The following is a 57,671-nucleotide window of genomic DNA, read 5'->3' as shown; positions in this document are numbered from 1 at the left end:
GCCGACCAGCCGGCCCTCCTTGTAGCAGAAGGCGGAGAAGGCCTTTTGCGCGGGATCGCCGCGCAGCACGACGTGGTCGTAGCCCGTGGTCAGTCCCGCGATCTGCAGCTTGTCGTTCCCCTGGTCGCTCCAGAACCAGGGCTGGCCATCATAGGCCTGAACTTCACCGGTCAGTCGCGCCGCCACGCAGCGGGCGTGATCGGTCGCGTTCTGCACCGATTCAAGCCGCAACGTGCCACCGAAGCGCGGGCTGGCAAACAAGGCGCAGTCGCCGATCGCGGAGATATGCGGGTCGGAGGTTGACAGATGCTCGTCGACGATGATGCCTGAAGCGACCTTAAGGCCCGCATCGCGCGCAAGCTCGACATTTGGCAGCACGCCGACGCCGACCACGACGAGATCGGCCGGAATATGCCGGCCATCGCTCAAAGAGACGCCCGTCACCTTATCGCCATCGGCCTCGATGCTGGTCGCCTGCACGCCGAGGTGAATACGCACACCAGCATCCGCATGCTGCCTTTGGAAATAGTCGGAGATCTCGGCGGTGACGGCGCGCGCCATCACGCGGCTGGCAAGCTCGAGCACGTCGACTTCCAGTCCCTTGAGCCGCGCGGTCGCGGCGAATTCGAGGCCGATAAAGCCGGCACCGATCACCACCACGCGCTTGGCCCTCGCGAGCCGCGCGCGCAAATCCTCGCTGTCATCGAGGATGCGCAGGTAACGCACGTCAGGCAGATTGGCGTTGGGGAGATCGAGCAGCCGGTTGCGGGCGCCGGTGGCGAAGACGAGATGGCCGTAGTCCAGAGTCTGACCCGAGGCAAGCATCACCTGACGCTGCTGCCGCTGGACCGCGACGGCGCGGTCATAGACGAGCTCGATGCCTTGATCGACATAAAATTTCAGCGGCCGGAACATCAGGGTTTCAGGGCCGCCGCTGCCCTTCAGATACGCCTTCGACAAGGGTGGCCGCTGGTAGGGCAAATGGGCTTCGTCGTTGATCAAATGGATCGGATCGCCATAGCCGGCCTGGCGCAATGAGGCCGCGACCTGAAAGCCTGCATGCCCCGCGCCCACGATCACCACCGGTCCCTTGACCACCGAACCCTTGCTCATCGCATCCACTCACCTTGTCCGACGCGGGCCGGCGAAACAGTAGCTCATCGCCGATACCGCCGGAACCGCTTGTCGCAAACCCCAGCGGGATTGTCACCTCGCATGGTCTGCGGTTTAAATGCGGTCAGATGAGAGGTCCTGGGAGGGATCAATGACCGACACCGCGCCTGCAGCCGACCCCGCGCTGCTTTCGATCGACGGTCCGATCGCCACCATCACCCTCAACCGCCCGGCCGCCTTCAACGCCATTAACCTCGCGATTGCCAAGAGACTGGAGCAACTCGCCGCAGAGGTCGAAGCCGTCGACGGCATCCGGGTGCTGGTGCTCCGAGGCGAAGGCCGCGCGTTCTGCGCCGGCGGTGACCTTCAGACCATCGGCGCCGCTGCGGAAGCCGGTACCATCGCGCCTGTGGTCGGCGAGCTGCTGCAGCATTACCACGCTTTCATCGCGACGCTCAGGCGCATGCCCAAGATCGTGCTCGCCAGCGTCCATGGCTCGGCCGCAGGCGCCGGCCTGTCGCTGGCCTTCGCTGCAGATCTCTGCATCGCGGCGGAAGACGCCCGTTTCACTCCGGCTTACGCCAAGCTTGGCGTCTCGCCCGACGGCGGCGGCACGGTCGGCGTGGTCGCCAGCGTTGGCATCCGCCGCGCGCTGCAGATCTTTCTCGCCGAGGACAGTTTTACCGCGCAGCAGGCCTATGAATGGGGCTTGGTCGCCAAGGTGGTGCCGGGCCCCGAGCTGGCGACTGCGACGCGCGCGCTGGCGCTGCGGCTGGCGCAGAACATGCCGGCCGGTCTTGCCGCCACCAAGGCGCTGATCCACGGCGCGCCGATAAATTCTGTCGAGCTGCAGCTCGACGCCGAGCGCGATGCCATCATCGCCTGCATGCACAGCGACGAATTCCGGTCCGCGGTGAAGAAGTTCACCAGCAAGGGAAAGTAGACGCTCCCCGGCCTTTGCTCGCTGCCGCTTGTGGGCACGACAGCGGCGTCAATTCGGACATATATATCCGATCCCCGCAGGCGACCTGAAGCAGCCGACCGATTCGGGAATGACGTGCTTGGGAAGCCAGAGCACGACGCCTGGAAAAAAGATCGTGAAGGTGATGGTCAGCAGAAATACCACATAGATCGGCAGCGCCGCGCGGAGCGCCTTGCCGAAACTGATGCCGACGAATTTGGAAGCCATCAGCAGCACGAGCCCATAGGGCGGTGTGATCAGGCCGAAGGCAAGCGTCGCGATCAGGACCACGCCCATATGGACGCCATTGATATCACCGGCCTGCGTCAATGCGTTGACCAGTGGCATGAAGATGATGATGGTCGGCACCGGCTCGATGAAATCACCGATCACGGTGAAGAGCGCGACCATGAGCAGCATGATATAGCGTGGATCGTTGCCGGCGGCGGTCGTGATCCAGTCGGCGATGAAGCTCGCCCCGCGCAGATAGGCCAGCATCCAACCGAACGCATTTGCCGCGCCGATCGTGATCAGCGGCAGCGAGAAGATGAGGCCGGCCAGACAGAAATCGTAAGGAATCTTCTTGAGGTGGCCGCGATTGAGCGCGGGAATTACGACAAGGATGATCCAGACCACCGCCACGACCCCAGCCTCGGTCGGCGTGAACCAACCGGTCAGGATGCCACCGAGCAGGATGACCGGAATCATCAGCGGTAGCGCGGCGTCAGCAGTTGCAAAAGCCACCTGCCGCAGCGGCGCGCGTGGCTTGCGCAATCCGGAGGGGCCAAAGAAATAGCAATAGATCATCAGCCCGACGCCGATCATGAAGCCCGGCACAACTCCTGCCATGAACAGGCCGGCGATCGAGACATTGCCTACGGCACCATAGACCACGGCGGTGATGCTGGGGGGAACCAACGCTGCAATGGTCGAGGCCGAAGCGATGATCGCCGCGATGAAGGCAGGCTCATAACCTTCGCGCCGCATCGGGCCGCCGAGCGCACGGCTCATGACCGCGACATCGGCGGTGGTCGAGCCGGACATTTCCGAGAAGAACATGCTGAAGACGACCACCACCTGCGATAGTCCGCCCCTGATATGTCCAACCAGCGAAACAGACAAGTTCGCGATCCGGACCACAACATTGGCCGAGCTCATGAGCTCGCCGACCAGCAGGAAGAAGGGTATTGCCAGCAGCGCCTCGGAATCGACACCATCAAAGATCTTCTGCACGATCGCGGCGAGGGAGACGTCGGCGAGAAACGCGCCGACGAACACGCCGGCCACAAGCGAGAACGGCACGGGCACGCCGAGATAGCCGAAGAACAGGAAGCAGAACGACATCAACGCCAGAATGACGGGCGCGCTCACGTCGGCGGCCTCCGATCAGCAGCGGTATATAGCGGCGAACCCGCGAACTCCGGATCTGCCGGCTCCGGACGATCGAAACCGCCTGCAATGCCGTTGACCAACTGCTCGAGCGTGAACAGCGCAATGAGCACACCGGAGATTGGAATGATGATGTAAAGCGAGGCGATCGGCGTGCCGGAGGGAAGGCGAAAGCTGCCAAAACCGCGGAGGAAATTAAGGTAGCCGAACCAGATCAGGCAGAGCGCAACACCAAGCACCACGAGCCGGATCACGATCTCCACGATCAGGCGCGCTGGACCGTGCATCGCCTCCGCGATCGCAGTGAGATAGAGGTGATCGTTGCGTCGGGTAGCCACGGCGGCCCCGACAAAGATCGCATAGATGAACAGCGTCGAGGTGACCTCCTGCAACCACAGCCATGGATGGCCGATGGTCCGCGTCACGATATCGGCGGTCACCGACATCGAGAAACCGAAGCATAGCGCCCCGCACAGCATCATCAGCACCAGTTCGAGACGGTCCAATGCGCGCCATTTCAGGTGACGCTGTCGCTGCAACACGAGCTTGTCGGCGATGGACATTGGCTGGTCTTTGATCGAGCCCGCATTTCCGTTATGGCCGAACACGCAGCCTCGCCTAATTGATCGCGCGGATCAGGTCCTTGATCTTCTCGGCGTGCGGGCCGAGCTCCTTGGCCAGCTTGTCAAGATAGGGATCAGCGATCGCAGTGAAACTCGCCTTGTCGACGTCCCCGACGACCTTGACGCCGAGTGACTTGAGCTTCACGGCCGCCGTCTTTTCCAGCTCGAACGCTTTGGTCGGCTCCTTGGCGCTGACCTCTGCCGCCGACGCCAGCACCCACTGGCGCTGCTCGGCCGACAGGCTCTGCCACAGCTTGTCGCTGATGAAGACCAACGCATTGTTCGCCTCATGCTCGGTCAGCGACAGCACGGGCGCGACCTCATAATGCTTGTTGACGAGATAGACATTGACGCTGTTTTCCGCGGCGTCGACGACGCCGGTCTGCAGCGAGGTATAAACGCTGCCGAACGGCATGTGCACGGTCTGCGCGCCATAGGCTGGGAACATGGTATCCTCGGTCGCGGTCGCCTGGACGCGGATCTTCATGCCTTTGATGTCGCCGACGTTGTGGATCTCCTTCTTGCTGTAGATGTGCCGCACACCCTGCGAGCCTGTTCCGATCACGTGTAGGCCCTGGGCGGTGTCGTCGATCATCGTCTTGAGCGCTTCGAACACTTTGGGATCGGCGAGCGCCTTGATGACATGCGCCTCGTTGCGGAACAGGAAATGCAGCGACATCACGCCGGCCTGCGGCGAGATCGTTGCGGTGTTTGCCGAGGAGATGATGGCGAAGTCGATATCGCCGGCCTTCACCAGTTGCAGAAGCTGCGGCTCCTGCCCCAGCTGCGCGCCAGGATACTGGTCGATCAGCATGGTGCCCTTGCTCAACTCCTTGAGCTTGTCGGCAAACAGATCGCCGGCGATGGAATAGCCAGTGTTGCGCGGCTGATCATAGGCGAAGCGGTAATGCTTCACGTCCTGCGCCCTGGCGCTGGCCACCAACAGCAGCGCGGCGGCAAAAAGGCCGCGGGCGATCTTGGATCGGCTCTTCATCGTCCTCCCCCTGCTCTTTATTTTTTTTCGATCATCCCATCGGGGTTGGAGGATTGTCAATTGAGCATTGGGGAGCGGGCGATGGACGATGCAGTCCGGCTAGTCCTTTCCCTTGCGGCGCATGAAGTCGAAATCGCAGCCGCCATCGGCCTGCAGAATGGTCTCGTGAAACAGATGAGCATAACCGCGCTCGGCCCATTCCGGGGTCGCGGCCGGCTTGAGCGCGGCGCGACGCTTGGCAAGCTCGGCATCGTCGACCAATAGATCGATGCTGCGCTGGGCCACATCGAGCCTGATGCGGTCGCCGGTCTTCACCAGCGCCAGCGGGCCGCCGACGGCGGATTCCGGCGTGATGTGCAGGACGATGGTTCCGAATGCAGTCCCGCTCATGCGCGCGTCCGAAATCCGCACCATGTCCTTGACGCCGCCACGCGCGAGCTTCTTCGGGATCGGCAGATAGCCCGCCTCCGGCATCCCAGGCGCGCCCTTCGGCCCGGCATTACGCAGCACCAACACATCGTCGGCATTCACATCGAGATCAGGGTCATCCACCCGGAGCGTCATGTCTTCCACGGATTCGAACACGACCGCACGACCCGTATGCTGCAGCAGTCTGGGGCTTGCGGCCGAATGCTTGATCACTGCGCCACGCGGCGCCAGATTGCCACGCAGCACCGCGAGCCCGCCTTCCGGCTTGATCGGGTTGTCGCGCCCGCGGATCGCATCCTGCCCCGGCACCTCCTCCGCTCTCGCAACGATATCGCGCAGGCTCTCGCCGGTGACGGTCTTCGCATCGAGATCGATCAGGTCGCCGAGCTGCTTCAGCAGCTTCGGCACGCCGCCAGCATGATGGAAATGCTCCATGTAGTGCTCGCCGGACGGCTTCAGGTCGACCAGCACCGGCACCTCGCGGCCGATCTTATCGAACGCATCGAGGTCGATGGTGTGCGGCGTGCGGCCGGCGATTGCCGTCAGATGCACGAGGCCATTGGTCGAGCCGCCAATCGCCTGCAGCACCACCTGCGCATTCCTGAATGATGCAGGCGTCAAGAGTTCGCTCGGCCGCGGTCCTTTGGCCTTTGCCATGGCGGCGGCGACACGACCGCTTGCCTCGGCCGAGCGGAAGCGTTCGGCATGCGGCGCCGGGATGGTCGCGCTCATCGGCAAGCTCAGACCCAGCGTCTCGGTGATGCAGGCCATGGTGGAGGCGGTACCCATCACCATGCAGGTGCCGACCGACGGCGCAAGCCTCCCGTTCACCGCCTCGATCTCCTTGTCGTCGATCTCGCCGGCGCGATATTTCGCCCACAGTCGGCGGCAGTCCGTACAGGCGCCTAGCACTTCGCCCTTGTGATGACCGACCACCATCGGTCCGACCGGAATGACGACGGTCGGCAGGTCCGCCGAGACCGCGGCCATGATCTGCGCCGGCAGCGTCTTGTCGCAGCCACCGATCACGATGACGGCGTCCATCGGCTGGGCGCGGATCATCTCCTCGGTCTCCATCGCCATCAGGTTACGCAGGTACATCGAGGTCGGATGCGCAAAGCTCTCGGCGATCGAGATGGTCGGAAACACGAAAGGCATCGCGCCCGACAGCATCACGCCGCGCTTCACCGCCTCGATGATCTGCGGCACGTTGCCATGGCAGGGATTGTAGTCGCTATAGGTGTTGGTAATGCCGACGATCGGCCGATCCAGCGCATCGTCGGAATAGCCCATCGCCTTGATGAAGGCCTTGCGCAGGAACAGCGAGAATCCGGCATCGCCGTAAGAAGTCAGTCCCTTGCGCAATCCGTCGGTCATGGTCGTCTCACTTCTTATTTTTGCTCATCATTCCGGGGCGCGCGTCGCGCGAACCCGGAAATCCAGAGGTTGTCTTGCGTATGTTCTCACGTCTGGATTCCGGGATCGAGGCCTGCCGGCCCCGCCCCGGAATGACTGGTATTGCTCTCAACCCCAATCGATGATGCGGTTTGCATCGCCGTCATATTCGATGCTGCAATAGCTGCCGCCTTGGTAGTAATCGCCGACGGGGTCGGGCTGCATCTTGGCCTGCTCGGCCATCGCATGCTCACGGAACACCTCCGCGCGCCCGGTCGGCCGATATCCCAGCTCATAGGCCCGGTGATTGTCCCACCAGGATCGTTCGTTGTAGGACGCGCCATAGAGAATCTCGAAATGAATGTCGGGATGATCGAGCCCGATCCGGCAAAGTTGCACGAGATCCTCGGGCTTAAGCCAGATCGAGAGCCTGCGATGATCGAGCGGCTTCTCGCCGAAATTGCCGATCCGCAGGCACGTCACTTTCAACCCGTGCTTGTCGGCATAGAGTGCGCCAAGTCCCTCGCCGAACACCTTGCTGACGCCGTAGCGGCTGTCAGGCCGCGGTGTCACATCATTGCCGATCCGATGATGACGCGGATAGAAGCCGACCGCGTGGTTGGAGGATGCGAAGACAATGCGTTTAACGCCCTTGCGGCGTGCCGCCTCGAACAAATTATAGCAACCGATGATGTTGGCCTGCAGGATGTCGTTCCACGGTCCCTCGACCGAATAACCACCGAAATGCAGGATGCCGTCGACGCCCTCGCAGATTGCCTCGACCTGGGCAAGGTCGGCGAGATCGGCCGCCTTGAAGGTCTCCTGACTCGACAGGTCGGCCGGCGGCTTCAGATCGCTCAACAGCAGGTCGGGATAGATCGGCGGCAAGAGCTTGCGCAAGGATGTGCCGATTCCTCCGCTCGTGCCGGTCATCAATATGCGTGGCATTTCGTCCCTCGTGTTCGGTCCGCTCGTGGTTCAATTCCAACCACTGGTTTGCGGTCAGTGCACAACAATGATAGCAGAGAAATCGCGAGGAAACGCAACAACGAGATCAGTAAATGTCCGATGCAAATCATGCGCTTGGCTGGCGGCCGGCGACCTATTATCCTGATCCCGCGATCCAGGCGCTGGATCCACGTTTCGAGAAATACTGGCTGAAATTGTCGGCGGTGGAACGGCTCGGGACCGGCATGCGCTGGGCCGAGGGTCCGGTGTGGTTCGGCGACGGCCGCTATCTCCTGTGCAGCGACATTCCCAATCAGCGCATCGTGAAGTGGGAGGAAGAGACGGGCGCTGTCAGCGTCTACCGCAAGCCATCCAACTTCGCCAACGGCAACACCCGCGACCGGCAGGGCCGGCTCGTCACCTGCGAGCATGGCGGGCGGCGCGTCACTCGCACCGAATATGACGGCTCGATCACGGTGCTGATGGACTCCTTCAACGGCAAGCGGCTGAACTCCCCGAACGACGTCGTAGTCAAGTCCGACGGCTCGATCTGGTTCACCGACCCGACCTTCGGCCTGCTCGGCAATTACGAAGGCTACAAGGCCGAGTCCGAGATCGACGCCAACGTGTATCGCATCGACGGCGCCACCGGCGAAGCGACTATCATCGCCGAAGGCATCCTGGGGCCGAACGGGCTGTGCTTCTCGCCGGACGAGACGATCCTCTACATCGTGGAATCCCGCGGAGTGCCGAACCGCAAGATCCTGGCCTACGACGTTTCGGCCGACGGTCGCACGATCAGCAACAAGCGCGTGCTGATCGACGCCGGGCCCGGCACGCCGGACGGCATGCGCTGCGACATCGAGGGCAATCTGTGGTGCGGCTGGGGCATGGGAGCGCCCGAGCTCGACGGCGTCATGGTGTTCGCGCCCGATGGCGCGCCGATCGGCCGCATCGCGCTGCCGGAACGCTGCGCCAATGTCTGCTTCGGCGGGCTGAAGCGAAACCGGCTGTTCATGGCGGCCAGCCAGTCGATCTACGCGCTGTATGTGAACACGCAGGGGGCGTTCGGGGGGTAACTCGTCGTCCCGGACAAGCGAGCGTAGCGAGCGCGATCCGGGACCCATACCGCGTGATCTCGCGATGAACCCGAGTGGCCGACGCTCTACACCAGAACGCCGGCCGGTCGTTATGGGTCCCCGCCTTCGCGGGGACGACATCGTTGTTTGTGGCGACCAACTCAAGCCGCGTTGTAGCCCGCGACCGCCTTGGCTTCGAGATATTCCTCCAGACCATAGCGGCCCCATTCGCGGCCGTTGCCGGACTGCTTGTAGCCCCCGAACGGCGCGGTGCGATCATTCGGCACGCCCTGCAGATTGACGTTGCCGGCGCGGATCTGGCGGCCGACGCGGCGGGCGTCCTCCAGCGTCGGGCCATAGACGTAGCCGGCCAGACCATAGGGCGTGTCGTTGGCGATGCGCACTGCGTCGGACTCGTCCTTGGCACCGATGATGGTGAGCACCGGCCCGAAAATCTCCTCGCGCGCAATCGTCATATCGTTGGTCACATCGGCGAAGATGGTCGGGCGGACATAGAAGCCCTTGTTGACGCCTTCGGGGAGGCCCGGGCCGCCGGCGACGAGCGTCGCGCCCTCATCGATGCCCTTCTTGATCAAAGCCTGGATCTTGTCCCACTGGCCGCGGTTCACCACCGGGCCGATCGTGGTGCCCTCGCCGCGCGGATCGCCGGCCTTGGTCTTCTCCGCGACGCCTTTCGCAATCGCAGCGACCTCCTTCATCTTGGACAGCGGCACGATCATGCGCGACGGCGCGTTGCAGGACTGGCCGGAATTGTTGAACATGTGCATCACGCCGCCGGTGACCGCCTTGGTCAGGTCGGCGCCCTCCAGGATCACGTTCGGCGACTTGCCGCCGAGCTCCTGGCTGACGCGCTTCACGGTCGGCGCAGCGCGCTTGGCAACGTCGACGCCGGCACGGGTCGAGCCGGTGAACGAGATCATGTCGATGTCCGGATGCTCGCTCATGGCGGCGCCGACCTCCGGACCGAGGCCGTTGATCAGGTTGAACACGCCCTTCGGCACGCCGGCCTCATGCAGGATTTCGGCGAAGATAAGCGCCGAGGTCGGCGTGAACTCTGAGGGCTTCAGGATCATGGTGCAGCCGGCGGCGAGCGCGGGCGCCACCTTGCAGGCGATCTGGTTCAGCGGCCAATTCCAGGGCGTGATCATGCCGACCACGCCGACCGGCTCGCGCACCACCACCGCCGAGGGCAGCGTCTCCTCGAATTCGTATTTCTTCAGCACGTCGAGGGTCGACATCAGGTGGCCGAGGCCGGCTCCCGCCTGCAGCTTCTCCGCCATCGGCAGCGGCGCGCCCATCTCGTCGGAGACGGCGGCGCCGATCTCCTTCATCCGGCCCTTATAGATCGCGATGATCTTCTCGAGCAGCGCCACGCGCTCCTCGCGTGAGGTCTGCGAATAGGTTTCGAACGCGCGCCTGGCGGCAGCGACGGCCTTGTCGACATCGGCCTTGGAGCCGAGCGCAACCTCATACATCGCCTCTTCGGTCGCGGGGTTGACGACCGGCGCGGACTTGCCCTTGACGACGGGATCGACCCAGGCGCCATCGATGTAGAATTGCATGCGGTTGACCATCGGAAAACCTCTTCAGTCGGGAGAGCAAAATGGAGGGCGTTCGTGGCAAGCATCCTTGCACGAAAGCCTTGCGGGTTGAAACCCGCCACATGCGGGCCAGCGTTGCGGCTGCCGAAGATATAAGAGCGGGATCGTGATGCTGGCAAGACGGCCGCCACATTCACGCTCTCGTCCCGGACAAGCGAAGCGCAGATCCGGGACCCATACAGCGTGATGTCACTATTTCGCTCGCTGCCCGTCCTCCTGAAATCCTAAACTAGCAGTCCCCGAAACAACTCCTTCCTGTGTTATGGGCCCCTGCTTTCGCAGGGCGACACACGTGTTTGCCGCGACATCTTCACTCAAACCGCCATTTTGCGATGCAGCACTGGCGCGCCGGTGAGGCTTTCGGCCGCATCGATGATCGCGTTGGCGTCGATGCCGTTGAAGCGATAGAGATCATTGATGGTGCCGGTCTGGCCGAAGCGCTCGACGCCGAGCGCCTCGACGCGATGGCCGCGCACGCTGCCGAGCCAGCCGAGCGTCGCCGGATGCCCGTCGAGCACGGTGACGATACCGCAATCGCGCGGCAACGGCGCCAGCAGCTTCTCGATGTGACTGAGATGCTGCACGCCCCGTCGCGCACGGCGCATATTCCGCGCGGCGGTCCATCCCGCATGCAGCCGGTCGGCCGAGGTGATCGCGAGCAGGCCGACATCGCGGCTGCCTTCCCCGATGAAGCCCGTCGCCTCGATTGCTTCCGGCGCCACCGCGCCCGTATAGGCCACGATCACCTCCGCATTGGGCCCGGGCTTGCGCAGCCAATAGGCGCCCTCGGCAATACCGGCCTCGAGCTCCGGCGTCATGATCCGCTGCGGCTGCTCGATGGTGCGCGTCGACAGGCGCAGGTAGACCGAGCCGCCCTCGCCCGGCGCGCGCTGCATGTGGCCAAAGCCCCACTTCATGATCACGGCGAGTTCATCGACGAAGGCGGGCTCGAACGATGCCAGCCCGTCCTGCGCCATTCCGATCAGGGGCGTCGCGATCGACTGATGCGCGCCGCCTTCCGGCGCCAGCGTCACGCCCGACGGCGTCGCCGCCACCATGAAGCGCGCATCCTGGTAGCAGGCATAGTTCAGCGCATCGAGGCCGCGCTCGATGAAGGGATCGTACAGCGTGACCACCGGCAACAGCCGCGCGCCGTTGATCGCGTGCGACAGGCCGAGCGCCGAGGCCAGGATGAACAGGTTCATCTCGGCAATGCCGAGCTCGATATGCTGGCCCTTCGGGGAAGCGTCCCAATTGTAGGTCGAGGGGATCTTCTCGCTGCGAAACAGGTCCGCCTTCTCGGCGCGTGCGAACAGGCCGCGGCGATTGACCCAGGCGCCGAGATTGGTCGAGACGGTGACGTCGGGCGACGCGGTAACGACCCGCGAGGCGAGCGGCGTGTCGGTGCGCGCGAGATCGTTCAGCACCAGGCCAAAGCCCTGCTGCGTCGACATCTGCGCGGACGCCGTAAAAGTCAGCCGCTCCGGCACATCGAGCACGGCATCATCGAGCCGCCGGCCGCCGCGATTAAACGGTGCTTCGGCAAGCAACGTTTCGAGTTCGTGCTCGTCCTGCGCCAGTCCCTCGAACTTGTCCCACTCGTGGCCGGGCCGGATGTTCTGCTGGCCGCGCCACTTCTCCATCTGCGCCACCGTCATCAGGCCGGCGTGATTGTCCTTGTGGCCCTGGAACGGCAGCCCGACGCCCTTAATGGTGTAGGCGATGAAGCAGACCGGGCGATCGTGATCAATCGCCTCGAACGCTTCCAGCATGCTGGCCATGTCGTGGCCGCCGAGATTGGACATCAGCGCCAGCAGCTCCTCGTCGCTGCGCTTCTCGATCAGCCGCGTCACATCGCCCTGATCGCCGATGTCATCCAGAAGATGCTTGCGGAACGCCGCCCCGCCCTGGAAGCACAGCGCCGCGTAGAGCGCGTTCGGGCAATTGTCGATCCAGCGCCGCAGCGCCTCGCCGCCGGCTTCCGCGAACGCCTCGCGCATCAGCGAGCCGTATTTCACGATCACCACGTCCCAGCCGAAATTGTGGAACATGGTCTCGAACTTCTCCCACAGCCCTTCACGGACCACCGCGTCCAGGCTCTGCCTGTTGTAGTCGACGATCCACCAGGTGTTGCGCAAGCCGTGTTTCCACCCCTCCGCCAAGGCCTCGAAGATGTTGCCCTCGTCCATCTCGGCATCGCCGACCAGCGCGATCATGCGGCCCTCACGGCGGTCCTTCATCCAGCCATGCGCCTTCACGTAGTCCTGCACTAACGACGAAAAGAGAGTTTGCGCGACGCCGAGGCCGACCGAGCCGGTGGAGAAATCGACATCGTCGGTGTCCTTGGTGCGCGACGGATAGGACTGCGCGCCCTTGAAGCCGCGGAAGTTTTCCAGCTTGTCGCGGGTCTGACGGCCGAACAGATATTGGATCGCATGAAAGACCGGGCTCGCATGCGGCTTCACGGCGACGCGGTCCTCGGGCCGCAGCACCGAGAAATAGAGCGCCGACATGATGGTGGCGAGCGATGCTGAGGAAGCCTGGTGCCCGCCGACCTTCAGGCCGTCGACATTGGGTCTGATATGGTTGGCATGGTGGATGGTCCAGGACGACAGCCACAGCACCTTGCGCGCCAGCGCGCTCAGAAGGTCGAGACGTTGTGACTGTGCTGACGACGTCGCCATGGCGTTCCCTCGCGTGGGCTTTCAACCAGCCGATGCTAGTCCTGTTGGCGCGGCCATACTTCTCAATTCTTTACACATAGAACGCTAGTATTAGGATATTTTACCACAACGCAGTGCACCAGCCGGATTTCATTCCAATGCCCGATCTCGACGCCATCGACCGCAAGATCCTTGATTACCTCCAGGCCGACGGCCGCATCACCATGCAGGAGCTCGCCGACAAGGTCGGCCTGTCGGTTTCGCCCTGTCACCGCCGGGTCAAGCTCCTGGAAGAGCGCGGCGTCATCACCCGCTACATCGCGACTGTCGACCAGAAGGCGCTCGGGCTGCATGTCTCGGTCTTCATCTCCATCAAGCTGGCGCGGCAGAAGGAAGAAGACCTCGCGCGGTTCGAGAAGGCGATCTCGAAATGGGACGAGGTGATGGAATGCTATTTGATGACCGGCAATCGCGACTATCTGCTGCGCGTCGTCGCCGCCGATCTGTCCTCCTATGAGGCGTTCCTGAAGACCAAGCTGACACGGCTCGACGGCATTGCCTCGATCGAGAGCAGCTTTGCGCTGAGCCAAGTGAAGTACTCGCCCGCACTGCCGGTGTGAGATGCGAGCTGTTCGCTGCTCTGGACGACATTGGTGGGTGCCGTTGCGAGTGATGCAGACATCCGCCTTGCGCCCTGCTCTCGTCGGCGGACGCCGGCGCTCGAGCAAGATGGCACCATTCAACAGGATGTGCGTAGCTCCTCTCCCGCAATGGTCACAAATCTGCAGTAAAGTCGGAAGTGCGATAATCATGACCGCTGTTGTCATCTGACGCCAATCTGGAAAATCGATGCGCTCGCCTGATGCCGCCAACGACCGCTCGACGCCACGCCGCCGCCGCTTGACAGCGCTGCTCGCGGTGGCGAGCCTGCTGTCGCTGCTGACGGTCGCGCTGGCCGTCGCCTTTTGGGCGTTGCAGCCGGTCACGTTGCGGATCGCGGTCGGCCCGGCCGGCAGCGACGACGACACGCTGGTGCGGGCGCTGGTGGCAGCCTTCGACAGCGAGGACAGCCCGGTCCGGCTGACTGCGGTCGGAACGGACGGCCAACTCCAGAACACCACTTTGCTCAAGTCCGGCCAGGCCGATCTCGCGGTAACGCGCGGTGATCTCGAATTGCCGGCGAGCGCGCGCTCGGTCGCGATCCTGCGCCGCAACGTGCTGGTGCTCTGGTCGGCGCCGCGGTCGAAGGCCGCGAAAGCCGCGCCGCGGGTGAAGGAGATCACCGATCTCGCCGGCCATCGGCTCGGCGTCGTCGGCACGAGCGCGGCCAACGTCTCGCTGCTTCGGGTCGTGCTGCAGGAATCCGGCGTCAGCCCGGACAAGGTCACGATGACGCAGTTCGGCACCAAGCAGATCGGAGAGATGATCGCAGACACTTCGCTCGATGCGTTCGCGATGGTCGGCGCGTTCGATGACAAGACCATCTCTGATGCCATCGCTGCGACAGCGCGCCTGCGGGGCGAACCGAAATTCATTCCGATCGACGTGTCCGAGGCGATCGCCGAGCGCCATCCGCTCTACGAATCCGAGGAAATCCCGATCGGCACGTTCGGCACCACGCCGCAACGTCCCGACGACAAGATCGAGACGGTCGGCATCAATCATCTCATCATTGCGCGCGCCTCGCTGTCCGACGACACGGTCGGCGCGTTTACGCGGCAGCTGTTCGCAGCAAAGCCGCTGCTCGCCCGGACCACGCCGAGCGCGCAGAAGATCCAGAAGCCGGATACCGACAAGGATGCGGCGCTCCCGGCGCATCCGGGCGCGGCGGCCTATATCGACGGCACCGAGCGGAGCTTCCTGGACAAATACAGCGACTATCTATGGGGCGCGGTGCTGCTGCTCTCGGTCCTGGGTTCGGCCGCGGCCTGGCTGCGCCATTCCCTGAAACGCGACGAGCGCAGCGAGACGACCGAGCATCGTGAGCGGCTGCTGAGCGCGATCACCGCCGCTCGCGGCGCAAAGTCAATGGACGACCTCGACGCGATGCAATTCGAGGCCGACGACATTCTGCGCGAAACACTCGCCTGGTACGATGATGGCGCGATCGAGGACCGCGATCTTGCCGCGTTGCACCTGCTGCTGACACAGCTACACGAGGCAATCGCCCAGCGACGCGCGACGATTGCCGGAGCCCCGCGTGATCCGGCGGCGGCGGCGCGGAGCGCTTAATCTAGTTCGCCGTCATTGCGAGGAGTCGAAGGCGACGAAGCAATCCAGACCTTCTTTCCTGGCCCTGGATTGCTTCGCTTCGCTCGCAATGACGATGTGCCTCAAATCACCTTCCGCTTCGCCAGGTTCTTCATCAGCGCGCTGACGCCAAAGGTCCACGGCTCGCATTCGTCGCTCGGCCGCATGCGGTTGACGAGCCTGCCGAGCTGCGGCGCCGATATGGTGACGATGTCGTCGCGCTTGTGCGTGAATCCCTGCCCCGGCGCATCGCGGTCCTTCACCGGCGCGAACATGGTGCCGAGGAACAGCGCAAAGCCATCGGGATATTGATGCACATGGCCGACCGTCTGCGCGACCAGGTCGGTCGGGTCGCGGCTGATCTTCGAGATCGACGAATGGCCCTCGAGTACGAAGCCGTCGGCACCCTTCACCGTCAGCGCCACGTCCATTTTGCGGACGTCATCCAGCGTGAAGCTGTCGTCGAACAGACGCAGCAACGGACCAATGGCGCAGGAGGCGTTGTTGTCCTTGGCCTTCGACAGCAGCAGCGCCGAACGGCCCTCGAAATCGCGAAGGTTCACGTCATTGCCGAGCGTGGCGCCGGCGATCCTGCCGCCGCTCGACACGATCAGAACGACCTCGGGCTCCGGATTGTTCCAGGTCGATTTCGGGTGCAGGCCGGCATCCATGCCAGACCCGACCGACGACAGTACGGGCGCCTTGGTGAAGACCTCCGCATCGGGACCGATGCCGACCTCGAGATACTGGCTCCAGGCGTTCTGCTCGATCAGCACCTGCTTCAGATGTGCCGCATCGTCGGAACCCGGCTTGAGCTTGGAGAGATCGTCGCCGACGAGCCGCACGACCTCGGTGCGGATTGCTTCCGCCGAAGCCGGATTGCCGCGCGCCCGTTCCTCGATCACGCGCTCCAGCATCGAGATCGCAAAGGTGACGCCGGCCGCTTTCAGCACCTGCAGGTCGACCGGCGCCAGCAGCCAGGGCTTGCGCGGATCACGCGCATCGGGCGGCGTGTTGGCGAGAATGGCCTCGAGATCGCCGATCCGCTCGCCCTTGGCCCCGCCCAACGCTTTGGCTGGATCGTCCTGCTCGCACAGCACGCTGACGGTCGGAAAAGCGGCGGTGACGTCGAACACGCCGTCGGCGCGCACCGCGACCACGGCCGGCCCATCGACATCAGGCCGCCAGACGCGGCCAACAAGTGTTCCCTTGGTGCCGTCGTCCGGCAGCACGTCGTTGGCGGTCAGCGTGATCATGGCGGTGTTCTCCCCGGCAGGTTTGTTGTCGGGAAAGCCGTAGCATTGCGGCGCGGCGGGTCCAAGCCGCAAGCGTCGATGAAGAGTCAGGGCACGCCCCTCTCGTCATTCTGGGATGCGCCTGAAAAGGCTCGGGACCGGAATCCGTAACACCGATTGGTGGCTATGGATTCCGGGCCCGCGCTACGCGCGCCCGGAATGACGATGCAAAGGCCCGTCACGGATTCGGCGAGGTCTCACCGCGGACGAGCAGCAGCTGCGACTGGCGGACGCGCTCGCGATGGGCGGTGTAGAGGCCGCTGGCGACGATGAAGGAGGCCCCGGCGATGGTCCAGGCGTCCGGCACCTCCCCGAAGATCACGAATCCGAAGATCGAGACCCACAACAGCTGGACATAGGAGAACGGCGCCAGCACCGATGCGTCGGCATAGCGGAACGCCAGCACCACGATCCACTGCCCGGTCGTGGAGGCGACGCCGACCAGGAGCCCGATCAGGACCTCGTTCCAGCTCGGCGTCACCCAGGCGAACGGCACAATCGCCGACATCACGCAGACGCCCACGATCGAGGAATAGGTCATGGTGGTGACGGCGTGCTCACGCCCGCTCATCACGCGCGTCATGACGAGCGTGCAGGCCCAGGCGAAGGCCGAGGCGATCGGCAACAGCGCCGCAATCTGGAACGCGCCGGTGCCGGGACGCAGGATCACGATGACGCCGGTCAGCCCGACTGCAGTGGCGATCCAGCGCCGGATCCCGACGCGTTCGCTCAGGAAGACGATGGACAGCGCGGTGACGAACAGTGGCGCCACGAAGCTGGTGGCGGATGCTTCGGCGATCGGCAGATAGCGCAGCGCGGTGATGAACATGACGGAGGAACCGAGCAGCGCAAGACCGCGGAACAGCTGCAGCTTCGGTCGGGCCGTGCGCATCGCATAAAGCGGCGAGCCCGGCACCATCGCCGGCACCATGATCAGCGCGAATATCACGAAGCGGACCCAGGCGATCTCAATCGAGGGCAGCGACTTGGAAAGGAATTTGGCCGAGGTATCGGAGGTCGCCAGGAAGACGGTCGAGAGCAGGATCAGCGCGATTCCGCGGAACGGCTGGTCGGCACGGGCTGCGGCGCGCCGCGGCCGCGGTGCTGCGGGCTTGGTCTTGGGCAAGGCTAGTGGCGCACTGACGCGCCGTGCGGCAGCACCTTGTGGTGGCGGGGTCACGGTCAGGCTCGGAGAACAGAAATGGCGACGACTCAAGGCGAGGCCCGACCAAACTTGAATTGGCCGGTCGCGACAACCCACTGAAATCGGGCAGCCGATATGCGCTGCGGGCACCCGGCTGCCCGTAAAGTTCCTGGGTCGGGCGCCCCTCTACAGCATGGGCAGGCCGCGCGGCCTCGCTCCGCGCGGGAACGCCTGGTCGATCGCCGTGATCTCCTCCTTCGTCAGCTCCAGCGCGCCGGCGGCGGCATTCTCCGCCGCATGCTCGGCGCTCGCGGCCTTGGGGATCGCCAGCACCGACGGTGCACGCGTGAGGAAGGCCAGCGCCACCTGCCGCGGCGTCGCTGCATGGGCCTCGGCGAAGCGTTGCAGCACCTTGCCGCCGGCGCTGTCGGGGGCCGGAAAATCATCATGCCCGAACGGCGAATAGGCGACCACCGCGACTCCGTGCCGCTCGCACCAGGGCATCACCGCGTGCTCGATCGCTCGCTCCTTGAGGTGATAGAGCACCTGGTTGCAGGCGATCTTGCCCTCGCCGGCGACGTCGAGCAGCTCATCGAGATCATCGACATCGAAATTGCTGACACCCCAGCTGCGGATCTTGCCGGCACGCTTCAGCTCCTCGAAGGACGCAACCGTGTCTTCGAGCGGATAGGAGCCGGGCCAGTGCAACAGATAGCAGTCGAGCCGATCCGTGTTCAGCCGCTTCAGCGAGCGCTCGCAGGCGGTGATGGTACTGCTGCGCGAGGCATTGCTCGGCAGCACTTTTGAGACCAGAAAGACCTCGTCGCGGCGGCCGGCAATCGCCTCGGCGATGACGGGATCGGCGTCGCCATACATCTCGGCGGTGTCGATATGGCTCATGCCGAGATCGAGTCCGCGCTGGAGCGCCGCGATCGCGCGTTTGCGATCGCCGCGGTCGAGATACCAGGTGCCCTGCCCGATGACCGAGGTGTTCGGGCCACCGGTTCCGAATGCTTTCTGTTTCATGGGGGAAGCATAGAAGAGATGGCGCGCGGCGTCGACCGCGTCTTGCCGTCATTGCGAGGCGCGAAGCGACGAAGCAATCCAGAATCTTCGTCTTAGCTCTGGATTGCTTCGCTTCGCTCGCAATGACGGAAGATCACCCCGCCTCTGCGAGGTCCGTCCGCTCCGCCTCTGACTGCGCGATCAGCCGTTTCATCTCCGGAATGCAGGAGCCGCAATTGGTGCCGGCCTTGAGCTTGGCGCCAATGGCGGCCGGCGTCCGCGCGCCGGCTGCGATCGCATCGCAGATGGTGTTGCGGCCGACGCCGAAGCAGGCACAGACGATCGGCCCAGTGCTCGCGCCGCCCTCGACCGCGCGGCCCGACAGCAGTATCCGCCGCTGATCGTCGCTGAGGCTATCTGCCGCGAACAGGCCCTTCACCACGTTCCAGTCGCCCGCATCATGGCCGGGTCCGACGAACACGCAGGTCTCAAGTCGTTCGCCGGCAAAGGACGCCGCGCGGTAGACACCGCCACCGACATCGCTGTATTCGGCGACATCCTCAGAGCCGTGCGCCTGCAACCAGGCCGGCCAGCGCGACAGGTCGCCATTATCGGCGAACAGATAGCCAAAGCCGCCCTCGATCGTGGCGCGCGCCCACCACAGATTTTGTGGAAGCTCCAGCTCGGTGCGCGACAACACGAAGCCGCGGAAGACGTACTCATACGGCGCGATCGCAACCGGCGTCGCCTTCATCTCGGGCTGGCCGGAGAACGGGTCGGTGTGGGACGCGACCAGTGCGCCGACCCGTCCATGAGAGGTGTTGCTGGCGTTCCAGTGGATCGGCGCGAACAGCATGCCGCGTTGCTGCCGCTCACTGACGACCACCTTGAGAATGCACTGGCCGTGATCGGTGGTGAGGCGCGCGAAGCCATCATGGACGATGCCGTATTTCAGCGCATCGTCAGGATGGATCTCGACATAGGGCTCCGGCAGATGCGCGCCGAGACGCGGGCTGAGGCCTGTGCGCGTCATAGTATGCCACTGGTCGCGGATGCGCCCGGTGTTGAGCCGCAGCGGCCGCGCAGCGCTGGTTTCGCTGCGGAGCACCGGCACCTCAGGCGCGACGAAGCGGCCCTTGCGATCATTGGTGTAGAACTGCCCTTCGGCGAAGAAGCGCTGAAGCGGCGGAGCACCCTCGCGCAGCGGCCACTGCACCGGCGTCATCGCGTCATAGGCCTCGTCGGAGATCGTGGCCAGCGCGCCGATGTCGAAATCGCGGCTGCCATTATTCTCGAATGCCGAGAGGGCCGCATGCTCGCGGAACACGTCCGCGGCGGACGTGTAGTTGAAGGCAGCGCCGAAGCCGAGCCGCTTGGCGACCTCGCTCAGGATCCACCAGTCGGGCTTGGCCTCGCCGGGCGCGGCGAGGAAGCCGCGCTGGCGCGAGATGCGCCGCTCGGAATTGGTGACCGTGCCGTTCTTCTCGCCCCAGGCCTGCGCAGGCAGCAGCACATGCACCCCAGCATCGACGGTGTCGTTGGAGCGGACGTTCTCCGAGACGACGAACAGCTCGAGCTTCTTCAGCGCCGTGCGCACGAGATCGGCATCCGGCAGCGACACCGCCGGATTGGTGCCGATCACCCACAACGCCTTGATCTCGCCGCGCGCGATCGCCTCGAACATCTGCACCGCCTTCAGCCCCTCATGGGTGGCGATATCCGGCGCGTTCCAGAACCGCCTGACGCGATCGATGTCCGGCGGCGTGAAGGTCATATGCGCGGCGAGCTGGTTGGCCAGGCCGCCGACCTCGCGGCCGCCCATCGCATTGGGCTGGCCGGTGAGCGAGAATGGTCCACAACCCTCCTTGCCGATCCGCCCGGTGGCGAGATGGCAATTGAGGATCGCGTTGACCTTGTCGGTGCCCTGCGCCGACTGGTTGACGCCTTGCGAGTACAAGGTCACGACGCGCGGAGTGTCGCGGAACAGCTTGAAGAAGGCGGCGACGTCGGCTTCCGAAAGACCGGTGGCGAGCGCGGTCGCTGCAGGGCTGCCAGCGATGGAGCGGGCGCGCGCCAGCGCCGCATCGAAGCCCGAGGTGTAGTTGTCGATATAGTCCTGGTCGAGCGCGCCGGTGTCAGCGAGATGCACCAGCAGCCCTGAGAACAGTGCGGTGTCGGTGCCGGGCCGGACGCCGAGGAACAGATCGGCCTCGCTGGACGTATCGGTGCGGCGCGGGTCGATCACCACAAAACGCGCGCCGCGCTCCTGCTTGTTCGCAAGCATGCGCTGATACAGCACCGGATGGCACCAGGCCGCGTTGGAGCCGACGAACACCAGGAGATCGGCCTGCTCCAGATCCTCATAGGTGCCGGGCACGGTATCGGCGCCGAAAGCGCGGCGATGGCCGGCCACCGACGAGGCCATGCAGAGTCGCGAATTGGTGTCGACATTGGCCGAGCCGATGAAGCCTTTCATCAACTTGTTGGCGACGTAGTAGTCCTCGGTCAGCATCTGGCCGGAGAGATAGAAGGCGACTGCATCGGCGCCGTCGCGCGCGACGATGTGCTTGAGCCGGTGCGCGACATGGTCGAGCGCATCGCTCCAGTCGACCCGCTCCAAAGCGCCCTTGCAACGGATCATTGGATAGAGCTGGCGCCCTGCTACTCCCAGCGTCTCGCCGAGCGCCGAACCTTTCGAGCACAGCCGGCCGAGATTGGCGGGATGGGCGGGATCGCCGGATATCGCAGCGCCTCCCTGCCCGTCGGGTGTCGCGAGCACGCCGCAGCCGATGCCGCAATAGGCGCAAGTGGTCCGGATGGTGCGCAGGTTCGGGGCGACCGCAGTCATCGTGTCGTCAGCTCCTCGTCACGCTGCCTTCGCAGGCGCACGGCCAAACATCATCTCGGCGCGGATCGCGGCGATCGGCTGCCGGGTGCGGATCAGATCGAGATACCAGAGTGCTTCCTGGGTCTCGCCGATCAGCACGGCGCCGGCCAGGCGACCGTCAGCGATCACCAGCTTCTTGTAGACACCGCGCCTTGTATCATTGAGCACGATGGCTTCGCTGCCCTCGCTTCCTGTGAAGTCGCCGGCCGAGAAGACACTGACACCGGAGACCTTCAGGTTGGTCGCGACCACGCTGCCCCGATAGCTGGCCTCGCGGCCGGCAAGGTGACGCGCCAGCACGCGCGCCTGCTCATAGGCCGGCTCGACCAAACCGTAGCAGGTGCCGCGATGCTCAGCGCATTCGCCAAGGGCGTAGATGTCGGGCGCGCTCGTCTGCATGTGATCGTCGACCACGATGCCGCGATTGACGCTGATGCCGGCGTCTTTCGCCAGTGTCGCGTTCGGACGGATTCCGGCGGCGAAGATCACCGCCTCGGCGTCAATCATGCGGCCGTCGGCGAGTTCGACTGCCTCGACTCTGGTCTTGCCGAGGATGCGGGCGGTATTGGCATTGAGCAGGACCTCGACGCCCTTGCGCTCGACCAGCGCTTTCAACAGCGCCGCCGCCGGCCCATCAAGCTGGCGCTCCATCAGCCGGTCCATCAGATGCAGCAAGGTGACCTTCGATCCGGCCTTGGCCAGACCATAGGCAGCCTCCAGTCCCAGCAGCCCGCCGCCGACCACGACGACGCGCTTCCGCTTGACGGCGAGCGTCAGCATGAGATCGGTGTCGCGGCTGTCGCGGAAGGTGTAGACGCCGGCAAGGTCCCCACCAGGCACGTTGAGCCGCAGCGGCATCGAGCCGGTGGCAAGCACCAGCTTGGAGAATGCGACGCTCTCCTCGTTCTCGATCTTCAATTCGCGTCGGCCGACGTCGATCTCGGTGACCAGCGTGTTGCATTTCAGCGTGACGCCGTGGTCGCGCCACCACGATGCCGGCTTCAGCTCGATGTCATGAGAGGCGACCTCGCCGGCCAGCACCGACGACAGCAGCACGCGATTATAGGCGAGCCGCGGCTCCGCACCGATCACGGCGATCGCATAGCGGCCGAGCGCCGTCTTCGACAGCTCCTCCGCCAGCTTGGCGGCAGCCATGCCATTGCCGACAATGACTAGTGGTTCGCTCACCGCTTTGCCTCCCTACACCGCGGCCTGCGCCGAGCCGTAGGCTTCGGAGATCATGTAGCCCGACAGCGTGCCGTAGGCTGCTATCCAGGCGGCCGCGACTTCGGGCGTCCAGGCGTCGCCCAGACCTTTTTCGAGCGTCCATAACAGCGCCCCGCCGACCACCGGATAGTGCTCGGGCTCGGCGCCGTACTCGACATGGCGCTTGGCGAGCGCGCTTGCCGCTGGCAGCACGGCTTCGAGATTGGTGAGCCCGTTCACGACCACCGCAAGCGTCGTCATCAGCTTCTTGCGCTGTTCAGTGAGATCGTCGGGAAACATCGCGCGGACCTGCGGCGCCACCTCGAACAGGCGGTCATAGAAGATGATCGCGGCCTGATCCGAGATCGGCGCGACCTTGGCGAAGGAGTCCTGAACCAGCTTGATTTGAGACGGCGTCATGTGGGCGATCCTTGTGCTTGCCGGGGAAAGCCTTCGGTCACGCGGTGCGGACGACGGCGAGCGCCGCCATCCGCACCGCGCGAGGTCGTGGTCAGATGCGCGCCTCCGCGAGGCTCGGCGTACCTGCGGTCTGCGCGCTACGGCGCAGATAGAACCACCAGGTCAGTCCCAGGCAGATCGCATAGAAGGCGAGATAGACGACGAGCGCGGTCTGCGGACCGCCGGTCGCGGCGATCGACTTGCCGAAGCCGCTCGGAATGAAGTAGCCGCCGACGGCGCCGATCGCGCCGATGAAGCCGACCGCTGCGCCGCTCTCGACGCTCGCGGTCTTGAGCGCAGCCGCGCGCGCCACATCGCCCTGGCCCTTCACCTTGTGCAGATTCTCCTCGCGGAAGATTGAGGGGATCATGCGATAGGTCGAGCCGTTGCCGACGCCCGTTGTGACGAACAGGACCAGGAACGACGCCAGGAAGCCGGTGAAGTCCTTGGCGCCGACGAAATAGAGCACGCCGACCGTCGCCGCCACCATCGCGATGAAATTCCAGAACGTCAGGATCGCGCCGCCCATCTTGTCGGCGAGCAGACCGCCGAGCGGACGCGACAGCGAGCCGACCAGCGGCCCGAGGAAGGCGATCGAGATCGTCACCGCCGGAAACTGCGTCTTGATCAGCAGCGGAAACGCCGCCGAATAGCCGATGAACGAGCCGAACGTGCCGATATAGATGAACGACATCACCCAGGTGTGCTTGCGCCTCACGATCGCGAGCTGGTTCTTGATCGAGGCCTTGGCCGAGGTCAGGTTGTTCATGAAGAAGAAGGCGCCGAACACCGCGATCGCGATCGGCACTACCCACATCAGGCCGGCGTTCTGCAGATAGACGCCGCCAACCGGGCTGGCCTGATACAGGTTGATGAGGCCGAGCCCCATCAGGATCGGGGTCAAGAGCTGCACGCTGGAGACGCCGATATTGCCGCCCGCCGCGTTGAGCCCGAGCGCCCAGCCCTTCATCCGGTCAGGATAGAAGAACGAGATGTTGGTCATCGAGGAGGCGAAGTTGCCGCCGCCGAGACCTGCGGTGGAGGCGACCAGCAGCATCAGCCAGAACGGCGTTTCCGGATGGCTGACGAAATAGGCAAGCGCCAGCGTCGGAACGAACAGCACCGAAGCCGAGAAGATGGTCCAGTTACGGCCGCCGAAGGTGGTGACCGCGAAAGTATAGGGGAAGCGCATGAAGGCGCCGATCAGCCCGGGCAGCGCCACCAACTGAAACAGCTCGTCGGTCGAATAATGGAAGCCGGCCTGTGGCAGCTTGGTCGCGACGATCGACCAGATCAGCCAGACGGAAAAGCCGATATGCTCGGCGACAATCGACCAGATCAGGTTGCGCCGGGCGATCACCTTGCCGGTCGTATTCCAAAAGGTCTGGTCTTCGGGATTCCAATCCGAAATCCAGGTCGGATTCTGCTCTCTCATTGCGAGATGTCCTTCTCATGCGCGCACGCGGGGGTGCACGCTTCTGGGGAGCCCCAGGCTGACGGTTTCAATGTCTGGTGATGCGAGCTCGGGCGACGGCGTCGATGGCGTCTGACAATGGCTATTCAAGCTTCGTGCCAACCGAAAAACCTGCAAATATCCATCCGGATCAATACGTTATGACCTGGTCGCAAATTGATCAGGCGTTGCAGCCCGCATCTAAAATTTGCGATTCGCTCACATCTTGTGCGATGCACAAGGAATAAGCAGAACATGATGCTTCCCTGCCATCAGGAAAGGTCCACGAAGGGACAACGATCCCGTTTGCGCTTCGAGAAGCCGTTTTGTCGGGCTTGCAACGATTTTTTTGAATGCGGCGAAAATTGGCACGCCTGTTGCTTCGAAACTGCTCAGTCAACGATGACTGCGGTTCGCCGGATTGTTGAGGCCGAGATTCCGGCTGAACGTCTGGGACGGACAAGGCACTCCGCCGAGTTGCTCGGCGCGGTCGTCGTGATGCCCTCCCACGTCTTCAGTCGTACCGACGTCCGATCCGGGCTCCGCACACAATGCGATGTCCGTCGCAAGGGCAGCGCGCAGTTCGATACTCCCGAGCAACCAGAAGGACCGTTTTGAATGTCGTATCTCGCGCCCTCGGAATTCGTCACCAAGATGGTGGACGCAGGCGAGTCCAAGATTTTCATGTCGACCCGTGACACGGTGATCCGCGCCTATATGGCGGGCGCCATCCTGGCGCTTGCGGCCTGGTTCGCTGTCACGATCAACGTCAACACCGGTCAGCCGATCATCGGTGCACTGTTGTTTCCGGTCGGATTTTGCATGCTCTATCTGCTCGGCTTCGATCTGCTGACCGGCGTGTTCGTGCTCTCGCCGCTCGCCCTGATCGACAAGCGCCCCGGCGTGACGATCGCTGGTGTGCTGCGCAACTGGGCCCTCGTCTTCATCGGCAATTTCGGCGGGGCGCTGACGGTCGCTTTCATGATGGCTTTCGTGACGACGTTTGGCTTCACGCAGGATCCGGATAAGGTCGGCGCCACCATCGGCAACATCGGCGAAGGCCGGACGCTGGGCTATGCGGCGCATGGCGCGGCGGGCATGGCGACGCTGTTCATCCGCGGCATGCTGTGCAACTGGATGGTCTCGACCGGTGTCGTCGGCGCGATGATCTCCACGACGGTGCCGGGCAAGGTCCTCGCAATGTGGATGCCGATCCTGGTGTTCTTCTACATGGTGTTCGAGCATTCCGTGGTGAACATGTTCCTGTTCCCATCGGGCCTGATGCTCCATGCGAAGTTCTCGATCATGGACTACTTCATCTGGAACGAGATCCCGACCGTGCTCGGCAATCTGGTCGGCGGCCTGTCCTTCACCGGCCTGACGCTCTACGCAACCCATGTCAGGACCCAGCCGAAGCGCGATGCAAAGGCGGCGGCTCGCATCGCAGCCTGATCTGCTAGCATCAGGAGCCCGGCACATCAGCCCGGGCTCCATCACTCCGTCGCGATAGCCCGAATGCCATTACGAATATCGATCGGAGCGCATTCAGACAAAGGGCAGAAGCCGGGCAACCAGGACTTCCACGGCGCCCTGATCCCCGACGAGCCTGTGCTCGGCCTGAAGGGCATCGCCGTTGCCATCGCGGACGGCATCAGCAGCAGCGACGTCAGCCACATCGCCAGCGAATCCGCCGTCAAAAGCTTTCTTACCGACTACTACTGCACCTCGGATTCCTGGTCGGTGAAAACGTCGGCGAGGCGCGTGATCGCGGCGACCAATTCCTGGCTGCACGCCCAGACCCGGGCCGGCCGGCACGCCTATGATCGCGACAAGGGCTATGTCTGCACGCTGAGCGCCATCGTCTTCAAGGCCGCGACAGCCCATCTCTTCCATATCGGCGATTGCCGCATTTATCGGCTGGCCGGTCACTCACTCGAGCAGCTCACCGAAGATCATCGCGTCACCGTCTCGTCCGTGCAGAGCTATCTGGGGCGCGCGCTCGGCGTCAATCCGCAGGTCGAGATCGACTATCAGGCAGTCCGGATCGACAGCGGTGATGTCTTCGTGCTGGCGACGGACGGCGTGTATGAGCATGTCGGTCCCCGGTTCGTCGCCGACGTGCTGAGGGATACTTCGCGCGACCTCGACGCGGCGGCGCGCATCATCGTTGACGAGGCACTGGCGCAAGGCAGCCCCGACAATCTCACCATGCAGATCGTGCGGATCGAGGAGATCGTTGGCGGCGACGCCCAGGAGATCGCGATCCGGGCCGAGCAACTGCCGCCGCCTCCGCTTCTGGAGGCGCGCATGGTCTTCGAGGGCTACCGGATCGTGCGCGAGATCCATGGCAGCAGCCGCAGCCACATCTACCTCGCGATCGACATCGAGACGGAGCTTCCGGTCGCGATCAAGATTCCCTCGATCGACCTGCGCGACGATCCCGCCTATCTGAAGCGGCTCATGATGGAGGAATGGATCGCGCGGCGGATCGATAATCCTCATCTGCTCAAGGCCTGCCCGCCGCGGCGGCGCCGCGACCATCTCTACGTCGTTACCGAATTCATCGAGGGCCAAACGCTGGCGCAATGGATGATCGACAATCCGAAGGCAGATCTCGAGACAGTCCGCGGCATCATCGAGCAGATCGCGAGCGGGCTACAGGCGTTCCATCGCATGGAGATGCTGCACCAGGATCTCCGGCCGCAGAACATCATGATCGACCGCAGCGGGACGGTGAAGATCATCGATTTCGGGGCAGTGCATGTGAGCGGCGTCGTCGAGGCCGATCCGGCCGCCGAGCCGGGCCGCATTCTTGGCACCGAGCAATATACGGCGCCGGAATATTTTCTCGGCGAGGGTAGCTCAGATCTTTCCGACCAGTTCTCGCTCGGCGTGATCGCCTACCAAATGCTGACCGGGGAGCTGCCATACGGCGCACAGGTCGCCCGGGCGAGAACGCGCGCGCAGCTGCGCAAGCTTCGCTACAGCTCGGCCTGCGCGAATGATCGTGCCATCCCGGTGTGGGTCGACGGCGCGCTCCGGCGCGCGGTCCACCCGATTGCAGCCAAGCGCTACGAGAGCCTGTCGGAGTTCGTGTTCGATCTGCGCCATCCCAATCCGGCTTATCTCAAGAGCGGATCGGCGCCCCTGATCGAGCGCAACCCGCTCCTGTTCTGGAAGGCCGCGACCGCCCTGCTAGCGATGACCGTCCTCTTCCTGCTCGCGGCGCGGCAGGGCGGCTGGTAGGCCGACACGCGCGCTTCAGGTCGGGGCCGACGCAACGTGAGGTGTCGCAACGGAGCCGGCGGCCGCGTCGTGATAAACCGCCCGTTTTCTGTGCATTGCGCAAAAAGTGAGCAATCCGGGCGCTCGCGGGCGGCAGGGACAAGCGCACCTTTAGCTTTCCTCCGGCTCGGCCTGAGACAGTCCCTGACAGAGCACCTGCACTTACGGTAACAGGGACCAGACAAGCCAATATGAAAGGTGCCGATACAAGGCGCCAAGCCACGGAGACCGCCCGATGCTCGCCCCCACTCCCGCCTCGCCCGACTCCGTCGGCATGTCCAAGGCCGCGCTCGAACGCATCGATGCGCATCTCAAGCACCGTTATATCGACTCCGGCCGCTTCCCCGGCACCCAGCTCACGATCTATCGCCGTGGCAAGGTCGTGCACACGAGCTCGCTCGGGCTTGCCGACATCGAACGCAAGGTGCCGGTCAAGGACGACACCATCTACCGCATCTACTCGATGACCAAGCCGATCACGTCGGTCGCTTTCATGATGCTGGTCGAGGAAGGCAAGGTCGCGCTTGACGAGCCGGTCGCCAAATACATTCCGGAGTGGAAGAATCTCGGTGTCTTCGTGGCCGGCACTGCGCCCCCGTTCCTGACTCGGCCGCCAGCGCGGCCGATGCTGATCGTCGACCTCCTGCGCCATACATCCGGGCTCACCTACGGCTTCCAGCAACGCTCCAACGTCGATGCCGCCTATCGCGAAGCCAAGATCGGCGCGGTGGAGAAAGCCGGCACGCTGCAGTCGATGATCGACGATCTGGCGAAGATCCCGCTGGAATTTTCGCCCGGAGAGGCCTGGAATTACTCGGTTTCCACCGATGTGGTCGGCTATCTCATCGGCAAGATCTCCGGCAAGCCGTTCGAGCAATTTCTTAAAGAACGCATCTTCGAGCCGCTCGGCATGAACGACACGGATTTCCACGTGCCGCCGGCCAAGGCGCAGCGGCTCGCGGCATGCTACTCGGTCGAGGCCGGCGGCGCCCTGAACTTCCTTGCCACCGACCGCAAGCCCAGCCTCACCTTGCAGGACGATCCGGCAACCAGCAGCTTCCTGGCGCCGCCGGACTTCGTCTCGGGCGGCGGCGGATTGTGCTCGACCACGGCGGACTACCTCACCTTCTGCCGCGCGCTGATCAATGGCGGCGAGCTCGGCGGCGTCCGCCTGATCGGGCCGAAGACGCTCAAGCTGATGACGTCGAACCACCTGCCTGGCGGCGTCGACCTGCCGGCGATGTCGCGCTCGATGTTCTCGGAAGTCGCCTATCACGGCGTCGGCTTCGGGCTCGGATTCTCCGTCACCCTGGATCCGGCCAAGACCTTGATTGCCGGCAGCGCCGGCGAATACGCCTGGGGCGGTGCGGCCTCGACCTCGTTCTTCATCGATCCGACTGAGGAGCTGATCATGATCTTCATGACGCAGGTGATGCCGTCGAGCACCTACCCGGTCCGCCGCGAGTTGCGCACCATGGTCTATTCCGCGATCACCGAGAGCAATCTTTGAAGCGCGCGCACCGGCTGTGCACGCGGCACCCCCATTTGCCGCGGCGCAGCGGCCGGAACCGTCACGCGAATTCGCAAAGGGCCTCATTGCAAACGGCTTGGCGATGATCGCCGGCTCCACATGCTGACGCCGATGTGAACGGCTGCCGCCAAATCCGTCTTGCGGAGACGGCCGCGCCAGTCCGACATATCACCCATCGCCGGTATTCGTGCGCGTGCCGGTCTTCCCGACACCTGCCGTTCCGGCAACAACATTCGCTGAAGTGGCCCGAAAAGGGCGAATGTTCGTGCCGGAACCGCAGGTGCCCTTGGTTCGGACCTCCGCGTCCGAAGATTGAGTGATGAATCGAGCGACCGAACAGGAGCGCCAGTCACCGAGACTCTCCCTGCCGGTGCGGCTCGCCCTCCTGGTCGCAGGAACGATGCTGCCGCTGATCGTCTTCGCGGTGGGCATCGTGCTTCACTATTACATGCAGGATCGCGACGAAGCGCGGCAGCGCGTCATCGACACTGTGCGCAGCGTCCGCCTGACGCTGGATGCCGAAATGCAGCGCATGACCGGCGGATTGCAGGTGCTGGCGCTGACCGACGCGCTCAAGGCCGGCGACTTCGAACGCTTCCGGCCGATCGCGCTCGGCTTTCTCGACCAGTACGGCAAGGACGGAACGGTCCTGGTCGCCGATCGTGACGGCCACCTGGTGTTCTCCTCCAACTCGACCGATACTGCGGGCCTGCCGCTACGCAACAATCGCGAGATCGTCGATCGGGTGTTTCGGACCCGACAACCGCAATATTCCGACCTCTTTATCGGCGTCCTGAAAAATCGCCTGATCGTCACTGTCGAGGCGCCGGTGTTTCGTAACGGCGAGGTGACCTACGAGATCTGCTTCAGCCCGCCAATGACGATGTTCCAGACAATATTGGAGAAGCAGCGACCAAGTAGCGACTGGACGCTCTCGATGCTGGATCGTAAGGGCGTCGTGTTCGCGCGCGTGCCCAATCCGGAAGAAATAATCAGCAAGCGTGCCTCCCCCTCCGTCTATGAGGAGATGATGCGGCAGGATGAAGCGATCCTGTCGACGGTGTCGCTGGATGGCGTGCCGCTGATGTCGAGCTTCACGCATTCGGAGCTCACCGGCTGGATCGTCGCGGCGGGCATTGCCGAAAACTCGCTGGTAGCACCGCTGTGGCGAAACCTCGCGATCACCAGCCTGATCGGCGGCATCCTGCTGACGATCGGGCTCGCCTTCGCGGTCAGGATGGCAACCACGATCGCGCGCGGCGAGATGTTGCACGATCTCCTGATCGAGGAGCTCAATCACCGGGTCAAGAACACGCTGGCGATTCTGCAGGCGATCGCGGTGCAGACCTTCAAGAGCGCGAGCCGGCTCGAGCGCGAGAAATTCGAAGGACGGCTCGGCGCGCTGGCCGAGGCGCACAATCTGCTCAGCAAGGAGAAATGGCGGGGCTCGGACCTGGACGATGTGATCGCGCGCGTGCTCGCGCCCTATCGGCTGAACGCGCCGGATCGCATCAGGGTGTCCGGCCGGAAGGTGCCGCTGTCGCCGCGCCTTGCGGTGGTGCTCTCGATGATCGTGCACGAGATCGCGACCAATGCTGCCAAGTATGGCGCGCTGTCCAACGATACGGGCACGGTTGACCTGGCCTGGAGCGTGATCGCCGAGGAACAGGGCACCAAGCTGAAGGTCGCCAAGCTGAAATTGGTCTGGCAGGAGAGCGGCGGCCCGGTCGTGACGGCGCCGATCCAGCGCGGCTTCGGCTCGCGCCTGATCGAGCGCAGCGCCCGCGATCAGCTCGGCGGCGAGGCCACCGTCGATTTCCTGCCGCGCGGCGTGGTCTACAGCATCACCTGCGCGCTCGAGGAGCCGAGCTGAAGCGACGGCTATTAGCTCGATCAGGTTCGAAACGGAGGTGTACCTCTCCCATTGGGAGAGGTCGGATCGCATCGCAAGATGCGATCCGGGTGAGGGGTTGCGATCCCTCGTTGACACGAGCCCCTCACCCGATCGCTGCGCGATCGACGTCTCCCCGCCGGGGAGAGATGGACCGAATTCGCTGATGCGTCCTGGCTTCAATCAGCTTGCCATATCACCCTATCCGAACGACTGCAGCGACGGGAAGGTCTCCAGCAGCCAGATCGAGAAGGTCGAAACTGCGCCGGTGAGGAAGCCGACGCCGGTTACGATCATCAGCACGCCCATCGCACGCTCGACATTGACCAGATGGCCGCGCATCCGCTTGAGCAGAGTGGAGAACTGCTCGATCATGAACGCGGCGATCAGGAAAGGAATCCCGAGCCCGGCGGAATAGACGGCAAGCAGGCCCGCGCCCTTGGCGACCGTCGCCTCCGCTGCAGCGATCGACAGGATCGCGGCCAGGATCGGACCGATGCACGGCGTCCAGCCGAAGGCGAAGGCGAGCCCCATGACGTAGGCGCCCCAGAGCCCGACCGGCTTTGGAATCGGCAGCCGCCCCTCGCGCATCAACAGGCTGATCCGCGTCAGCCCGAGGAAGTGCAGGCCCATGATGATGATGACGATGCCGGCCAGGATCGAGAGCTGCTCGGACCAGGCGCGGATCAGCCCGCCGATCAGCGAGGCGCTGGCGCCGAGCATCACGAACACGGTGGAGAAGCCGAGCACGAACAACAATGCCGAGAGCATCACCGCGCGCCGCGACGAGGAGAGCTTCTCCTCGCTCTCGATGTGTTCGATTGTGGCGCCGGTGAGATAGACCAGATAGGGCGGGACCAGTGGCAACACGCAAGGCGACAGGAAACTGACCAGGCCGGCGATCAGCGCTGCCGGTATCGACACATTCTGAATCATGAAGCTTGACCGCTAATGTCCTGGTTCTGACGCTCGCCCTCTTCGAGGCAATCGCGGATGTCAGCACCGCACGGCACCGGCAGGACAAGGGATTCCGGTGCACCATCCGATCCGGCATTCGCCAGGGGAAACTCGCGGCGCCGAGGAAGAATGTCGATCCGCCCGGCCCGCCGCAGAGGTCCACCCTGTCAGCTTCTTGCAGCGGATGACGACAATACGCAATGGAGCGCGCACAAGTTACGCCCGCGCGTCGCGAGTTCGCGTGATGGCGCCGATCACAAATGCGCCATCCTGCTGCGCAGGCTGCGCACGAAGATCTGAGAGGAGCGGTCCGGAGGAGCCTACTTGACCAGTCGGAGCAGTGGCGGTCGCCGCTGTCCCGGCTGCACCTTGGCGTCGCGGAGCCGCTCCGGATTGTCGGCGTGCAGCATCTCGTCGCAAAGGGTCTTCAGATCGTCGTCGTCAATGTGATTGAGCTTCATGCGCAGCTCGAGCACGGCAACGGAGATCAGCTGCGCCGTCTCCTTGTTGCCGGCCGCCAGCAGTGCTGCCCGGCACTGCTCCAGGGTGGCAAGAACCGCAAGCATCTGGTCGTCTGAATTGGCCACAGGCGTCATTCCGTTCTAGCTTGCGACGAAGTGCGGACGGGACTGTCCCGGCGCGCGCATGGCTTGCAGATGCATCATGTCGTTTCCCCCCAGTCCATCGCACCTGGCTCCAACGGACACATGGGTCCGCCGTCCCCATCGCTGGCTGCCGGCGCCGCTTTTGCTCAGCACCATCCCCATCTGCCGGCCCGACAAACCACCTATCAGAATAGCACGAGCTGCAGCCATCTTCGAATACCATTTGGTTGTGATCGGGCCAAAAACGCCCGGCGCCTCGCGCGGATCCGACGGTTTTCCGCCCCGGCGATCCCACGCACGCAGCGGCAACCGGCACGGTGGAACCACCTGCGGCTTCGGGTAGCTGGGTTGCATGGGATACATTGTGGTATCGATAGGCATAGCTGTGAAATTCCGTGGCGCCGAATCCGCCGCGGCCGTAATTTGACGGTGATACATTAGCAGGCGGAAAGGGCTTGTATGCGTGTTGCGGTGGAACAGGGCGTTCCTCAGGAGGAACGCCAGGGGGAAGTTCCGGACAGGTCACCACCGGCCGGCAAATCGACCCTCGCCAATCCCGCGCCGACGAAACTGGCAGGCAGCAAGGTTCTCGCCGCCAAGCCGGCGCTCGCCAACCTGACGGACTGGGACTCGGCGCGCATCTTCCTCGAAGTAGTGCGCTCAGGAAGCTTTCGCTCGGCGGCCGAACGGCTCAGCCTCTCGATCAATGCCGTGCGCCGGCGAATCGACGATTTCGAACGCCAGGTCGGCACGACATTGTTCACGCGCGACGTCCATGGCGCTCGCCTGACCGATGAAGGCGCGCTCGTCGTCTCTGCAGTCGAACGCATGGAAGCGGCGTCGTTCGAGTTGCTGCGCGCTGGTGATGGACTGGCCAATGCCGCCTCCGGCGAGGTCAGAGTCGCCGTCACCGAGGGCCTTGGCACGTTCTGGCTGGCACCACGTCTGGTGGAATTCCAGCAGTCGTTTCCGAATATCCTCATCGACCTCTATTGCGCGATGCGCTCGGCCGATGTGTCGCGGCACGAAGCCGACGTCGCGATCCACCTCTCGCGTCCCGCAGCGCTCGACGTCAAGCTGGTGCGTCTCGGACGTATGCACCTGATGTTCTTCGCTAGCCAGAAATACCTGGACGCACATGGCACGCCGAAGACCGTCGAGGATGTCGCCAAGCATCGTCTGGTGATGCAGGTCGCCGACGAAGCCGCCGCCAACGAGGCGTTCGCAAGCTTCTTCCCTGGCCATGACCAGCGCGATCTGGTCGTCATGCGGACCAATGTTTCGAGCGCGAACTACTGGGCGGTCGCCCATGGGGCCGGAATCGGTGTATTTCCGACTTACGCTTGTGCGTTAGGGGGGAAGATCATACCTCTTGAGGTTGATTTGCGCTGGTCATACGATATTTGGCTGTCCTATCATGCGACCAGCGGCCGCATCCCCAGGGTGCGGCACATGATCGATTGGCTGGTGGAGGCTTTTAACCCTGGGAAATACCCCTGGTTTAAAGACGAATTCATTCATCCACAGCAACTTAAAACAGTATATATGGGTGAACCCCTGACCCATCTGTTCGGGGGATTTTCGACCGAAGAACGGTAAGGACTAGGATGAACAAATCAGCAGCAAAGAAGATGAAGCAGCGCAGTGCCGGCAAGCCCGACATCGAGCTTGGCAAGCGCATCCGTCTGCGGCGGGTCGAACAGAAGATCTCGCAGGCTGAGCTCGGCGAGAAGCTCGGTGTCAGCTTCCAGCAGGTTCAGAAATACGAGAAGGGGGTCAATCGCGTTGGCGCTGCGCGTCTGCAGCAGATTGCCACCGCGCTCGACGTGCCCGTGACCTTCTTTTACGACGGCGACAACAAGGCGCGTGAAGTCGAGAGCCTGCTCTTCCTCGACAGCGCTTTCAGCCTGCGGTTGCTGCGCGCCTACAGCAAGATCAAGGACCAGACCGTACAGCGTCAGCTGGTGTCCTTGATGGAATCGATTGCAGCCAACGAAGAATAGGATCGTGCACGTCTGACCTCGCGGCTTTCGCCTTGTCAGACACGCCGCCTGTCAAAGTGCAACAACTTCGCTCGAGGCGCATCTTGGGGCGCCAGGCGTTCTGCCGACTCGGGCGAGCCCACTTTGTTGCCGCCGCGCCGATCGATTACTCTGGGCCCGATGTCCGGCCCAGCATCGATCCGGTGGTCCGCACTGGCATCGCCGCGGCGCTTACTGCCGCCATAGGAAGTGGCGGCATCCCTGACTTCTCCCGTTCATCCTCGACCCGATCTGCTGCGCCCCGGCACAACCGATGCGGGTTTTCGTGCGAACCAGATCGCATTCTGCTGCCACGGCTTTGAAGCCGCCTTGTCGAGCCGCGCGGAGATCCACGCAGGCCTCGTCCGATCGGATGACATGATCCAGGATCCGTTGACGGCAGCTCCGACGCTGTGAACGATGAGAGGAATTTTCCCCGTCCCTCCCCGCAGACCAAGCATCGTCATGTCGCACACGTCCGAGACCGAAACGTCCTTCGCCGATGGCAAGATCCTCAAACGCACAACCGGCGGGGTCGGCGTGGTCACCTTCAACAATCCCGGGAAGCGCAATGCGGTCTCGCTCGACATGTGGGAGGGGCTCGGCCATGCGCTGACTGAGCTGTGTGACGATGATGACGTCCGCGTGGTCGTGCTGACCGGCGCTGGTGACAAGGCGTTCGTCTCAGGAGCCGATATCAGCCAGTTCGAGAAGAACCGTCACAACGCGGCAGCGTCTGAAGAATATTCCAAGCGAAGCGCCGCGCAGCGCGCTCTGCTGGCCGGCTACCCGAAGCCGACGATTGCCTGCATCCGCGGCTTCTGCCTCGGTGGCGGCCTGCAGATCGCGATGTTGACCGATATGCGCTTTGCCGCCGAGGATAGCCAGTTCGGCATTCCCGCGGCGAAGCTCGGCATCGCCTACGGCTATGATGGACTGAAGCATCTGGTGTCACTGGTCGGCCCGTCGCAGGCGCGATTTCTGATGTACACGGGATTGCGGATCGGATCGGCGGAGGCGCTGCGGATCGGGCTCGTCGACCGCGTCATGGCCGATGACGAGGTGATGCCTACGACCTTGGAGATCGCCCGCACCATCGCCGGCAATGCGCCGCTCGCCGTTCACGCGGCCAAGCTGACGATCGCCGAAGTGCTGAAGGATGAAAGCCGCCGTGACATGGAGGCGATCAGGCAGGCCGGCATTGCCTGCATGGATTCGGAGGATTTCCGCGAGGGCCGCCGCGCCTTCATGGAGAAGCGCAAGCCGGTGTTCAAAGGACGCTGACAGCCTGCGCCTTTTGCGGCCCGCATCATTTTGCATCGAGCATGCTTGCAAAATCGCCTTGTAGCGACAGCGCGGCGGATGCCAGTGTTGCGAGATGACTTCGTGGCCCGCCATCATTGTGAGTCCGCACCAGTCAGGGACTAATCATGGACATCGCAAGCTCCTTGCCTGACGACCTCATGATCAATGCCGCCGACGAGGTCCGCATCCGGCAGGATCTTGTGCTGACCGCGCTTGGTCATCGGCCCGCCGATCGCGCCCTTCGCGTCGGGCGCCTGCTCGACGTGCACAGCCGCAGCTGGAGCGAGGATCAGGAAATCGTCTTCAAGGGCCGGCGGATCGCATGGGTTGGTCCGGCCGGCAGCTATCCGGGCGAGGTGCGCGAGCGCGTGCACCGGCCGGATCTTGCAGCGGTGCCGGGCTTCGGCGAGGTGCACAAGCACATCGAGAGCTCGCATCTGACACCGGAATGGGAGGCAGCGCTGGTACTGCCGCGCGGCAATACCTGGACCTGCGAGGCGAGCCACGAATTCTCCAACGTCAATGGCGCGCGCAATCTCGAATTCTGGTTCGAGGCGCGCCGTCGCGGCTCGCCGTTGAAGATCTTTCCGCAGCCCGGCTCGGCGGTGCCGCCGACGGCCTATGAATGGGGCGGCGGCTGGTACGGCCGTGAGGAGCAGGCGCGATTCATGCGCGACAGCCTGATGGTCCCCGGCCTCGACGAGGTGATGGATTGGCCGGCGGTGTGGAATCCCGAGAACCCCTCCTATGACCGGCTATGGGGCATGATCGAAGCGACTTTCGCAGGCCGCGGCGTGGTCGAGGGCCACGCCTCCGGCCTGCGCGACCTGCCCTCGATCAACGCGTTCGCCGCCGCCGGCCTCGCCTCCGACCACGAGGTGCAGACGCCGGAGGAGACCTGGGACAAGCTGACGCGCGGCCTGTTCGTCGAGCTGCGCATCTATGCCATGCCCGAGATCATCGCCTGGCTGCTCAAGAAGGGCCTGCAGGACTGGTCGCAGATCGCCTTCACCACGGACGACCGCAGCGCCAGCCACACGCTCGCGCTTGGCGCCAGCGACCACAATGCCCGCGTCGCCATCGAGACGGGCCTCGCGCCTGAGATCGCGATCCAGTGCCTCACGATCAATCCGGCCCGGCACATGCGCCTCACCCCGTTTGTCGGCAGCCTTGCGCCCGGACGGTTCGGTGAGGTCGTGCTGCTGTCGGACGTGAGCAAGCTCGACATTGCCGAGGTCTGGGCCGACGGCGCCCAGGTGTCGGAGGGCACGCGCTATCTCGGAAAGGTCCCCGAGATCCGCTGGCCGGACTGGGCAACCCGGACCATCAATATCCAGCGGACGATCGTGCCCGAGGACTTCGCGCTTGCAGCCGCGCCCGGTCGCGCGACGATGCAGGCGGCGGTGATCCGCCCATTCCACTGGCATCCGGAGTTCTACACCTTCGAGCTGGCGGTGCGGGACGGCGCCGTGCAGCGCGACGAGAGCCAGGCGATCACGAAATTCGCGATCGTCGACCGCTTCTCCGGCGATGGCCTGATATCGAAGATGTTCTGGAAAGGCTGCGGGCCGCGCACGCCGGAGACCGCGCTCGCCTGCTCGGTCGCCCATGACAAGCACAACATCTGGGTGGTCGGCTCGTCCGACGCTGCGATGGCTAAGGCAGTCAATGCGCTGGTCGCGCAACAGGGCGGCTGGGCGCTCGTGCGCGAGGGCGAGCTCGCAGCGACGGTCCGCTTCGAGGTCGGCGGCCTGATGAGCTGCCGTCCGGCGGAGGCGCTCGACGCGGAGATGCAGGCGCTCTACGCCGAGGGGCGCAAGGTCGACTGGATGTACGAGCCGACCTTCCGCCCGCGCTGGTATCCCGGATTTCCCGAGCGGCTGATGTTTGCGACCCTGACCTGCGCGCCCTGGAGCTGGGTGCTGGTCGCGCCCTGCGAGCAAGCCCCGCTCGGTTTCATCAACGTGCAGACCGGCGAGACCCATCCGGTGGTCTGGTGAGGCAGGCGGAGAATTTGCAATGCAGGACCTGACCCAGGCGCAACCGGCCTCCGCAACTGCCGCTTCAGCCCCCTCGCCCGGCCGGCTCGACCGCTTTTTCCACCTGACCGAGCGCGGCACCAACACGGTGCGCGAGATGATGGCCGGCGCCACCACCTTCGCCGCGATGGCCTATATCATCGCGGTCAATCCGGCCATCATGTCGAACGCCGGCATGGACCGCGCCGACCTCGTCAGCGCTACTGCGCTGGCGGCGATCTTCGGCTCCGTGATGATGGGGCTGTCGGCCAATCTGCCGCTCGCCGTCGCGCCCGCGATGGGCTCCAACGTCATCTTCACCTATGTGATCGTCAAGCAGATGGGCATGCCCTGGCAGGGCGCGCTCGCGATGGTGGCTTTTACTGGCGTACTATTCCTGGTCCTCAGCCTGTCGAAGCTGCGCGAGCGCGTGGCCAAGGACGTGCCGGAGACACTCAAGGTCGGTATCCAGGCGGCGGTCGGGACCCTGATCGTGTTCATCGCGCTGCGCGGCGCCGGCTTCATCGTACAAAACCAGTCGACCTATGTCGCAATGGGCTCGCTGCGCAGCCCGCCTGTGCTGCTGACGCTGGCCGGTCTGCTGCTCACGCCGGTCCTGGTTGCGCGCCGCATTCCCGGCGCGCTGATCATCTCCATCGCGGCGCTCACCGCGATCGGCCTGGTGGTGCCCGGCGCTGGCGGCAAGATGGTTACCTCGTTGCCATCAGCGTTTCTGGCCTGGCCGCGCTGGCCGAGCAGCACCTTCATGGCAATGGATGTCGGCTATCTCGTCAGCCATTTCCTCGTCGCTCTGCCGCTGCTGTTCTATTTCCTCTGCGCCGAGTTCTTCTCGACACTCGGCACGCTGATCGGCGTGACCGGCGCGGCCAATCTCAGGCGGCCTGACGGCTCGATCCCCAACGCCACGGCGGTGTTCGCAACCGATGCGACGGCCTCCATTGTCGGCCCGGTGCTCGGGACCTCGGTGGTGACGGCCTATATCGAGTCGATCACCGGTGTGCAGGCCGGCGGTCGCACTGGCCTGACCTCGCTGACAGTCGCAGCCTTCTTCTGCCTCTCCCTGTTCTTCTGGCCGATCTTCGTCATCATCCCGCCGCAGGCCACCGCACCGGCGCTGGTGCTGGTCGGCGTCTTGATGATGCAGGGCTTCGCCCGTATCGACATGACCGACCTCGCCACCGCCGTGCCGGTCGTGCTGATGCTGCTGGTCACCGTCCTGACCATCAACCTGATCAACGGCATGGCGCTGGGCACGCTCAGCTACATCGCGCTCGAACTCGCCTTTGGCCGCGGCAGCCGGATCAACGCGATCGTCTGGGGCCTCGGCGTCGTCTTTATCGCCTATGCCGCCGTGACCGCGCAGATCTTCTGAGGGAGCGGCTCACAGCGCGTCCAGCACGGCCTTGGTGACGTCGACGGTGCCGGCCTGGCCGCCGAACTCGAATGGCTTGAGACCAGACGCATAGACCTGGTCGAGAGCTGCCGTGATGCGCTCAGACGCTTCCGCGGCGCTCTCGATGCCATGCGTATCGGCGAGCCAGTCCAGCATCATCGCGGCGGAGAGGATCATCGCGGTCGGGTTGGCCTTGCCCTGCCCCATGATGTCGGGCGCGGTGCCATGGCATGGCTGGAACACGGCATGGCGATCACCGATATCGGCAGAGGGGGCCATGCCCATGCCCCCGATCAGGCCCGCGGCGAGGTCCGACAGGATGTCGCCGAACATGTTCTCGGTCACCAGCACGTCGAAATCCCATGGACGCTTCACGAGCATCATCGCGCAGGCATCGACGTAGAGCCGCTCCGCCTTCACGTCCGGATGATGCGAGGCGACCTCGTCGAAGATCTCACGAAAGAACGCGAAGGCCTTGAAGACATTGGCCTTATCGACGCATGTCAAGGTGCCGGATCGGCCGCGTGCCCGCCGCCGCTCGGCGAGCTTGAAGGAGAACTTGAACAGGCGCTCGGAAGTGTTGCGGGTGATGAGAAGCGTCTCACGCGCTTCATCCTCGGTGACAACACCCTTGCCCATCGAGGCGAACAGGCCTTCGGTCGACTCGCGGATCACGACGAGGTCGATACCTTTGGCCTCGGCGCCGACGATCGGGCTCGGCACGCCTGGGATCAGTCGCGCCGGACGCACGCCGGCATAGAGATCGAAGTGGAAGCGCAGCTCGATCTGCGGCGCGATCTCGGTGTTGTCAGGGTAGCGCACCGATGGCAGTCCGCAGGCGCCGAGCAGGATCGCGTCCGCCTCCTCGCACAGCCGGATGGTCGTCTCCGGCATCGCGACGCCGGCCTGCAGATAATGCGTGGCGCCGGCGGGCGCCTCGCTGAAGCGGAACGATAGCCCAGCCTTGGTCTCGATCTTGCGCAGCACTTCGAGCGCCGGCTGCATCACCTCGGGGCCGATGCCGTCGCCGGGCAAGACTGCGATGTGGAGGGCGTTCGTGGTGGGCATGGTGCTCTTTCGCAAGACAAGGAAGACAGCTGTCATTGCGAGCGAAGCGAAGCAATCCAGCGCCGTAGTCAAGATTCTGGATTGCTTCGTCGCTGACGCTCCTCGCAATGACGGCGTGTGATCTACGGCGTCAGTACCGCGCGGCCGACCAGCTTGCCCTTCTGCAAATCGAGCAATGCGTCATTGGCCTTGGCGAGCGGCATGGTCGTGACCGGGATCGGCGCGATCTTCTTCGACCGCACGAGGTCGAGCAACTCCTGCGTCTCCCTGAGATTGCCGACATAGCTGCCCTGGATGGTGATGGCCTTGATCGGAATCAGCGGCAGCGCCCAGGGCGCGCCGCCGCCGAACAGGCCGACCATGACGAGCTTGCCGCCCTTGCTCAGGCAATCGAAGCCGAGTTGGGCGGTGGCGGCATTGCCGACCAAATCGATCACGGCGCGGATCGGCTGACCCGCCGCCTTGACGAGCTGCTCCAGCGCATCCGTCGCCTTGCCGTCGACGGTGGCGAGCGCGCCGGCGGCTTCCGCCGCCTCGCGTTTCCGCGCATCGATGTCGACCACGATGGCGCCCTTGCCGCCCATTGCCTTCAGCAGCGACAGCGCCATCAGGCCGAGGCCGCCGGCGCCGAAGATCACGATCGGGGTGTCGAAATCCTTCTCGACCTTCTTCAGCGCGCTGTAGGTGGTGACGCCCGAGCAGGCGTAAGGCGCAGCAGTGACGGGATCGAGCCCCTTGAGGTCGAGCAGATAGCGCGGATGCGGCACCGTCATGTGATCGGCGTAGCCGCCGTCGCAATAGACGCCGAGCGAAGCCGGCTTCAAGCACATGTTCTCATCGTCGGCGAGACAGGTGGCGCATTTGCCGCAACCGATCCAGGGATAGACCAGCGCGACGGAGCCCTCCTTGAGCCCGTGCTTGTCGGCCTCGGTGACATCGGGGCCGAACGCCACGATTTCGCCGACGCTCTCATGGCCCATGACCCGCGGCAGCGCCACGCCGCGATCCTTCAGCGATAGCGGCTTGCGGCCATGGCCCAGATCATAGCCGCCTTCCCAGATGTGCAGGTCGCTGTGGCAGACGCCGGCCGCCTTGACCCTGATCAGGACCTGGGTGCCCGCCGGGCTCGGGGTCGGCTCATCGACCTCGGCAAGCGGCGCGTTGAAATCGGTGACCTTGAAGCTCTTCATGTCTCACTCCGCTCGGTCCTGCGCGCCGCGATGGCCGTGCGCAGGCAATGCAAACGAAGGGAAACGTGCTGCACGGCGCGCAAGATTTGCACGCCCCCGCTCCATCGTCGTTTCCCCATCGTGTCCGATTGTCCGGACAGGCTCGTTGTCTGCGAAAGACATTGGCGGGAAATACTGGGCGCGGCAAGGTCGGCGCATCATGCCTCCCCTCCTCAAATGTCGCAGCTATGTCTTGGACAGGCCGACCTCCGCGAGCACCTCCTTGGTGTGCTCGCCGAGCGCGGCGGCTCGCGGTCCGGCCGCGACCTTGGCCGCGGACATCCGGAACGGCGGGTTGAGCACCCGGAAAGTGCCGGCGGCATCCTCAACCTCGGCCAGCGCGCCCCGATGCGCGAGCTGCGGGTCGTCGAGCGCCTCGGCCACCGTCCGGTAGGCCGAGCTTGGCACACCCGCGTCATTCAGCGCCGCCAGACATTGCGCTGTGGTCAGCGATTTCGACCAGACTTCCACGCCGTCCATCAGCGCCGCCCAGTTCGCCCGCCGGTCGGAATATCTTGCAAACAAGGGATGGATGACCCAGTCGGGCCGGCCGATCACGTTCATCAGGGTTTGGAAGCTTTTCTCACTGGCGATCGCGATCATCACATAGCCGTCCGAGGTAGCCACCGGGCTGAACATCGGCCGCTGCGCCGGCGCGACCTCGAATTGCGACCACTGGATCTCGTTCAAAGTGAGAGTCAGCATCGATTCCAGCATCGAGCAGTCGATATGCTGGCCGCGGCCGGTCCGCTCGCGCTGATAGAGCGCCGACGCAATCGCGCCGAAGGCGTAAGTGCCGGTGACGACGTCGGCGTGATAGATGCCGCAATGGTCGGGCCGGCTGCGGCCGGGCTGATAGGCGAGATGAGCCATGTCGTAACCGGAGGCAGCATGGATCACCGGCGCATAGGCAGGCAGAGTCGCCGAGGGGCCGGTCTGGCCATAGCCCGAGATCGAGCAATAGATCAGTCGCCGATTGAGACCCTCGAGATCATCGTAACCAAGCCTTAACCGCTGCATGACACCCGGACGGAAATTCTCCACCAGGATGTCGGTGCCGACGATGAGTTTCTTGATGGCTTCCAAACCCGCCGGTGATTTCAGATCGAGCACGACGCTCTTCTTTCCGGCATTGAGCTGACCGAAAGCGGTGGAGCAACCGCTGCGCACCGGCGCACGGCTGCGCATTGTCTCGCCTTCCGCTGACTCGATCTTGATCACCTCAGCACCCATATCCGCGAGCATTCGCGTGCAATGGGGACCGGCAATGGTGGTCGAAAAATCGAGCACGCGCAGTCCGGCAAGGCTGCCTGTCAAATTCTTCTCATCGACATGGCCTATGGTCACCAACATACCTCCCACTGATCCTTCGGAGTTTTCTCATTCCTACCGCGCACCCTGCGAGGCCTACCTCGCGGCGACACGTCGGATTCGCGCAATCGCACCCGCCCTCTTGGGTCCGATGGCGCGCGACCCTAAATCGAACCTTTGCGTGCCAAAAGCGTTTTCCCCTGGCCGTCCTCCCGAGCACACGCTCGCCTTCAGGTGATGGTTAGATTTGGACCTTTTCTTGCATAGGTATTCCATGGGGCTTGATCGAGGACATCTCTTGAGGGTTCTGTTCGTTACGACCGAAATGGACGACTTCGTCCGGGTGGGCGGACTTGCCGCCGTTTCTGCCGCTCTTCCCAGAGCGCTTCGCGCACACACCGACGTCAGGATCATGTTGCCCGGCTATCGGGACGTGGTCGAGCAACTCACTCACATCGACATCGTCGGCCAATGCGAAGCCTTGGCCGAGATGCCGGCCTGCTCGCTCGGACGCTCGGCGACCCGCGACGGGCTGCCGGTCTATGTTCTGCTCTGTGATCAGCTTTACAACCGGCCTGGCAATCCCTACGGCGACGAGAACGGGCAGGACTGGCCTGACAACGACATCCGCTTCGGCCGCCTGGCCGCCGCAGCGGCGGAGCTCGCCGCAGGAACGCTGGACAGGAATTGGGCAGCCGACCTCGTCCATGCCAACGACTGGCAGGCGGCGCTGGTGCCGGCCTATCTCGCCTGGCGAGGTGTCGACGTCCCCTCGATTCTCACCATCCATAACCTCGCCTATCAGGGCCTCTTCCCGCGCGAGTCGCTGCGCCGGATTGGCGCGCCGGAATCCTCGTTTCACATCGACGGGCTGGAGTTCTACGACAAGCTCTCCTTCCTCAAGGGCGGCCTGATCTACGCCTCGCACCTGACCACAGTCAGCGCGACCTACGCCAAGGAGATCACGACGCCTGAACTCGGTTGCGGACTGGAGGGCCTGCTGCGCGGGCGCTCCAACGCCCATGAGCTGACCGGCATCCTCAACGGCATCGACGAAAGCTGGGACCCCCGCTACTGCCAGCAACTCGCGCAACCCTTCGCCGCCGGCGACTGGGCCGGCAAGCGCGCCAATGCCGACTATGTGCGCAAGCAGTTCGGACTCGCAGTGTCCCGCGGACCGATGTTCGGGCTGGTTGCGCGCCTGGTGCACCAGAAGGGGATCGACCTCGTGCTGGAGGCCGCCGACAAGATCGTCGACGCCGGCGGGCAGATCGTCGTGACCGGCTCGGGGGAGCCTGCGATCGAGCGCGCGCTGATGGACGCGCATCGCCGCCGTCCGGACTCCATCGGCGTCGCGATCGGCTTCAACGAAGCGCAGGCCCGGCGCATCTTCGCCGGCAGCGACTTCACCCTGATGCCGTCGCGCTTCGAGCCCTGCGGCCTCAGCCAGATGTATGCGCAACGTTTCGGTTCGCTGCCGATCGGCCATCAGACCGGAGGGCTGGCGGAGACCATCACCGACGGCGAGACCGGCTTCCTGTTCACGCAGCCGTCCGCGGAATCGTTCCTGGGCGGCGTGCGGCGAGCCTTCTCGGCTTTCATGAGCACGGAGCGGCTGAACGCGATGCGTCACTCCGCAATGGCCCGCTCGTTCAGCTGGGATCTGTCGGCCGCCTGCTACAGTGCACTGTATCAGAAGACGATCGGTCTGACCTCGAAGGCGGCGTGACAAGTCGGCGACATCGTCATTGCGAAGAGCCCCCCGGGTCTCGGCTTTGGCGAGCCCGAGGGCAGGCTCCGCGACCAAGCAATCCAGACTTCCTTCCAGGCGATGGATTGCTTCGCTCGCAATGACGGGCCAGATCCCGATCAAGCCGCGCGCACCGCCTCCAGGAAATTGCCGACCTCGCGCTTGAGGCGGTTGGAATCGCCGGACAGGGATTTCGCCGACGACAGCACCTGCGCCGACGCGGCCCCGGTGTCCTGCGCGCCCTTCTGCACGTAGCCGATATTATCCGACACCTGCTGGGTACCGTGCGCAGCCTGCTGCACATTGCGCGAGATCTCCTGGGTCGCGGCGCCCTGCTCCTCGACGGCCGAGGCGATCGTGGAGGCGATCTCCGACAGCTTCTCGATGGTTTCGCTGATCTCCCTGATGGCGCCGACCGATTCCTGGGTGGCCGATTGCACGCCGGAAATCTGCTGGCTGATCTCGTCAGTCGCTTTCGCCGTCTGCTCGGCCAACGCCTTCACCTCGGAGGCGACCACCGCGAAGCCGCGACCGGCATCGCCGGCGCGCGCTGCTTCAATCGTCGCATTGAGCGCCAGCAGGTTGGTCTGCCCCGCGATCGAATTGATCAGTTCGACGACGTCGCTGATCCGGGCCGCAGCCTCTGACAACTGCCCCACCCGGCTGTTGGTCCGGCGAACCTGCTCGACCGCCTCGCCCGCGATCCTGGCCGAAGTCTGCACCTGGCGGCTGATCTCGTTCACCGAGGACGAGAGCTCTTCCGCCGCCGAGGCGACCGACTGGACATTCGCCGAGGCTTCCTCGGAGGCTGATGCCACTGCGGTCGCCAGCGTCTGCGACCGATCCGCCGTCGTGGTCAGCGTGTCGGCGGACATTTCGAGACCGCTCGCCGCGGCCGAGACCGTGTTCACGATCTCGGCGATCGCGGCCTCGAAGCCGCGGGTGATACCATCGAGCCGGCGCGCGCGCTCGATCTGCACCTGGGCGTCGCGGGCGGCGGCCTCGTCAGCGGCTTTCTTGGCGATCAACGCTTCCTTGAAGATGGTCAGAGCGCGCGCCATCGCGCCGATCTCGTCCTTGCGGCCCTCATTGGGAATGTCGGCATTGAGCTCGCCGTCGGCCAGGCGGAGCGTCACCGCGGTCAGTCCCACCAGGGGCCGGATCACCTGACGGACGACGGCGATCACGACAACGCCGAGGGCAACGGCAACGAAGATTAGTGCGGCAAGCGCGCCGAGCAGCCGCATCCGCGACTGCTCGATCGCCGCGTCGTTCGCCTGATGGGCATATCTGAGCGCGGCGTCGCGCAGCACGAGCACATTGTTGAGCATCGGCGTGCTCCAGGACCGGTAGGTCTCCTCCGTCACCGGACTCGGCCGGCCATCGCGCGCAGCCGCCGCGATCTCCTGATAACGACGCTCGCCCTCGGTCATGAGGTTTGAGCGCACCTGGTTCAGAGCCGCGGTGAGGTCCGAGGCATTGCCCATGTTGCGGACGGCCTGTTCGATCTGCTGCCAGATCAGCGCGACCTGGCCGGTCTGCTCGGTAACCTCGACCACCCGGGCGGGCGTCAAGGGCTGGTTGCGGACATGCAGCCCGAGCGCCGCCGACCGCGTACCGTTGACCGTGCGCATGGTCTGCGCGAGCTGGGCCAGCTCGACCGAGGGCAGCACGTTCTCGATATCGCTGCCGGTCGAGGACAGGCTGACCAGGGTCTCGTTGGTCGCGGCGGTCAACTGATCGACGCCGCGCGCCAGACCGTCGATCGTGGTCGCGAAGCTGTTGGCAGGTCGTTGATCGTTCGGCAGCAGCGCCGCCTGACGGCCGGCGGTGCGCGTCTGCTGCAGCACCCGCTGCGCGCTCTCGATGGTCTGGGTGGGTAGTCCGGCGGCCTCGATCGCGGCCTTCGCGGCGCTCACCGCGGCATCGGTCGCTTTGATGCTCTTGTCGAGCGCAGCCAGCTCATCGGCGGGGACCGGGGCCGGCTTGCTGAGTGGGCTCCAGGCGCCGCGCTCGACCGGGACCTGGCTTGCCGCCTTCATCAACTGCTCGAAGGCATCGAGCGACCTTGCTGCCGTCTCCCGCTTGCGCAGATCCGAGTACCCGCTCCACGCCAGCGCGACGGCGAAGACCAGCGCCAACAGGCCGGTGGTCAGATCTTCCATCGCAGGCTCATGCCGCTGCTTTCGGCCTGCACGGGCATATTCTGATCGGACTTCACAATTTCGGACATTCGTTATCCCAGCTACGAGCAGGCAGACCGGCCTGCGACGGCCTCTCCCGCGTCTGGCGCGCGCCGCAGCGCTCCCGCCGGAGCAGCCGCATAGGCGCGCAGAACAGCGCGTTGCAGCGAAAATGGACGAGGAAGTCCCACCATTCCCTTAAGCGGATGGGCCACATCTTCCGGTCTGCAGCGAAGAACGGTACTCCAATGGCGAAAAGCGATCCGCGAGCGCGCAGCTCCGCACTATTGCTGGCGAGGCAACTACTCGACCACGCCGGACGTCCACTCCGCCGGCTCATGCAGGATCACGCCGGACAGCGGATCGAATTCGCCGATCCAGGGCTTGCGCGCCAGCGCGGCCCTGGTGTGCGCATAGCCTGCCTCCCAGCGCATCCGGATGCCGCTCGGACTGAAATCGATGTCCTTGGTGTGGCTCTCCCGATCGAGCTGCGGCGCCAGCAGGCGAACGACATGCATCCGGGTCTGGCATCCATAGCTGGCGAGCTCGCGGACGGCCGGGTCGTTGCGCTCGCTCTCAGGCAGTCGCGCAGCAAGCTGGTTGATGATGTGGCGGAGCCGATGCGTCTGCTGTTGGCGGACGATGTGGGTCGCCACCCGGCTGGAATATTGCACATCCTTATGCCGGCTCAGCACCTCTGCCATCGTCGTCGGTTCCGCACCGAGCGGATTCCAGAGATGCACGGCGAAGATCAACGCATCCTTGCGCGGATTGTCGTCGAATACGACTTCGGTCGGCGTGTTGGAGAGGATGCCGCCGTCCCAATAGAGTTCGCCGTCGATGCGCACCGCCGGAAAGCCGGCGGCAGCGCGCCGGAGGCCAGGATGTGCCTGATGTCGATGACACCATCGCGGCTATCGAAATAGCGCATCTGACTGGTGCGGACATGCGCCGCGCCGACGGTGAGCCGCGGCCGTCCCGCGTTGAGCAGATCAAAATCGACCAGCTCGCGCAGAGTCTGCCGCAGCGGCGCCGTCGAATAATAGCCCGCTTGTTCCGCGCCGAGCGGATAGGCATCGCCGGCCTGCGCCATGGGATTCGGCCGGAAAAAGCCGGGAACACCATGGGTGATCGTCGCCCAGTAGGAGAGCCTTTCGCCCAGCTCCGGAAAGTCGGTGCTCAACTTCCAAAATGGATCCTGCTCCATTCGCTGCCAGAACTCGCGTAACCGAGATAGCCGGGCCTGCACCGGGTTGCCGGCAATCAGGCTGGCAGTGATCGCACCGATCGAGGTGCCGATGACCCAGTCCGGCTCGACCCCGGCCTCGTGAAGCGCCTGATAGACGCCGGCCTGATAGGCACCCAGCGCGCCGCCGCCCTGCAGCTCGAGCACGACCTGCCCGGGCAGCACGCCATGATCGGTCGTGCCGCCGCTCTGTTCAACTTGAGTCATGTCCTGATCCCGCACGGAGTGCCCGTCCAAGAGTTCGTTGGCCGGAGCGTTTCGTTACCAGGCGACCTGGCCTAACGCTCAGGTCAGGCCCGCCTCAGGCGACCTCCGCGATGAGCTTCTTGGCCGCTTGCGCCAGCAGACCGGACCGTGTGAAGCCGTGAGCCTCGGCGTATGTGTCGATCTGCTGCAAGACATCTTCGGGCAACGTGACATTGACCCGAACCACTTTCGGCTGATCGCTCTTGACCGAAACAAGAATGGCGACTGCGGAGCGGTTATCCGGATCGGCCATCACCTGCTCCAAGGTCGAAGGCTCCGGGATGGCTTCGCCGTCTTCGACCAGTCCCTCGATATGCAGAGCAAGAGCCTTCTCCGCCATATCGCGCGCCTCATCGAGGGTCGTCCCGGCCGTGACTACACCCGGCAAATCGGGAAACGAGACGCCGAAATCACTGTCGGCATCCTTATGGATGAGACCAATGTAGTGACGCATCGTCGATTACCTTAACTTGAGCCCCGACTGCTTCTCGATGCTCTTCAATGTTCCGAGCGGAATGTCCCGCTTGGGATGGGGAACGGTCACACGTCCCGACTTTGTGGCGTGTTGAACTGCACGTGGCTGCCCTTCTGGGCCACCTCGAACCATCCATCCCGATGCAGTGCCGCGATGACGCTCGCGCTGTTCACAGTGTGTATTTATACACACTGAAGGGAGATCGTCAATCTGGCGCCCGGATAGGCTTCAGGAGCGGCGTGGCTGCTCCTGCAGCGCCGCCGACGGCTCATCATCGTCGGCGATGGCGCGCCAGGCGGCGCCTTCGAGGTCGTCGTACTGGCCGCTCTTGAGCGACCACAGGAAGGCGAGCAGTCCGGCGAGGCCCAGCGCCAGCGCCAGCGGCACGAGGATGATCATGACTTCCATTGTGCCTACTCCTTCGTCACCGAGCGGGCGCGCAGCGCGTTCAGCATCACCAGGATCGAGGAGCCGGACATTGCGGCGGCCGCGATCAGGGGCGTCACCATGCCGCTGATCGCGAGCGGCACGGCCAGCATATTGTAGCCGACGGCGAGCCAGAGATTCTGCCGCATCAGATGCAGCGCCTTGCGGGCATAGTCGATGGCCGACAGCACTGGCGCCAGCGGCCGTCCCAGGAACACCAGATCGGCGGTGGCCTGGCTCAGATGCGCGGCCGAGATTGGCGACATCGAGACATGGGCCGCGGCGAGCGAGGGGGCATCGTTCATGCCGTCGCCGACCATCATCACCCTGATGCCGCTGCGCTTCAGGGCCTCGATCCGCGCGATCTTGTCAGCGGGCGTGACGTTGGCATGCCATTCGCCGATCCCGAGCGCTGCCGCGGCCGCCTGCACCGCCGCCTCGCGATCGCCGGAGAGGATCTCGGCTGCGATGCCGCGCCGCTTCAGCGCCGCGATGATCTTGGCCGCATCCGGGCGCAAGCCCTGCCGCACCGAGAGCAGGAATGTCTCGTCGCCCCGGCTGAAGGCCACGAGGGAGGCTTCGGGATCGAGGCTCGCATTCTGCGCAGCCAAAGCTTCGGCGCCGCAGAAGGAAGGACGGCCGAGCCTGAGCTCGACGCCGTCGACGATGGCGCGGACGCCCTGCCCCGCCTCCTCGATGGCGCCTATCAGCGGCGACGTCGCGTTCGCCGCCTGCGCGACAGCGGCAGCCACCGGATGATGGCTCGACAATGCCAGCCGGCCGGCGAGCGCGAACATCTCCGCCGGGATATCGGCGGCGCCAAACACTTCGAGCTCCGGCAGGGTCAAGGTGCCGGTCTTGTCGAAGATGACGTGATCCGCTTCGGCAAGGCGCTCGATCGCGTCGCCGGCATTGAGCAGCACGCCGGCTTTGAACATCGCGCCTGCGGCGACGGTCTGCACGGTCGGGATCGCAAGGCCGAGCGCGCAAGGACAGGTGATGATCAGCACGGCGATGCCGGTGACGATGGCATCGTGCCAGCTCGCCCCCGCGAGCCACCAGCCCAGCACCGTGAGCGCTGCGGTCGCATGCACCACCGGCGCGTAGAGCCGCGAGGCGCGGTCGGCGAGCCGCCTATAGCGCGAGCGGGCTTGCAGCGCGTTGTCGAGCAGACGCGTAATCTCCGCAAGCAGCGTGCCTTCGGCCGCAGCCGAGACCTTGACGCGGAGCGCCCCGGAAACGTTGAGCGATCCGGCATAGATTGCGGTGCCCGGCTCGGCCGGCGCGTATAGAGTCTCGCCGGTGATCAGGCTTTGGTCAATCTCCGAGCGGCCGTCGATCACGGTGCCGTCGACCGCGCAGCGCTCGCCGGGGCGCAGCAGCACGATGTCACCGGCGCGGATCGCCGCCACCGGCACTTCCGAAATCTCGTCGGTGCCGACGAACTTGGTCGCGGTCTCGGCCTTCAGTGCGGCGAGATTGCCGGCCACCGCCCGGGTGCGCCTGCGCATGTTCTGATCGAGATAGCGGCCAACCAGGAGGAAGGTCAGCAGCATGATCGCGGCGTCGAAATAAGCGTGCTCGGCGTGGTGGAAGGTTTCGACCACGGACATGCCGAGCGCCAGGATCACGCCGATGCAGATCGGCACGTCCATGTTGACATTGCCTGAGCGCAACGCATGCCAGGCCGAACGAAAGAACGGCTGGCCGGCATAGGCCGCCGCCGGCAGCGCGATGACGGCCGAGAGCCAATGGAAGAAGTCGCGCTGCTCCGGCAGCATGTCGCTGACATTGCCCGACCAGACCGGGATCGACAGCATCATCACGTTCATGGTGGCAAAGGCCGCGACGCCCAGGCAGCGCAGCAGAAAGCGCGACTCTGCGACCTCGGCCGCCTCCGCGCTCGCCGTCTCGAACGGATAGGCCTTGTAGCCGAGTTCGGAGAGCCGATCGATAAAGCGCGCCGGATCGAGCGAGCCCTGTTTCCACTCCAGCGCCACGCGGCGGTCGGTGAGATTCACGCGCGCCAGGGTGACGTCGGGAATCGCGGACAACCCGCGCTCGATCTTGGCCATACAGCCGGCGCAGCTCACGCCCTCGACCGCGAGATCGATGTGGCTCACGCCCGCACCGAGATCCTTCACGTAATGCGAGAAATCACGCGTCACCTGCATGGTCGCACTTCCTTCAGTTCAGCAGCACGCGATTTCTGGACAGGAACATGCGCTGCCCGCGCGCTTCGCCTTCGAGCACGAGGTCCCATTGCCCCGGCGCGACAGCGCTGGTGGTCCCGCGATAGATGCCGCTGCCGGTCTCGGCGAGCGCAACCGCCTGGTCGTCGCGCTTGTCGGCGGGCCGTTCCAGCCGGCCCAGAAAGGTCAGGCCAGAAAGCGGCTTGCCCTGGCCGTCGCGTGCGCTCACCTGCAGAACCGCGGCGCCGCCCTCGCCGCGCTCGATATGCGCATTGACCTGCCAGTGACGAGCATTCTGGTCGCGCGCCGCGACGATCTCCTTCGCGTAGCCGAGGCTCGCGCTATAGGCGCTGTCGACCTCGGTGCCCGGCAAGGTCGAGATCGCGAGCCTCATCATGACGACGTTGACGCCGATCACGGTGCCGAAGAACGCGATCAGCATCGCGAGCACCATGCCTCCGGTCAGCTTCTTCGAATGAGTATGGCTGGGCACGATCGGCTCCTGCTCAGGACATCAAGGACTGACGAAATTGTCGGTGGTGGAGGCGACCACGCCGAGCCCGATATCGGTGACATGGAATGTCACCGGCACCGACTTCTCCTGGTTGCTCGCTGCCGGCGCGGTGACCAGGAGGCGCAGTTCCTCGGTCTGGTCGCGGCCGATCACGATCATCGGGCGGTCCGGGGTGACGGAATCGGCCCCGACCACATGAACGGTGGCGTTGGCCGGGCCCTCGATGTCGATCGCGATGAGGCGGCCGAAGCCGTGCTTGTTGAGCACGCGCATCGTGTAGGCGTTACGGATCGAGCCGTCGGACAGCTTGACGGCGATCGGATTGCGGTCGTGCAGCACGTTGACATCGAGCAGCGAACGGGTCGCCAGCGTATAGATCATGAAGCCGCCGACCACGGCGATGATCGCCGCGTAAGCAACGGTGCGGGCCCGGACCAGCCGATAGATTGGCGGCTTGCCCTCCTGACGGCGATGGATATTGATGTCGTTGTCGTAGCCGATCAGGCGTGTCGGCCGACCGATCTTGGTCATGACGGCATCGCAGGCGTCGATGCACAGGCCGCACTGGATGCAATCCAGCTGCGCACCGTCGCGGATGTCGATGCCGGTCGGGCACACCGCGACGCATTGCCGGCAGTCGACGCAGTCGCCGGCCACTTGGCCGAGCGCGCGCAGTTCGGCCGCTTTCTTCACCGATGTCCGCTGCTCACCGCGATCGTAGCGATAGGTGACGTTGAGCGCCCATTCATCGGTCAGCGCCGCCTGGATGCGCGGCCACGGGCACATGTAGACGCAGACCTGCTCGCGCATGTGACCTGCAAGGAGGTAGGTCGACGCGGTCAGCATCGCGATCCAGACGTAGGCCACCACGGGCGCATGGAAGGTGGCGAGATCCTTCACCAGGGTCGGCGCGTCGCTGAAATAGAGTACCCAGGCGCCGCCGGTCCACCAGGCGATCATCAGCCAGATCGTGTGCTTGAGCCCGATCTCGGTGATGCGCCTGGCCGTCAGTCTGCTGCCCGACGCGTCCCTTCGCATGCGCTCGCGGCGATCGCCCTCGACCAGCCGCTCCACAGCGTAGAACAGATCGGTCCAGACCGTCTGCGGGCAGAGATAGCCGCACCAGATGCGGCCGCCGATCGCGTTCATCAGGAACAGTGCGACAGCGGCGATGATCAGAAGGCCGGTGAAGTAATAGACCTCCTGCGGCCACAGCTCGATGAAGAAGAAGTAGAACCGCCGATTCGGAAAGTCGATCAGCACGGCCTGGTCTGGCGCGTCGAGACCGCGATTCCAGCGCAGGAAGGGCAGGAAATAATAGATGCCGAGGCAGACAGCCATCAGCCCCCATTTGATGCGGCGGAATGTGCCGGAGATGCTTTGCGGATAGACCTTCTTGCGGGCCACGTAGAGCGGACCGCAATCGTCACCCGTCTCCAGATGGCTTTCCGGTTTCAGGTCTTGCGGCTTTACCGTCTGGTTCATGGCTGGGGACTCATCTCGCGTTTGCGGCCGAAGGTAAGCTCACCTCCGGCCGCTCGATTGATCCAGCTCAAACAGAAAGAAGGTTCCGTCTGACTTGCCTCACTTTCCGCCACCGAGCGAGTGGACGTACACAGCCATCGCCTTGATGGTCACCGGATCGAGCCGTCCCTCCCAGGCCGGCATCACGCCGGCGCGGCCATTGGTGATGGTCTCGATCAGGGTCGCTTCGTCTGAGCCATACAGCCAGATCTGGTCGGTCAGGTTGGGCGCGCCGAGATCCGGATTGCCCTTGGAGTTGCCGCCATGACAGGCCACGCAATTCTCCGCAAAGATCTTGGCGCCGGCTTTGGCGTCGTAACCCTGCCGCGTCGACAGTCCCGACAGCGACCGTACATAGTTCGCCACGGCGACGATCTCATCCCGCTTCAGGACGCCGTCCTTGCCGAAGGCCAGCATCTGGCCCTCATGCGCCTTGGCATGGCCGGACCGTGCGCCGTAGCGGATGGTCTGCTCGATCTGCTCGAGCGTGCCGCCCCACAGCCAGTCGTCGTCATTGAGATTGGGGAATCCCTTCGCTCCGGTCGCGCCGGTGCCGTGACAGGCGGCGCAATTGTCGCCGAACACCGTCTTGCCGCGCGCCCGCGCCAGTGCCAACAGCGCCGGATCCTTCTCGATATCGGCGAGCGAGGCGGTCGCGAGCGCCGCCATCTTGTCGCCGCGCATCTTCTCCAGATTGGCGAGTTCGACCCCGACATCGGCGCGCGATGAATAGCCGAATAGGCCTCTGGTGTTGCTCGAGATCAAGGGCCAGGCCGGATAGACCACCCAGTAGCCGACGGCCCAGACGATAGTGAGATAGAAGCAGATCACCCACCAGCGCGGCAGCGGTGTGTTGAGCTCCTTGATGCCGTCCCAGGCATGGCCGGTGGTCGCCGTGCCTGTGACGGTGTCGATGTCGTGATGCTCGGCCATGGTGAATCACTCCTCCCGCAACGGCATGCGTGCAGCCTCGTCGAACGCAGCCTTGTTGCGTGGCCAGACGGCGTAGGTCACGATCGCGATGAAGATCGCGACGAAGACCGGGGTCCAGAGCGTCGTCACCAGTGACGACGCTACGTTCTGAACTGTGATGATCGGGTTCATGATGCTTGCCTTCTGAGGCCTCAGCGGAGGTTGGCTTTTTCGTTGTAGAGCTTGAAATCGACCAGAGTTCCAAGCATCTGCAAATAGGCGATCAGTGCATCCATCTCGGTCGGCGCGCCCGACTTGCCATCGAAGTTGCGCACCACCGCCTTCGGATAGCGCTTGGTGAGCGCCTCCGCGTCCGGGCTGTCCGGATCGACCTGCGCCCTGAGATCCGCGACCGCGCTGGCGATCTGCTCGTCGGTATAGGGAACGCCGACCGCGCGCAGCGTCTTCAGGTGGTCGGCGATGTTGCTGGTGTCGAGCTCGGTCTCCTTGAGGAAGGGATAGCCAGGCATCACCGACTGCGGCACGATCGCGCGTGGATTGGTCAGATGGGTGACATGCCAGTCGTCGGAATATTTGGCACCGACGCGGGCGAGATCAGGCCCGGTGCGCTTCGAGCCCCATTGGAACGGATGGTCGTACATGCTCTCGGCCGCGAGCGAGAAATGGCCGTAGCGCTCGACCTCGTCGCGTAGCGGACGGATCATCTGCGAGTGACAGAGATAGCAGCCCTCGCGGACATAGATGTTGCGACCGGCAAGCTCGAGCGGCGTATAGGGGCGCACGCCGTCGACCGCCTCGATCGTGCTTTTCAGGTAGAACAGCGGCGCGATCTCGACGAGGCCGCCGATCGCGACCACCAGCAGAATGCCGATGACCAGAATGATCGAGTTCTTCTCAAAGATCTGGTGTCGTTGCCAGAAGGACATTGTCGATCGCTCCTATTCCGCCGGCTGCAGCGCGACAGGCGACGGGACTTCCGCCTCGCCGACCCGCACGGTCATCCAGAGATTGTAGGCCATGATCAGCGAGCCGATCAGGAACAGCGCACCGCCCGCGGCACGGATGATGTAGAAGGGATGCATCGCCTCGACGGTCTCGATGAAAGAATATTCGCGGAAGCCGAGCGCGGTGTAGGAGCGCCACATCAGACCCTGCAGGATGCCGGAGACCCACATCGCCGAGATGTAGAGCACGATGCCCAGCGTCGCGGTCCAGAAGTGCCAGTTCACGAGCTTGAGGCTATAGAGGCTGCGGCGATTCCAGGCCCACGGTACCAGGCAATACAGCGCGCCGAAGGAGACGAAGCCGACCCAGCCGAGCGCGCCCGAGTGCACGTGGCCGATGGTCCAGTCGGTGTAGTGGCTGAGCGAGTTGACCACCTTGATCGACATCATCGGACCTTCGAAGGTCGACATGCCGTAGAAGGCGACCGAGACCACCAGCATGCGCAGCACCGGATCGGTCCGCAGCTTGTCCCATGCGCCCGACAGCGTCATCAGTCCGTTGATCATGCCGCCCCAGGAGGGCATCCACAGCATCACCGAGAAGGTCATGCCCAACGTCTGGGTCCAATCCGGCAGCGCGGTATAGTGCAGGTGGTGCGGGCCGGCCCAGATGTAGAGGAAGATCAGCGCCCAGAAGTGGATGATCGAAAGCCGATAGGAGTAGACCGGGCGCTCCGCGCGCTTGGGGATGAAGTAGTACATGATGGCGAGGAAGCCGGCGGTCAGGAAGAAGCCGACCGCGTTGTGGCCATACCACCACTGGAACATCGCGTCCTGCACGCCGCCCCAGGCAACGTAGGACTTCGAGCCGAACACCGATACCGGCAGCGCCGGATTGTTGCCGAGATGCAGCACAGCGATCGTGACGATGAAGGCGAGATAGAACCAGTTCGCCACGAAGATGTGCGGCTCCTTGCGCTTGATGATCGTGCCGAGGAACACCAGCAGATAGGTCACCCAGACGATGGTCAGCAACAGGTCCGAGTACCATTCAGGCTCGGCATATTCCTTCGACTGCGTCACCCCGAGCAGATAGCCCGTGCCGGCGATCAGGATGAAGAAGTTGTAGCCAACGACCACGAACCAGGGCGCGAGGTCGCCGGCCAGACGGGCGCGGCAGGTCCGCTGCACCACGTAGAACGAGGTCGCGATCAGCACATTGCCGCCGAAGGCGAAGATCACCGCCGAGGTGTGCAGCGGCCGCAGCCGGCCAAAGCTGGTCCAGGGCAGATCAAAATTGAGCGCGGGCCAGGCGAGCTGGGAAGCGATCATGAGCCCGACCGTGAAGCCGGCGATGCCCCAGAACATTCCCATGAAGGACGCGAACTTCACCGGACCGAGATTGTAGTTCGGGCGGCCGTTGATCTCCTGCGGCGGCAGCGCCGCAGATCGCTCGAAGTAGCGGTTGAGAATCACGAACACCGCCGCGACGCTGGCGGCGGCCGCAAGCCAGGCATGAAAGGCAAAGGCCGCATCGAGCGCCTTCGCCGCGCCGATGACGCACAGGAACGCGGTGACGGCGAAGGTGAGCGACAGGCCACTTTCGCCGATTGTCATTGATTTCGCTGCTGGGGACGGGCTCATGCGGACTCTCGCTGCAAGGATACGAGCCCAGCAACCACAATCCC

General features: G+C 64.3%; 44 protein-coding genes and 2 pseudogenes (1 of these 46 only partly in view). 14 read left to right on the top strand and 32 right to left on the bottom strand.

Annotation, left to right across the window (positions count from 1 at the left end; all coding sequences use genetic code 11):
• Positions 1 to 1,113 carry the 5' portion of an NAD(P)/FAD-dependent oxidoreductase gene (locus P6U24_RS13640; protein WP_407159610.1) on the bottom strand. Its footprint begins 123 nt before the window's first position, so 1,113 of the gene's 1,236 nt are visible here — the first part of the coding sequence; it begins with the start codon at positions 1,111 to 1,113; the stop codon falls past the left edge of the window.
• 151 nt (positions 1,114 to 1,264) lie between these two features.
• Here P6U24_RS13640 and P6U24_RS13635 point away from each other — a divergent pair, with 151 nt between their 5' ends.
• Positions 1,265 to 2,056 (top strand): enoyl-CoA hydratase/isomerase family protein, encoded by a 792-nt coding sequence (locus P6U24_RS13635; protein WP_407159609.1) that lies wholly within the window; start codon positions 1,265 to 1,267, stop codon positions 2,054 to 2,056.
• A gap of 48 nt (positions 2,057 to 2,104) precedes the next feature.
• Here the strand turns inward: P6U24_RS13635 and P6U24_RS13630 are convergent, their stop codons facing one another.
• From P6U24_RS13630 to P6U24_RS13610, 5 genes are all read right to left on the bottom strand, one after another.
• Positions 2,105 to 3,445, bottom strand: coding sequence for a TRAP transporter large permease (locus tag P6U24_RS13630; protein WP_407159608.1), 1,341 nt, complete (start codon positions 3,443 to 3,445; stop codon positions 2,105 to 2,107).
• Positions 3,442 to 4,026, bottom strand: coding sequence for a TRAP transporter small permease (locus P6U24_RS13625; RefSeq protein WP_407159607.1), 585 nt, complete (start codon positions 4,024 to 4,026; stop codon positions 3,442 to 3,444). The genes P6U24_RS13630 and P6U24_RS13625 overlap by 4 nt, the downstream gene beginning before the upstream one ends.
• Positions 4,027 to 4,081: 55 nt before the next feature.
• Positions 4,082 to 5,080, bottom strand: a complete 999-nt coding sequence (locus P6U24_RS13620; protein WP_407159606.1) for a TRAP transporter substrate-binding protein — start codon at positions 5,078 to 5,080, stop codon at positions 4,082 to 4,084.
• Between the two features lie 99 nt (positions 5,081 to 5,179).
• The gene (locus P6U24_RS13615; RefSeq protein WP_407159605.1) at positions 5,180 to 6,886 is read right to left on the bottom strand and encodes an IlvD/Edd family dehydratase; all 1,707 of its coding nucleotides are present in this window, start codon (positions 6,884 to 6,886) and stop codon (positions 5,180 to 5,182) included.
• 147 nt (positions 6,887 to 7,033) lie between these two features.
• Complete coding sequence (locus P6U24_RS13610; RefSeq protein ID WP_407159604.1) at positions 7,034 to 7,852, bottom strand: NAD-dependent epimerase/dehydratase family protein; 819 nt, start codon at positions 7,850 to 7,852, stop codon at positions 7,034 to 7,036.
• Between the two features lie 113 nt (positions 7,853 to 7,965).
• On the opposite strand from P6U24_RS13610, the gene P6U24_RS13605 reads away from it, so the two are divergent.
• Positions 7,966 to 8,931, top strand: coding sequence for an SMP-30/gluconolactonase/LRE family protein (locus P6U24_RS13605; protein ID WP_407159603.1), 966 nt, complete (start codon positions 7,966 to 7,968; stop codon positions 8,929 to 8,931).
• 161 nt (positions 8,932 to 9,092) lie between these two features.
• On the opposite strand, the gene P6U24_RS13600 is transcribed toward P6U24_RS13605, so the two are convergent.
• Together P6U24_RS13600 and P6U24_RS13595 are read right to left on the bottom strand one after the other, a co-directional pair.
• Complete coding sequence (locus P6U24_RS13600; RefSeq protein WP_407159602.1) at positions 9,093 to 10,526, bottom strand: aldehyde dehydrogenase family protein; 1,434 nt, start codon at positions 10,524 to 10,526, stop codon at positions 9,093 to 9,095.
• Positions 10,527 to 10,867: 341 nt separating this feature from the next.
• Positions 10,868 to 13,237, bottom strand: coding sequence for a transketolase (locus P6U24_RS13595; RefSeq protein ID WP_407159601.1), 2,370 nt, complete (start codon positions 13,235 to 13,237; stop codon positions 10,868 to 10,870).
• Between the two features lie 137 nt (positions 13,238 to 13,374).
• Here P6U24_RS13595 and P6U24_RS13590 point away from each other — a divergent pair, with 137 nt between their 5' ends.
• Both P6U24_RS13590 and P6U24_RS13585 read left to right on the top strand, forming a co-directional pair.
• A complete protein-coding gene (locus P6U24_RS13590; RefSeq protein WP_407159600.1) occupies positions 13,375 to 13,836 on the top strand; it encodes an Lrp/AsnC family transcriptional regulator in 462 nt (153 codons plus the stop codon).
• A 229-nt stretch (positions 13,837 to 14,065) separates the two neighbouring features.
• Entirely contained in the window at positions 14,066 to 15,448 is a 1,383-nt protein-coding gene (locus P6U24_RS13585; protein ID WP_407159599.1) for a TAXI family TRAP transporter solute-binding subunit, read from the top strand.
• 101 nt (positions 15,449 to 15,549) lie between these two features.
• On the opposite strand, the gene P6U24_RS13580 is transcribed toward P6U24_RS13585, so the two are convergent.
• From P6U24_RS13580 to P6U24_RS13550, 7 genes are all read right to left on the bottom strand, one after another.
• On the bottom strand, positions 15,550 to 16,722 hold the full coding sequence (locus tag P6U24_RS13580) for a fumarylacetoacetate hydrolase family protein (protein WP_407159598.1): 1,173 nt from the start codon (positions 16,720 to 16,722) through the stop codon (positions 15,550 to 15,552).
• A 217-nt stretch (positions 16,723 to 16,939) separates the two neighbouring features.
• Positions 16,940 to 17,887, bottom strand: a complete 948-nt coding sequence (locus P6U24_RS13575) for a DMT family transporter (RefSeq protein WP_407160450.1) — start codon at positions 17,885 to 17,887, stop codon at positions 16,940 to 16,942.
• Between the two features lie 204 nt (positions 17,888 to 18,091).
• Positions 18,092 to 18,931, bottom strand: coding sequence for an aldo/keto reductase (locus tag P6U24_RS13570; RefSeq protein WP_407159597.1), 840 nt, complete (start codon positions 18,929 to 18,931; stop codon positions 18,092 to 18,094).
• Between the two features lie 133 nt (positions 18,932 to 19,064).
• A complete protein-coding gene (locus P6U24_RS13565; RefSeq protein ID WP_407159596.1) occupies positions 19,065 to 21,758 on the bottom strand; it encodes a molybdopterin-dependent oxidoreductase in 2,694 nt (897 codons plus the stop codon).
• Between the two features lie 18 nt (positions 21,759 to 21,776).
• Complete coding sequence (locus P6U24_RS13560; protein ID WP_407160449.1) at positions 21,777 to 22,952, bottom strand: NAD(P)/FAD-dependent oxidoreductase; 1,176 nt, start codon at positions 22,950 to 22,952, stop codon at positions 21,777 to 21,779.
• A gap of 45 nt (positions 22,953 to 22,997) precedes the next feature.
• The gene (locus P6U24_RS13555; RefSeq protein WP_407159595.1) at positions 22,998 to 23,423 is read right to left on the bottom strand and encodes a globin family protein; all 426 of its coding nucleotides are present in this window, start codon (positions 23,421 to 23,423) and stop codon (positions 22,998 to 23,000) included.
• Positions 23,424 to 23,514: 91 nt separating this feature from the next.
• Positions 23,515 to 24,897, bottom strand: a complete 1,383-nt coding sequence (locus tag P6U24_RS13550; protein WP_407159594.1) for an MFS transporter — start codon at positions 24,895 to 24,897, stop codon at positions 23,515 to 23,517.
• A 636-nt stretch (positions 24,898 to 25,533) separates the two neighbouring features.
• Between P6U24_RS13550 and P6U24_RS13545 the strand changes: the two genes are divergently transcribed.
• The 4 genes from P6U24_RS13545 (at position 25,534) to P6U24_RS13530 (ending at position 31,604) form a co-directional block, all read left to right on the top strand.
• Positions 25,534 to 26,367, top strand: a complete 834-nt coding sequence (locus P6U24_RS13545) for a formate/nitrite transporter family protein (RefSeq protein ID WP_407159593.1) — start codon at positions 25,534 to 25,536, stop codon at positions 26,365 to 26,367.
• A gap of 63 nt (positions 26,368 to 26,430) precedes the next feature.
• Positions 26,431 to 28,161: a protein kinase domain-containing protein gene (locus P6U24_RS13540; protein ID WP_407159592.1), complete on the top strand. Its 1,731-nt coding sequence runs from the start codon at positions 26,431 to 26,433 to the stop codon at positions 28,159 to 28,161.
• A 274-nt stretch (positions 28,162 to 28,435) separates the two neighbouring features.
• Positions 28,436 to 29,710, top strand: a complete 1,275-nt coding sequence (locus P6U24_RS13535) for a serine hydrolase domain-containing protein (protein ID WP_407159591.1) — start codon at positions 28,436 to 28,438, stop codon at positions 29,708 to 29,710.
• Positions 29,711 to 30,050: 340 nt separating this feature from the next.
• The gene (locus P6U24_RS13530; protein ID WP_407159590.1) at positions 30,051 to 31,604 is read left to right on the top strand and encodes a sensor histidine kinase; all 1,554 of its coding nucleotides are present in this window, start codon (positions 30,051 to 30,053) and stop codon (positions 31,602 to 31,604) included.
• A gap of 219 nt (positions 31,605 to 31,823) precedes the next feature.
• Here P6U24_RS13530 and P6U24_RS13525 read toward each other — a convergent pair whose 3' ends face one another.
• Positions 31,824 to 32,558, bottom strand: coding sequence for a cytochrome c biogenesis CcdA family protein (locus P6U24_RS13525; protein WP_407159589.1), 735 nt, complete (start codon positions 32,556 to 32,558; stop codon positions 31,824 to 31,826).
• Positions 32,559 to 32,899: 341 nt separating this feature from the next.
• On the bottom strand, positions 32,900 to 33,175 hold the full coding sequence (locus tag P6U24_RS13520) for a hypothetical protein (RefSeq protein WP_407159588.1): 276 nt from the start codon (positions 33,173 to 33,175) through the stop codon (positions 32,900 to 32,902).
• 468 nt (positions 33,176 to 33,643) lie between these two features.
• On the opposite strand from P6U24_RS13520, the gene P6U24_RS13515 reads away from it, so the two are divergent.
• From P6U24_RS13515 to P6U24_RS13495, 5 genes are all read left to right on the top strand, one after another.
• A complete protein-coding gene (locus P6U24_RS13515; RefSeq protein ID WP_407159587.1) occupies positions 33,644 to 34,783 on the top strand; it encodes a LysR family transcriptional regulator in 1,140 nt (379 codons plus the stop codon).
• A gap of 8 nt (positions 34,784 to 34,791) precedes the next feature.
• Positions 34,792 to 35,187, top strand: a complete 396-nt coding sequence (locus tag P6U24_RS13510; RefSeq protein ID WP_006611929.1) for a helix-turn-helix domain-containing protein — start codon at positions 34,792 to 34,794, stop codon at positions 35,185 to 35,187.
• Between the two features lie 483 nt (positions 35,188 to 35,670).
• Positions 35,671 to 36,489 (top strand): enoyl-CoA hydratase, encoded by an 819-nt coding sequence (locus P6U24_RS13505; RefSeq protein WP_407159586.1) that lies wholly within the window; start codon positions 35,671 to 35,673, stop codon positions 36,487 to 36,489.
• A gap of 146 nt (positions 36,490 to 36,635) precedes the next feature.
• A complete protein-coding gene (locus tag P6U24_RS13500) occupies positions 36,636 to 38,510 on the top strand; it encodes an adenine deaminase (protein WP_407159585.1) in 1,875 nt (624 codons plus the stop codon).
• A 19-nt stretch (positions 38,511 to 38,529) separates the two neighbouring features.
• Complete coding sequence (locus tag P6U24_RS13495) at positions 38,530 to 39,921, top strand: NCS2 family permease (RefSeq protein ID WP_407159584.1); 1,392 nt, start codon at positions 38,530 to 38,532, stop codon at positions 39,919 to 39,921.
• Between the two features lie 9 nt (positions 39,922 to 39,930).
• Here P6U24_RS13495 and P6U24_RS13490 read toward each other — a convergent pair whose 3' ends face one another.
• The 3 genes from P6U24_RS13490 to P6U24_RS13480 all read right to left on the bottom strand — a co-directional run bounded on the left by P6U24_RS13490 (position 39,931) and on the right by P6U24_RS13480 (position 43,592).
• The gene (locus P6U24_RS13490) at positions 39,931 to 41,010 is read right to left on the bottom strand and encodes an isocitrate/isopropylmalate dehydrogenase family protein (RefSeq protein WP_407159583.1); all 1,080 of its coding nucleotides are present in this window, start codon (positions 41,008 to 41,010) and stop codon (positions 39,931 to 39,933) included.
• Between the two features lie 122 nt (positions 41,011 to 41,132).
• Positions 41,133 to 42,200 carry an alcohol dehydrogenase gene (locus P6U24_RS13485; RefSeq protein ID WP_407159582.1) on the bottom strand — a complete coding sequence of 356 codons (1,068 nt, stop codon included), beginning with the start codon at positions 42,198 to 42,200 and terminating at the stop codon, positions 41,133 to 41,135.
• A 225-nt stretch (positions 42,201 to 42,425) separates the two neighbouring features.
• Positions 42,426 to 43,592: a CaiB/BaiF CoA transferase family protein gene (locus P6U24_RS13480; RefSeq protein WP_407159581.1), complete on the bottom strand. Its 1,167-nt coding sequence runs from the start codon at positions 43,590 to 43,592 to the stop codon at positions 42,426 to 42,428.
• Positions 43,593 to 43,875: 283 nt separating this feature from the next.
• Between P6U24_RS13480 and glgA the strand changes: the two genes are divergently transcribed.
• Positions 43,876 to 45,279 carry a glycogen synthase GlgA gene (gene glgA, locus P6U24_RS13475; RefSeq protein WP_407160448.1) on the top strand — a complete coding sequence of 468 codons (1,404 nt, stop codon included), beginning with the start codon at positions 43,876 to 43,878 and terminating at the stop codon, positions 45,277 to 45,279.
• Between the two features lie 140 nt (positions 45,280 to 45,419).
• Here the strand turns inward: glgA and P6U24_RS13470 are convergent, their stop codons facing one another.
• The 12 genes and pseudogenes from P6U24_RS13470 to ccoN all read right to left on the bottom strand — a co-directional run bounded on the left by P6U24_RS13470 (position 45,420) and on the right by ccoN (position 57,600).
• Positions 45,420 to 47,465 (bottom strand): methyl-accepting chemotaxis protein, encoded by a 2,046-nt coding sequence (locus P6U24_RS13470; protein ID WP_407159580.1) that lies wholly within the window; start codon positions 47,463 to 47,465, stop codon positions 45,420 to 45,422.
• Positions 47,466 to 47,785: 320 nt separating this feature from the next.
• Positions 47,786 to 48,936: pseudogene (locus P6U24_RS13465) on the bottom strand (patatin-like phospholipase family protein).
• Positions 48,937 to 49,030: 94 nt separating this feature from the next.
• Entirely contained in the window at positions 49,031 to 49,429 is a 399-nt protein-coding gene (locus P6U24_RS13460) for a type II toxin-antitoxin system HicB family antitoxin (protein WP_407159579.1), read from the bottom strand.
• Between the two features lie 6 nt (positions 49,430 to 49,435).
• Positions 49,436 to 49,623: pseudogene (locus P6U24_RS13455) on the bottom strand (type II toxin-antitoxin system HicA family toxin).
• Between the two features lie 55 nt (positions 49,624 to 49,678).
• Complete coding sequence (ccoS, locus tag P6U24_RS13450) at positions 49,679 to 49,858, bottom strand: cbb3-type cytochrome oxidase assembly protein CcoS (RefSeq protein WP_407159578.1); 180 nt, start codon at positions 49,856 to 49,858, stop codon at positions 49,679 to 49,681.
• Positions 49,859 to 49,863: 5 nt separating this feature from the next.
• Positions 49,864 to 52,050: a cation-translocating P-type ATPase gene (locus tag P6U24_RS13445; protein WP_407159577.1), complete on the bottom strand. Its 2,187-nt coding sequence runs from the start codon at positions 52,048 to 52,050 to the stop codon at positions 49,864 to 49,866.
• Positions 52,051 to 52,063: 13 nt separating this feature from the next.
• Positions 52,064 to 52,510: a FixH family protein gene (locus P6U24_RS13440; protein ID WP_407160447.1), complete on the bottom strand. Its 447-nt coding sequence runs from the start codon at positions 52,508 to 52,510 to the stop codon at positions 52,064 to 52,066.
• Between the two features lie 72 nt (positions 52,511 to 52,582).
• A complete protein-coding gene (gene ccoG / locus P6U24_RS13435) occupies positions 52,583 to 54,067 on the bottom strand; it encodes a cytochrome c oxidase accessory protein CcoG (protein ID WP_407159576.1) in 1,485 nt (494 codons plus the stop codon).
• A gap of 99 nt (positions 54,068 to 54,166) precedes the next feature.
• Complete coding sequence (gene ccoP / locus P6U24_RS13430; protein ID WP_407159575.1) at positions 54,167 to 55,039, bottom strand: cytochrome-c oxidase, cbb3-type subunit III; 873 nt, start codon at positions 55,037 to 55,039, stop codon at positions 54,167 to 54,169.
• A 6-nt stretch (positions 55,040 to 55,045) separates the two neighbouring features.
• Complete coding sequence (locus tag P6U24_RS13425) at positions 55,046 to 55,210, bottom strand: cbb3-type cytochrome oxidase subunit 3 (RefSeq protein ID WP_407159574.1); 165 nt, start codon at positions 55,208 to 55,210, stop codon at positions 55,046 to 55,048.
• Between the two features lie 20 nt (positions 55,211 to 55,230).
• Positions 55,231 to 55,965 (bottom strand): cytochrome-c oxidase, cbb3-type subunit II, encoded by a 735-nt coding sequence (ccoO, locus tag P6U24_RS13420; RefSeq protein ID WP_407159573.1) that lies wholly within the window; start codon positions 55,963 to 55,965, stop codon positions 55,231 to 55,233.
• Between the two features lie 12 nt (positions 55,966 to 55,977).
• Positions 55,978 to 57,600, bottom strand: coding sequence for a cytochrome-c oxidase, cbb3-type subunit I (gene ccoN, locus P6U24_RS13415; protein WP_407159572.1), 1,623 nt, complete (start codon positions 57,598 to 57,600; stop codon positions 55,978 to 55,980).
• Positions 57,601 to 57,671: the final 71 nt, after the last annotated feature.

The organism is Bradyrhizobium sp. STM 3557, assembly GCF_045571465.1.
Taxonomy (GTDB): domain Bacteria; phylum Pseudomonadota; class Alphaproteobacteria; order Rhizobiales; family Xanthobacteraceae; genus Bradyrhizobium.
This window is presented reverse-complemented; position numbering and strand designations above follow the sequence as displayed.

Excerpts from the sequence above, each read along its gene's own strand:
- P6U24_RS13610 (WP_407159604.1), bottom strand. The coding sequence starts at position 7,852 with ATGCCACGCATATTGATGACCGGCACGAGCGGAGGAATCGGCACATCC.
- P6U24_RS13505 (WP_407159586.1), top strand. The coding sequence starts at position 35,671 with ATGTCGCACACGTCCGAGACCGAAACGTCCTTCGCCGATGGCAAGATC.
- P6U24_RS13605 (WP_407159603.1), top strand. The coding sequence starts at position 7,966 with ATGTCCGATGCAAATCATGCGCTTGGCTGGCGGCCGGCGACCTATTAT.
- P6U24_RS13445 (WP_407159577.1), bottom strand. The coding sequence starts at position 52,050 with ATGCAGGTGACGCGTGATTTCTCGCATTACGTGAAGGATCTCGGTGCG.
- P6U24_RS13460 (WP_407159579.1), bottom strand. The coding sequence starts at position 49,429 with ATGCGTCACTACATTGGTCTCATCCATAAGGATGCCGACAGTGATTTC.
- P6U24_RS13525 (WP_407159589.1), bottom strand. The coding sequence starts at position 32,558 with ATGATTCAGAATGTGTCGATACCGGCAGCGCTGATCGCCGGCCTGGTC.
- P6U24_RS13515 (WP_407159587.1), top strand. The coding sequence starts at position 33,644 with ATGCGTGTTGCGGTGGAACAGGGCGTTCCTCAGGAGGAACGCCAGGGG.
- P6U24_RS13560 (WP_407160449.1), bottom strand. The coding sequence starts at position 22,952 with ATGGCTGCCGCCAAGCTGGCGGAGGAGCTGTCGAAGACGGCGCTCGGC.
- P6U24_RS13590 (WP_407159600.1), top strand. The coding sequence starts at position 13,375 with ATGCCCGATCTCGACGCCATCGACCGCAAGATCCTTGATTACCTCCAG.
- P6U24_RS13530 (WP_407159590.1), top strand. The coding sequence starts at position 30,051 with ATGAATCGAGCGACCGAACAGGAGCGCCAGTCACCGAGACTCTCCCTG.
- P6U24_RS13595 (WP_407159601.1), bottom strand. The coding sequence starts at position 13,237 with ATGGCGACGTCGTCAGCACAGTCACAACGTCTCGACCTTCTGAGCGCG.
- P6U24_RS13580 (WP_407159598.1), bottom strand. The coding sequence starts at position 16,722 with ATGATCACGCTGACCGCCAACGACGTGCTGCCGGACGACGGCACCAAG.
- P6U24_RS13480 (WP_407159581.1), bottom strand. The coding sequence starts at position 43,592 with ATGTTGGTGACCATAGGCCATGTCGATGAGAAGAATTTGACAGGCAGC.
- P6U24_RS13495 (WP_407159584.1), top strand. The coding sequence starts at position 38,530 with ATGCAGGACCTGACCCAGGCGCAACCGGCCTCCGCAACTGCCGCTTCA.
- P6U24_RS13535 (WP_407159591.1), top strand. The coding sequence starts at position 28,436 with ATGCTCGCCCCCACTCCCGCCTCGCCCGACTCCGTCGGCATGTCCAAG.
- ccoP (WP_407159575.1), bottom strand. The coding sequence starts at position 55,039 with ATGGCCGAGCATCACGACATCGACACCGTCACAGGCACGGCGACCACC.
- P6U24_RS13485 (WP_407159582.1), bottom strand. The coding sequence starts at position 42,200 with ATGAAGAGCTTCAAGGTCACCGATTTCAACGCGCCGCTTGCCGAGGTC.
- P6U24_RS13490 (WP_407159583.1), bottom strand. The coding sequence starts at position 41,010 with ATGCCCACCACGAACGCCCTCCACATCGCAGTCTTGCCCGGCGACGGC.
- P6U24_RS13425 (WP_407159574.1), bottom strand. The coding sequence starts at position 55,210 with ATGAACCCGATCATCACAGTTCAGAACGTAGCGTCGTCACTGGTGACG.
- P6U24_RS13500 (WP_407159585.1), top strand. The coding sequence starts at position 36,636 with ATGGACATCGCAAGCTCCTTGCCTGACGACCTCATGATCAATGCCGCC.
- P6U24_RS13440 (WP_407160447.1), bottom strand. The coding sequence starts at position 52,510 with ATGCTGATCGCGTTCTTCGGCACCGTGATCGGCGTCAACGTCGTCATG.
- ccoS (WP_407159578.1), bottom strand. The coding sequence starts at position 49,858 with ATGGAAGTCATGATCATCCTCGTGCCGCTGGCGCTGGCGCTGGGCCTC.
- P6U24_RS13635 (WP_407159609.1), top strand. The coding sequence starts at position 1,265 with ATGACCGACACCGCGCCTGCAGCCGACCCCGCGCTGCTTTCGATCGAC.
- P6U24_RS13570 (WP_407159597.1), bottom strand. The coding sequence starts at position 18,931 with ATGAAACAGAAAGCATTCGGAACCGGTGGCCCGAACACCTCGGTCATC.
- P6U24_RS13550 (WP_407159594.1), bottom strand. The coding sequence starts at position 24,897 with ATGAGAGAGCAGAATCCGACCTGGATTTCGGATTGGAATCCCGAAGAC.
- ccoO (WP_407159573.1), bottom strand. The coding sequence starts at position 55,965 with ATGTCCTTCTGGCAACGACACCAGATCTTTGAGAAGAACTCGATCATT.
- P6U24_RS13585 (WP_407159599.1), top strand. The coding sequence starts at position 14,066 with ATGCGCTCGCCTGATGCCGCCAACGACCGCTCGACGCCACGCCGCCGC.
- P6U24_RS13520 (WP_407159588.1), bottom strand. The coding sequence starts at position 33,175 with ATGACGCCTGTGGCCAATTCAGACGACCAGATGCTTGCGGTTCTTGCC.
- P6U24_RS13470 (WP_407159580.1), bottom strand. The coding sequence starts at position 47,465 with ATGGAAGATCTGACCACCGGCCTGTTGGCGCTGGTCTTCGCCGTCGCG.
- P6U24_RS13620 (WP_407159606.1), bottom strand. The coding sequence starts at position 5,080 with ATGAAGAGCCGATCCAAGATCGCCCGCGGCCTTTTTGCCGCCGCGCTG.
- P6U24_RS13565 (WP_407159596.1), bottom strand. The coding sequence starts at position 21,758 with ATGACTGCGGTCGCCCCGAACCTGCGCACCATCCGGACCACTTGCGCC.
- P6U24_RS13545 (WP_407159593.1), top strand. The coding sequence starts at position 25,534 with ATGTCGTATCTCGCGCCCTCGGAATTCGTCACCAAGATGGTGGACGCA.
- P6U24_RS13615 (WP_407159605.1), bottom strand. The coding sequence starts at position 6,886 with ATGACCGACGGATTGCGCAAGGGACTGACTTCTTACGGCGATGCCGGA.
- P6U24_RS13555 (WP_407159595.1), bottom strand. The coding sequence starts at position 23,423 with ATGACGCCGTCTCAAATCAAGCTGGTTCAGGACTCCTTCGCCAAGGTC.
- glgA (WP_407160448.1), top strand. The coding sequence starts at position 43,876 with ATGGACGACTTCGTCCGGGTGGGCGGACTTGCCGCCGTTTCTGCCGCT.
- P6U24_RS13510 (WP_006611929.1), top strand. The coding sequence starts at position 34,792 with ATGAACAAATCAGCAGCAAAGAAGATGAAGCAGCGCAGTGCCGGCAAG.
- ccoN (WP_407159572.1), bottom strand. The coding sequence starts at position 57,600 with ATGACAATCGGCGAAAGTGGCCTGTCGCTCACCTTCGCCGTCACCGCG.
- P6U24_RS13600 (WP_407159602.1), bottom strand. The coding sequence starts at position 10,526 with ATGGTCAACCGCATGCAATTCTACATCGATGGCGCCTGGGTCGATCCC.
- P6U24_RS13540 (WP_407159592.1), top strand. The coding sequence starts at position 26,431 with ATGCCATTACGAATATCGATCGGAGCGCATTCAGACAAAGGGCAGAAG.
- ccoG (WP_407159576.1), bottom strand. The coding sequence starts at position 54,067 with ATGAACCAGACGGTAAAGCCGCAAGACCTGAAACCGGAAAGCCATCTG.
- P6U24_RS13625 (WP_407159607.1), bottom strand. The coding sequence starts at position 4,026 with ATGTCCATCGCCGACAAGCTCGTGTTGCAGCGACAGCGTCACCTGAAA.